Source organism: Escherichia sp. MOD1-EC6098 (assembly GCF_002965865.1).
In the GTDB taxonomy this organism is placed as follows: domain Bacteria; phylum Pseudomonadota; class Gammaproteobacteria; order Enterobacterales; family Enterobacteriaceae; genus Escherichia; species Escherichia marmotae.
The window spans coordinates 112,764-168,105 of record NZ_PTSN01000012.1 but is presented as its reverse complement, the minus strand read 5'-3'; the positions used below and the strand labels follow the sequence as shown (position 1 = coordinate 168,105).

Annotated in this window: 43 protein-coding genes, 1 pseudogene and 1 riboswitch (1 of these 45 running past the window's edge); of the genes and pseudogenes, 20 read left to right on the top strand and 24 right to left on the bottom strand. The window is 51.0% G+C overall.

What is annotated here, in order from left to right; genetic code table 11:
• Nucleotides 1-353 precede the first annotated feature (353 nt).
• Complete coding sequence (murI, locus tag C0K55_RS14175; protein WP_000201835.1) at nucleotides 354-1,211, bottom strand: glutamate racemase; 858 nt, start codon at nucleotides 1,209-1,211, stop codon at nucleotides 354-356.
• Nucleotides 1,156-3,000: a TonB-dependent vitamin B12 receptor BtuB gene (gene btuB, locus C0K55_RS14170; RefSeq protein WP_000591341.1), complete on the bottom strand. Its 1,845-nt coding sequence runs from the start codon at nucleotides 2,998-3,000 to the stop codon at nucleotides 1,156-1,158. The genes murI and btuB overlap by 56 nt, the downstream gene beginning before the upstream one ends.
• A gap of 65 nt (nucleotides 3,001-3,065) precedes the next feature.
• A riboswitch (cobalamin riboswitch) is annotated at nucleotides 3,066-3,256 on the bottom strand.
• A gap of 113 nt (nucleotides 3,257-3,369) precedes the next feature.
• Here btuB and trmA point away from each other — a divergent pair.
• Entirely contained in the window at nucleotides 3,370-4,470 is a 1,101-nt protein-coding gene (gene trmA / locus C0K55_RS14165) for a tRNA (uridine(54)-C5)-methyltransferase TrmA (RefSeq protein WP_000187026.1), read from the top strand.
• Between the two features lie 39 nt (nucleotides 4,471-4,509).
• Here trmA and C0K55_RS14160 read toward each other — a convergent pair whose 3' ends face one another.
• The 4 genes and pseudogenes from C0K55_RS14160 to C0K55_RS14145 form a co-directional block, all read right to left on the bottom strand.
• On the bottom strand, nucleotides 4,510-4,869 hold the full coding sequence (locus C0K55_RS14160) for a YijD family membrane protein (protein WP_000806410.1): 360 nt from the start codon (nucleotides 4,867-4,869) through the stop codon (nucleotides 4,510-4,512).
• Nucleotides 4,869-5,519 carry an HTH-type transcriptional repressor FabR gene (gene fabR / locus C0K55_RS14155; RefSeq protein WP_001309117.1) on the bottom strand — a complete coding sequence of 217 codons (651 nt, stop codon included), beginning with the start codon at nucleotides 5,517-5,519 and terminating at the stop codon, nucleotides 4,869-4,871. Before fabR ends, C0K55_RS14160 begins: the two co-directional genes overlap by 1 nt.
• A 106-nt stretch (nucleotides 5,520-5,625) precedes the next feature.
• Nucleotides 5,626-6,939: pseudogene (locus C0K55_RS14150) on the bottom strand (citrate-proton symporter); the annotation flags it as partial.
• Nucleotides 6,940-6,981: 42 nt separating this feature from the next.
• Entirely contained in the window at nucleotides 6,982-8,148 is a 1,167-nt protein-coding gene (locus C0K55_RS14145) for a M20 aminoacylase family protein (RefSeq protein ID WP_105266095.1), read from the bottom strand.
• Nucleotides 8,149-8,477: 329 nt separating this feature from the next.
• Here C0K55_RS14145 and sthA point away from each other — a divergent pair, with 329 nt between their 5' ends.
• Complete coding sequence (sthA, locus tag C0K55_RS14140; RefSeq protein ID WP_000019889.1) at nucleotides 8,478-9,878, top strand: Si-specific NAD(P)(+) transhydrogenase; 1,401 nt, start codon at nucleotides 8,478-8,480, stop codon at nucleotides 9,876-9,878.
• Here the strand turns inward: sthA and oxyR are convergent.
• The 6 genes from oxyR to argC all read right to left on the bottom strand — a co-directional run bounded on the left by oxyR (nucleotide 9,861) and on the right by argC (nucleotide 17,332).
• Nucleotides 9,861-10,778 carry a DNA-binding transcriptional regulator OxyR gene (gene oxyR, locus C0K55_RS14135; protein WP_001025929.1) on the bottom strand — a complete coding sequence of 306 codons (918 nt, stop codon included), beginning with the start codon at nucleotides 10,776-10,778 and terminating at the stop codon, nucleotides 9,861-9,863. The two genes, sthA and oxyR, sit on opposite strands and share 18 nt — an antisense overlap.
• Before the next feature lie 249 nt (nucleotides 10,779-11,027).
• A complete protein-coding gene (locus C0K55_RS14130) occupies nucleotides 11,028-12,311 on the bottom strand; it encodes an MFS transporter (protein WP_105266096.1) in 1,284 nt (427 codons plus the stop codon).
• Nucleotides 12,312-12,394: 83 nt separating this feature from the next.
• On the bottom strand, nucleotides 12,395-13,609 hold the full coding sequence (gene manD, locus C0K55_RS14125; RefSeq protein WP_105266097.1) for a D-mannonate dehydratase ManD: 1,215 nt from the start codon (nucleotides 13,607-13,609) through the stop codon (nucleotides 12,395-12,397).
• Between the two features lie 501 nt (nucleotides 13,610-14,110).
• Nucleotides 14,111-15,484 (bottom strand): argininosuccinate lyase, encoded by a 1,374-nt coding sequence (gene argH, locus C0K55_RS14120; RefSeq protein ID WP_001240113.1) that lies wholly within the window; start codon nucleotides 15,482-15,484, stop codon nucleotides 14,111-14,113.
• Nucleotides 15,485-15,543: 59 nt separating this feature from the next.
• Nucleotides 15,544-16,320 (bottom strand): acetylglutamate kinase, encoded by a 777-nt coding sequence (gene argB / locus C0K55_RS14115; protein WP_001362445.1) that lies wholly within the window; start codon nucleotides 16,318-16,320, stop codon nucleotides 15,544-15,546.
• A 7-nt stretch (nucleotides 16,321-16,327) separates the two neighbouring features.
• Nucleotides 16,328-17,332 carry an N-acetyl-gamma-glutamyl-phosphate reductase gene (gene argC, locus C0K55_RS14110; protein ID WP_105266098.1) on the bottom strand — a complete coding sequence of 335 codons (1,005 nt, stop codon included), beginning with the start codon at nucleotides 17,330-17,332 and terminating at the stop codon, nucleotides 16,328-16,330.
• 153 nt (nucleotides 17,333-17,485) lie between these two features.
• Here argC and argE point away from each other — a divergent pair, with 153 nt between their 5' ends.
• The 5 genes from argE (at nucleotide 17,486) to C0K55_RS14085 (ending at nucleotide 25,235) form a co-directional block, all read left to right on the top strand.
• Complete coding sequence (gene argE, locus C0K55_RS14105; protein ID WP_105266099.1) at nucleotides 17,486-18,637, top strand: acetylornithine deacetylase; 1,152 nt, start codon at nucleotides 17,486-17,488, stop codon at nucleotides 18,635-18,637.
• Entirely contained in the window at nucleotides 18,625-19,386 is a 762-nt protein-coding gene (locus C0K55_RS14100; RefSeq protein WP_157942771.1) for a hypothetical protein, read from the top strand. Before argE ends, C0K55_RS14100 begins: the two co-directional genes overlap by 13 nt.
• Before the next feature lie 217 nt (nucleotides 19,387-19,603).
• Nucleotides 19,604-22,255 carry a phosphoenolpyruvate carboxylase gene (ppc, locus tag C0K55_RS14095; protein WP_105266101.1) on the top strand — a complete coding sequence of 884 codons (2,652 nt, stop codon included), beginning with the start codon at nucleotides 19,604-19,606 and terminating at the stop codon, nucleotides 22,253-22,255.
• A 180-nt stretch (nucleotides 22,256-22,435) separates the two neighbouring features.
• Entirely contained in the window at nucleotides 22,436-24,169 is a 1,734-nt protein-coding gene (locus tag C0K55_RS14090; RefSeq protein ID WP_016249364.1) for a phosphoethanolamine transferase CptA, read from the top strand.
• A gap of 214 nt (nucleotides 24,170-24,383) precedes the next feature.
• Complete coding sequence (locus tag C0K55_RS14085; RefSeq protein ID WP_105266102.1) at nucleotides 24,384-25,235, top strand: AraC family transcriptional regulator; 852 nt, start codon at nucleotides 24,384-24,386, stop codon at nucleotides 25,233-25,235.
• Here C0K55_RS14085 and C0K55_RS14080 read toward each other — a convergent pair.
• From C0K55_RS14080 to C0K55_RS14060, 5 genes are read right to left on the bottom strand one after another with little or no spacing between them, the layout of a single operon-like run.
• Nucleotides 25,222-25,563 carry a PTS fructose-like transporter subunit IIB gene (locus C0K55_RS14080; protein ID WP_000323857.1) on the bottom strand — a complete coding sequence of 114 codons (342 nt, stop codon included), beginning with the start codon at nucleotides 25,561-25,563 and terminating at the stop codon, nucleotides 25,222-25,224. The genes C0K55_RS14085 and C0K55_RS14080 overlap by 14 nt on opposite strands.
• Nucleotide 25,564: 1 nt before the next feature.
• Entirely contained in the window at nucleotides 25,565-26,443 is an 879-nt protein-coding gene (locus C0K55_RS14075) for a [formate-C-acetyltransferase]-activating enzyme (RefSeq protein ID WP_105266103.1), read from the bottom strand.
• Entirely contained in the window at nucleotides 26,409-28,706 is a 2,298-nt protein-coding gene (locus tag C0K55_RS14070) for a formate C-acetyltransferase (protein WP_105266104.1), read from the bottom strand. The genes C0K55_RS14075 and C0K55_RS14070 overlap by 35 nt, the downstream gene beginning before the upstream one ends.
• Before the next feature lie 50 nt (nucleotides 28,707-28,756).
• Nucleotides 28,757-29,077, bottom strand: coding sequence for a PTS fructose-like transporter subunit IIB (locus C0K55_RS14065; protein ID WP_105266105.1), 321 nt, complete (start codon nucleotides 29,075-29,077; stop codon nucleotides 28,757-28,759).
• 14 nt (nucleotides 29,078-29,091) lie between these two features.
• Nucleotides 29,092-30,171 (bottom strand): PTS fructose transporter subunit EIIC, encoded by a 1,080-nt coding sequence (locus C0K55_RS14060; RefSeq protein WP_001004461.1) that lies wholly within the window; start codon nucleotides 30,169-30,171, stop codon nucleotides 29,092-29,094.
• Nucleotides 30,172-30,481: 310 nt separating this feature from the next.
• Between C0K55_RS14060 and ptsP the strand changes: the two genes are divergently transcribed.
• The 4 genes from ptsP (at nucleotide 30,482) to C0K55_RS14040 (ending at nucleotide 35,663) form a co-directional block, all read left to right on the top strand.
• Nucleotides 30,482-32,983, top strand: a complete 2,502-nt coding sequence (gene ptsP, locus C0K55_RS14055; protein WP_105266106.1) for a phosphoenolpyruvate--protein phosphotransferase — start codon at nucleotides 30,482-30,484, stop codon at nucleotides 32,981-32,983.
• Between the two features lie 11 nt (nucleotides 32,984-32,994).
• Complete coding sequence (gene fsa / locus C0K55_RS14050; protein WP_000424828.1) at nucleotides 32,995-33,657, top strand: fructose-6-phosphate aldolase; 663 nt, start codon at nucleotides 32,995-32,997, stop codon at nucleotides 33,655-33,657.
• Nucleotides 33,658-33,667: 10 nt separating this feature from the next.
• Nucleotides 33,668-34,771 (top strand): bifunctional L-1,2-propanediol dehydrogenase/glycerol dehydrogenase, encoded by a 1,104-nt coding sequence (gene gldA / locus C0K55_RS14045; RefSeq protein WP_000373979.1) that lies wholly within the window; start codon nucleotides 33,668-33,670, stop codon nucleotides 34,769-34,771.
• Between the two features lie 274 nt (nucleotides 34,772-35,045).
• Entirely contained in the window at nucleotides 35,046-35,663 is a 618-nt protein-coding gene (locus C0K55_RS14040) for a DUF1287 domain-containing protein (protein WP_000647904.1), read from the top strand.
• A 26-nt stretch (nucleotides 35,664-35,689) separates the two neighbouring features.
• Here the strand turns inward: C0K55_RS14040 and yijE are convergent, their stop codons facing one another.
• The 3 genes from yijE to metF form a co-directional block, all read right to left on the bottom strand.
• Nucleotides 35,690-36,595, bottom strand: coding sequence for a cystine transporter YijE (gene yijE, locus C0K55_RS14035; protein WP_001271260.1), 906 nt, complete (start codon nucleotides 36,593-36,595; stop codon nucleotides 35,690-35,692).
• Nucleotides 36,596-36,688: 93 nt separating this feature from the next.
• The gene (katG, locus tag C0K55_RS14030; protein ID WP_000107702.1) at nucleotides 36,689-38,869 is read right to left on the bottom strand and encodes a catalase/peroxidase HPI; all 2,181 of its coding nucleotides are present in this window, start codon (nucleotides 38,867-38,869) and stop codon (nucleotides 36,689-36,691) included.
• Nucleotides 38,870-39,209: 340 nt separating this feature from the next.
• Nucleotides 39,210-40,100, bottom strand: a complete 891-nt coding sequence (gene metF, locus C0K55_RS14025; protein WP_000007531.1) for a methylenetetrahydrofolate reductase — start codon at nucleotides 40,098-40,100, stop codon at nucleotides 39,210-39,212.
• A 108-nt stretch (nucleotides 40,101-40,208) separates the two neighbouring features.
• Here metF and C0K55_RS14020 point away from each other — a divergent pair, with 108 nt between their 5' ends.
• On the top strand, nucleotides 40,209-40,379 hold the full coding sequence (locus tag C0K55_RS14020; protein ID WP_157942642.1) for a hypothetical protein: 171 nt from the start codon (nucleotides 40,209-40,211) through the stop codon (nucleotides 40,377-40,379).
• 71 nt (nucleotides 40,380-40,450) lie between these two features.
• On the opposite strand, the gene metL is transcribed toward C0K55_RS14020, so the two are convergent.
• Nucleotides 40,451-42,883 carry a bifunctional aspartate kinase/homoserine dehydrogenase II gene (gene metL, locus C0K55_RS14015; protein WP_000110800.1) on the bottom strand — a complete coding sequence of 811 codons (2,433 nt, stop codon included), beginning with the start codon at nucleotides 42,881-42,883 and terminating at the stop codon, nucleotides 40,451-40,453.
• Between the two features lie 2 nt (nucleotides 42,884-42,885).
• The gene (metB, locus tag C0K55_RS14010) at nucleotides 42,886-44,046 is read right to left on the bottom strand and encodes a cystathionine gamma-synthase (RefSeq protein WP_016262747.1); all 1,161 of its coding nucleotides are present in this window, start codon (nucleotides 44,044-44,046) and stop codon (nucleotides 42,886-42,888) included.
• 276 nt (nucleotides 44,047-44,322) lie between these two features.
• Here metB and metJ point away from each other — a divergent pair, with 276 nt between their 5' ends.
• Together metJ and C0K55_RS14000 are read left to right on the top strand one after the other, a co-directional pair.
• A complete protein-coding gene (metJ, locus tag C0K55_RS14005) occupies nucleotides 44,323-44,640 on the top strand; it encodes a met regulon transcriptional regulator MetJ (protein ID WP_000852812.1) in 318 nt (105 codons plus the stop codon).
• A 209-nt stretch (nucleotides 44,641-44,849) separates the two neighbouring features.
• A complete protein-coding gene (locus C0K55_RS14000; protein ID WP_001517521.1) occupies nucleotides 44,850-45,458 on the top strand; it encodes a YiiX family permuted papain-like enzyme in 609 nt (202 codons plus the stop codon).
• Nucleotides 45,459-45,491: 33 nt separating this feature from the next.
• Here the strand turns inward: C0K55_RS14000 and pgtP are convergent, their stop codons facing one another.
• Nucleotides 45,492-46,877, bottom strand: coding sequence for a phosphoglycerate transporter PgtP (pgtP, locus tag C0K55_RS13995; RefSeq protein ID WP_000949936.1), 1,386 nt, complete (start codon nucleotides 46,875-46,877; stop codon nucleotides 45,492-45,494).
• A gap of 361 nt (nucleotides 46,878-47,238) precedes the next feature.
• Here pgtP and C0K55_RS13990 point away from each other — a divergent pair, with 361 nt between their 5' ends.
• The 4 genes from C0K55_RS13990 to pgtA all read left to right on the top strand — a co-directional run bounded on the left by C0K55_RS13990 (nucleotide 47,239) and on the right by pgtA (nucleotide 52,142).
• Nucleotides 47,239-47,505 (top strand): hypothetical protein, encoded by a 267-nt coding sequence (locus tag C0K55_RS13990; protein ID WP_000945736.1) that lies wholly within the window; start codon nucleotides 47,239-47,241, stop codon nucleotides 47,503-47,505.
• Nucleotides 47,506-47,662: 157 nt separating this feature from the next.
• Nucleotides 47,663-48,895: an ABC transporter substrate-binding protein gene (locus C0K55_RS13985; RefSeq protein WP_010376577.1), complete on the top strand. Its 1,233-nt coding sequence runs from the start codon at nucleotides 47,663-47,665 to the stop codon at nucleotides 48,893-48,895.
• A complete protein-coding gene (locus tag C0K55_RS13980; RefSeq protein WP_194309549.1) occupies nucleotides 48,832-50,859 on the top strand; it encodes an ATP-binding protein in 2,028 nt (675 codons plus the stop codon). The genes C0K55_RS13985 and C0K55_RS13980 overlap by 64 nt, the downstream gene beginning before the upstream one ends.
• A 2-nt stretch (nucleotides 50,860-50,861) precedes the next feature.
• The gene (gene pgtA, locus C0K55_RS13975) at nucleotides 50,862-52,142 is read left to right on the top strand and encodes a two-component system response regulator PgtA (protein WP_000132598.1); all 1,281 of its coding nucleotides are present in this window, start codon (nucleotides 50,862-50,864) and stop codon (nucleotides 52,140-52,142) included.
• Nucleotides 52,143-52,212: 70 nt separating this feature from the next.
• Here the strand turns inward: pgtA and rpmE are convergent, their stop codons facing one another.
• The gene (rpmE, locus tag C0K55_RS13970) at nucleotides 52,213-52,425 is read right to left on the bottom strand and encodes a 50S ribosomal protein L31 (protein ID WP_000710770.1); all 213 of its coding nucleotides are present in this window, start codon (nucleotides 52,423-52,425) and stop codon (nucleotides 52,213-52,215) included.
• Between the two features lie 203 nt (nucleotides 52,426-52,628).
• Between rpmE and priA the strand changes: the two genes are divergently transcribed.
• Together priA and cytR are read left to right on the top strand one after the other, a co-directional pair.
• Complete coding sequence (priA, locus tag C0K55_RS13965; RefSeq protein WP_105266108.1) at nucleotides 52,629-54,827, top strand: primosomal protein N'; 2,199 nt, start codon at nucleotides 52,629-52,631, stop codon at nucleotides 54,825-54,827.
• Nucleotides 54,828-55,018: 191 nt separating this feature from the next.
• Nucleotides 55,019-55,342 carry the beginning of a DNA-binding transcriptional regulator CytR gene (cytR, locus tag C0K55_RS13960; RefSeq protein ID WP_194245949.1) on the top strand. The gene runs 669 nt beyond the window's last position, so only the first 324 of its 993 coding nucleotides appear in the window; the start codon lies at nucleotides 55,019-55,021; its stop codon lies beyond the right edge, outside the window.

Genomic DNA, 55,342 nt, shown 5'->3' with positions numbered 1-55,342 from the left:
AATTAAACTTCGTAATGAATTACGTGTTCACTCTTGAGACTTGGTATTCATTTAGCGTCTTGCGACGTTAAGAATCCGTATCTTCGAGTGCCCACACAGATTGTCTGATAAATTGTTAAAGAGCAGTGCCGCTTCGCTTTTTCTCAGCGGCGCGGGGTGTGCATAATACGCTTTCCCGCTACAGAGTCAAGCATTTTTTCGCTTTTCTCTGTCGAAGTTCTCAGGAGAACCCCGCTGACCCGGCGGCTTATTTGCCGTTGTTCCGTGTCAGTGGTGGCGCATTATAGGGAGTTATTCCGGCCTGACAAGAGGAAATTTAAAATAATTTTCCGAATGCGCAAGTTTCAATCAAATCAGCCTGAAACTGTCAGTTTTTCGAGCGTTTTAAAGCCGTAACGCTGTAAAACGGACAATAACTGTTCAGCTTCTGGCGTCATTGCCATACAAAAGGCAATATTCGCATCGACTGATTTTGCATCAGGGGCTTCATGCTCCAGTAACCAGGCCGTTCGGCGGGCAATCGCTGCGCCTGAATCCACCAACCGGGTTCCCTCTGGCAGCACCTGCAACAGTTCATCTTGTAATAGAGGGAAGTGGGTACATCCCAGAACAACAGTATCTGGCGGCTCTTTCATTCTTAACCACGGGCGCAAGATACGCTTTAGTGCATCCAGAGAAACTTCATTGCCATGCAGCTTCGCTTCAGCCAGCTCGACCATCTCTGCCGAACCGAGCATTTCTATCTGGCATTCATTGGCGAAACGCGCGATCAACTCATGGGTATAAGAACGTTTAACTGTTCCGCGAGTTGCCAGCAGTCCAACAATGCCATTAGCGGTCAGACGCGCTGCGGGTTTAATCGCCGGAACAACGCCGACAACCGGGAAGTCAAACTTTTCGCGTAATGCAGGAAGTGAAACGGTACTGGCGGTGTTGCAAGCCACCACCGCCAATGCAAGGGGATAACGTTCTTGCACTGCAGTGACAATTTCCACCACGCGCTCAACAATAAACTCTTCGCTTTTTTCGCCATACGGGAAAGCGACGTTATCAAAAGCATAAATGTAATGGAGATCCGGTAAGAGACGCCGGATCTCGTCATAGACCGACAGCCCACCGACGCCGGAGTCAAACACCAGCACGGTGGGACGTGGTTCAGAAGGTGTAGCTGCCAGACAAGGTGTATTCCCGTCCTGCAGTTTGGTAGCCATAGACTGTCTCGTAATCTTTGTCGAACAGGTTGGCTATTTTACCACGAACAGTCAGATGAGAGGTGACCGGATATGCAACCGCAATATCCCACAAGCTCACACCGCCCATTTTCACAGTTTGATAGGGATAAGATGAGTAATCCTTATCATAGCGAGTACCTAAATACTGGTAAGTAATACCCCAATCAAAATCATACAGTTGCCAGTCGAGCTGATATTTCACCTGCTGTTTAGCACGACGTAATAACGGCGTGTCGGTAATCGCATTACGTGCGTCGACATAATCGTAACTCACCGTATGTGTCAGCGGTCCGGTATCAAAATTGGCGGTCGCCTCGACGCCTTTAATCCGCGCTTTCCCTTCGTTGTAGTATTTCAGGATGTGATCGTCATAATCGATCAGGTCACTGATATCGTTACGATACCCGGAGATACGCCAGTTCACCCCGGCGGTTAAACCCTCAAACGCACCTTCCCACTGTTTGCTTTTCTCGGGGTTCAGATCCGGATTACCGTAGAAACCGTACAGTTGCCCAAGATTAGGTGCCTTGTACGACGTGCCATAAGAAGCGATAAAGCGATAGCCTTCAATGAACTCCCAACCAGCACTGGTTTGCCAGGTGCCATGACGACCAAACTGTGAGTTATCATCGCTGCGTGCAGCACCTTCAAACGTAAAATCGCCAACTTGTTGTACCCCGGTCAGATAGATCCCCGTATTACGTTGATCATACCCATCTGCAACATATCCAGTGCCTGGCGTCGTAGTTTGCTTCTGCCAGTCAACACCCGCGCCGATATTACCGTGACCAACGGTGACGTTGTTTGCCCACTGGACGGTGTACTGCTTCATCTCATCGAGCGTAGCGGACGAATCATAACGACCATAATGCGGATCGTAGTTGTAATCTTTGCTGTGGCTGTAACTGGTAATCAGTTGTGATTTAATCAGCTCGCCGTTATAGCGCAGCCCGGTGTCCCAACTTTGGCTATAGAGTTTACGGGTATCGAGTAACGGTGAGCCGGGAGAATAATACGCGTCATAATTGGTACGATTATCATAGCCATAGCCGCGCACAAAGCCGCTCCAGGTGTCAGTAAAATTATGCTCCAGCGCACCATAAAGCGTTTTACTTAAAAAACCATCGTTATCTGGTTGTGCTTGCGTTCCGGTATTGCCATAGGCGACAACATCAAATCCATGGGTATGGGCATAATCGGCCAACAGAGTTACCCGTGTTTTATCCCCCAGTTGTTGCTGCGTAGAAACATCGTAGTTCTGATAACTATTACTTCCCCATCCCGCTGAAATTTCCGTGCCGGATTCATCCCGCGTGGTGATGATATTCACCACTCCGCCTATTGCATCAGAACCATAAACGGCAGATCGCGGTCCACGGATATATTCAACTCGCTGGACAAGCGCAATAGGGAATTGGCTAAGGTCGGCAGAACCACTGACCCCCGCCAAATTCAGGCGTACGCCATCAATTAACACCAATACATGGCTGGCGTTTGTACCACGAATAAAAATAGAAGAGAGCTGACCTGAACCGCCATTCTGGGTGATATCCACGCCCGGCAGACGACGTAGAACATCGTTCACCGAGGCCGACTGCCAGCGGTCAATATCCTGACGTGTCACAACGGTAGTTGGAGCAAGCACAGTGCTGCGAGGCTGTTCAAAACGGTTAGCAGTAACAACGAGAGTATCCGGGCTGGTGTCCTGTGCCCAAGCGGAAAAGGCTGTGACGGAACACGCCGTCAGCAGCGAAGCTTTTTTAATCATTGTAAAGCATCCACAATAGAAGAAGGATGCCGCAGGTTTCATCAATATTACGCGATGATGAGAACCAGATGCGACGTTGGCCGGCAGGTCTTCGGGCTTGGAGGGGTATCTGAGGATACAAAGAGATGATGACTTCCCACCGGATGGCAGTGTCCGCATTACGCAATCATCGCACCTTTCCTTACCGCTGCGCGTCAGCTCCAGATTCGCACTGGATTCCCTATTAACTCACAGGACCGGCGAGTGGATGCTACAGGTTGTAACAAGTTGCTGTCCAGACGTCGCGCATAAATAGGAATTCATCAAGATCTGGACATCTGATGAGCAATCCCTACAATCGCCGCGTACATTTCATTTTCAGGATACATCATGACCCCCGAACACCTTCCAACAGAACAGTATGAAGCGCAGTTAGCCGAAAAAGTGGTACGTTTACAAAGTATGATGGCGCCGTTTTCTGACCTGGTTCCGGAAGTGTTTCGCTCGCCGGTCAGTCATTATCGGATGCGAGCAGAATTCCGCATCTGGCACGATGGCGATGACCTGTACCACATCATTTTCGATCAACAGACCAAAAGCCGCATCCGCGTAGATAGCTTCCCCGCCGCCAGTGAACTGATCAACCAGTTGATGACGGCGATGATTGCGGGTGTGCGTAATAATCCCGTTCTGCGTCACAAGCTGTTCCAGATTGATTACCTCACCACATTGAGCAATCAGGCCGTCGTTTCTCTGCTGTACCATAAAAAGCTGGATGACGAGTGGCGTCAGCAGGCAGAAGCCCTGCGCGATGCACTGCGAGCGCAGAATCTGAATGTGCATTTGATTGGTCGGGCAACGAAAACAAAAATCGCGCTGGATCAGGATTACATTGATGAGCGTCTGCCGGTCGCCGGAAAAGAGATGATCTACCGTCAGGTGGAGAACAGTTTCACCCAGCCAAACGCGGCGATGAATATTCAGATGCTGGAATGGGCGCTGGACGTCACCAAAGGCTCAAAAGGCGATTTGCTGGAGCTGTACTGCGGCAACGGTAACTTTTCATTAGCACTGGCGCGCAATTTTGATCGGGTATTAGCCACCGAAATCGCCAAGCCATCGGTTGCTGCTGCGCAATACAACATCGCAGCTAACCATATTGATAACGTACAAATTATTCGTATGGCGGCGGAAGAATTTACTCAGGCGATGAATGGAGTACGCGAATTTAATCGTCTGCAAGGTATCGACCTGAAGAGTTATCAGTGCGAAACCATTTTTGTCGACCCACCGCGCAGCGGTCTGGACAGTGAAACCGAGAAAATGGTGCAGGCGTATCCGCGTATTTTGTATATCTCCTGCAACCCGGAAACGTTATGTAAGAATCTGGAAACATTAAGCCAGACGCACAAGGTTGAACGTCTGGCTCTGTTTGATCAGTTCCCCTACACGCACCATATGGAGTGCGGCGTATTACTAACCGCTAAGTAAAACCCATGCTGGATGCGCCAGCATCCAGCATGATACTGATTACTCAGCAATTTCCTGCTTACGGTTACGCATCTTCGCGCCAATCCAGAACACCATAATGACGGACAGCACGGCCGGGAAGAAGTTAGAACCGATATCCGGATATTCCGCACGAACCACCGTGCTGTACAGCAGAACACCGAGAATAAAACAGGCAGCAGCCAGACCCGGCAAACCTACCGGCATAGTGCGATTAAGATAACGTTGATGCAGGCAGTAGACCGTCAGCACCAGGGAAATAATCGGGAATACAGAAAATGGCACAATGGAGCTAAACAGCGCCGCAAAAGTACCATTGATCGATAAGCCTGCAACCAGCGCCAGCAGCAGCGTACCTCTATCTTGATTTGCTTGTTTCATTACTCGTCCTTCACATTTCCCGGAATAATTGCGGTTTTTTCTTGTTCACGGCGATACCAGTAATAAGCCCCTTTCGAAATCATTCGCAGTTGCAGTACCAGTCGCTCTTCTAATTGCCGACGTTGTTCGACGCCGACATCCAACGCCTCGGCACCCGCACTGAAGACAATCGTCACCATTGCTTCGGCTTGCGCTTCAGTAAACGCACGAGGCATATGGTTTTCGAGTTCCAGATAGTCCGCAAGTTCCGCAATGAAGTGCTGAATTTCACGCGCAACAGCGGCACGGAACGCAGCGGAGGTGCCGGAGCGTTCCCGCAATAATAACCGGAAGGCGTTCGGATTATTACCGATGAACTCCATAAATGTGGAGACCGAGGTGCGGATCACACTCCCGCCTTTAGCAATACGCTGACGCGCCTGGCGCATGAGTTGGCGCAGCATTAAACCGCTCTCATCAACCATGGTCAGACCAAGTTCGTCTACGTCGCGGAAATGCCGATAAAAAGAGGTGGGAGCAATGCCCGCTTCACGCGCCACTTCACGCAAACTCAGGCTGGCGAAGCTACGTTCAGCACTTAATTGGCTAAATGCGGCTTCCACCAGAGAACGGCGGGTTTTTTCTTTTTGTTGCGCTCTTACGCCCATCACGATGTCTAAATCCTTGCCAAAAGTACTGTTGGCACTATACCAGAGAATGAACATACTGGATTGCTCCAGTGTTGTGAATGAACGGTAACGCAATAAAACACATTGACTGCAACTCTTTAGCCGGTTCTTTCACAAACAACAACGCCAGCATCGACAACAACGTACCTCCGCCCAGATACCACGCTGGCGCCGTCAGGCTATCCAGTAACACAATGGATTGCGTGGCAAAGTATTGCGCAAACCCGCCGAAGATTGCTACGCCAATGCTATAAACCAGTGCGAAGCCCAATGCCCGAATCCGTTTCGGTAACAGTTCGGAAATCAGCAACATTACCGGTACACCGCCAAGCGTGGTGAAGCTGACCATCACGAAAACCACCGTCAGCAACATGCCGGGACTGGGATAATTCACCAACAGCCAGAACGATGGCCAGCTACAGATCAACACCATCACCCGGGAGATTAAAATCAGCTTTTTACGCCCGACCGAATCACACAGCATCCCCACCAACAACGCCCCCACAAACGTAATAACGCCCGCCAGTAACATCGCTGCATGAGAATAGTGTTGAGGCATCGCCAGATACTTCGCAGCCCAGGTGCCGTAGTAAAAGAGGGAGATATAGGTTGCAACCGTACTACCAATAGCGAGTAAAACACCATTAACGATGGTTGCTTTATGTTGCAAGAGCAGAGAAAACGCGCTTTCGCTGGCTGCGGCTTTTTTATGGTGCACAGGTTCAGGCACATCGTTTTCCAGACTCAGGCGCAGCCAGCAACCGATGGGCGCTAACAGCACACCAATAAAAAACGGTACACGCCAGCCCCACTCCGCCATTACGGTTTCTGAACCTGTGGCGAACGGCAGCCATGCGCTCAAACCCAAAGCGACGACACCACCAAAGGTCGTTGCCAGCCCCTGGGTCGCCAGCGACCAGCTACTGTAAAAGCCGCGACGATTTGCCGGAGCTGACTCAACCAGCAAAGACATTGAGGCACCGACTTCACCGCCTGCCGCAACGCCCTGAATCAGGCGCGCCAGCACCAGCGTCGCTGTTCCCCAATATCCCGCCGTCGCATATGTTGGCGCAATGCCGATCATCAGCGTACCGAGACTCATCAGGGCAATGGTAAACACCATCGCCGGTTTCCGCCCGAAACGATCGGCCCAGGCACCAACGATAATCCCACCAAGCGGGCGCATAAAAAAGCTCACGCCAAACGTTGCAAATGCCAGTAACAGCGCGACATTGTGATCGGCACTGGGTGGAAAGAAAAGCGTGCTGATATAGACCACAAAAAAGTTGTAAACGCCAAAATCAAAAAATTCGAGCGCATTGCCAAACGCCGAGGCAAAAATCACCCGTTTGCCGCTGGGCTTTTTCTTTACGTCCACTGTTTCATTTACGATCGCCGTCATTCCATGTTCCTTGCCAGATAGTGATGTTGTGTGTTGTTTTATTTATTGCAGCCAGGCTTCCACCAGTGCGCCCCAGTAGCTGCTTGCCGGAACCAGACTTGCATCGTTGAAGTCGTAACCTGGGTTATGCACCATGCATGCCCCTTCCCCGACATCGCCATTACCGAACAGCAAAAAAGCACCTTTCGGCTGGGCTTCCAGCATGAAAGAGAAATCTTCACTGCCCATCAGAGGCTTGATGCCAAACCCGGCCCGATCTTCACCAAACGTTTTACACGCCACCTGCCAGGCAAAGCGCGCCATCTCTTCATCGTTGACCAACACCGGAGTACCGTTAACATGCGTCACATCAGCCGTAGCACCAAAGCTGATAGCCTGGGCTTGTGCCAGAGCGGGAATACGAGCCAACAGAAGTTGCCGGGTTTCACGGCTAAGAGAGCGGACGCTAATTTTCATCTCAGCACTATCAGGAATGACGTTAGCGGCCTCACCCGCAACAATACTGCCGACGGTAATGACTGCTGCCTCCAGCGGATCGACATTGCGCGACACAATGCTTTGTAATGCGGTGGTGATATGTGCGGCAACCAGCACCGGATCAATCGCTTTGTGAGGGATCGCACCGTGTCCGCCACAACCACGAACCGTAATATGGAATTGATCCATTGACGCCATCAGCGCTCCGGGCTGGAAATAAAACTTACCCACTGGCAGACCGGGCATGTTATGCATGCCGAAAATGACATCGCAGGGGAAACGGTCAAAAAGCCCTTCTTTAACCATGATCTCGCCGCCGTTAATCATTTCTTCCGCTGGCTGGAAGATAAGGCGCAACGTGCCGTTAAAGCGGCGGGTTTCAGCAAGATAGCGCGCGGCACCCAGCAATATTGTGGTATGTCCGTCATGCCCGCAGGCATGCATTAAACCGGGATGTTTACTGGCCCAGGACTTGCCGCTATTTTCATAAATTGGCAGCGCATCCATATCGGCACGCAAGCCAATACTTTTCTCTCCGTCACCGACTTTTAAGGTAGCGACCACGCCCGTCGTCGCCAGCCCTTGTTCAACTTCATAACCCCACAGGCGTAACTTTTCCACCACCAGCGCACTGGTTTTAAACTCCTTTAACCCCAGCTCCGGATTTTCATGGATCTGATGGCGGATCTCGCGCAGTTCTTCCTCAAACCCACGAATAGAGTGTTCGATCATCGGCTATTCCTTTATTCACTGATAAACAGGCTAATTAACGGATTGCATTGATGGTATAAATACAAATAACCAATCAATATAAAATGTTTATCTATTTGTTTTATAAAATGATTTCACGGAGACAATAACAAAAAGGCACTTTTCAGCAAGATAAAACTATCTGCCATAAGAAAAAGCGTTTAATTGCGAATTAATGAGACAGGGAAGGAGCAGACAAAGCAAAGGCCGCTCACGATATAACCAGATAAATGACGGGGATCAATTGGCTTACCCGCGATAAAATGTTACCATTCTGTTGCTTTTATGTATAAGAACAGGTAAGCCCTACCATGTCACATTCCTACGATTACGATGCCATAGTAATAGGTTCCGGCCCCGGCGGCGAAGGCGCTGCAATGGGTCTGGTTAAGCAAGGTGCGCGCGTCGCAGTTATCGAGCGTTATCAAAATGTTGGCGGCGGTTGCACCCACTGGGGCACCATTCCGTCGAAAGCCCTCCGTCACGCTGTCAGCCGCATTATAGAATTTAATCAAAACCCTCTTTATAGCGATCATTCACGGCTGCTCCGCTCTTCTTTTGCCGATATCCTCAACCATGCCGATAATGTGATTAATCAACAAACGCGCATGCGTCAGGGATTTTACGAACGTAATCACTGCGAAATATTGCAGGGGAACGCTCGCTTTGTTGACGAGCACACGTTGGCGCTGGATTGCCCTGACGGCACGGTCGAAACGCTGACCGCAGAAAAATATGTCATTGCTTGCGGTTCTCGCCCTTATCATCCGGCAGACGTCGATTTTACCCATCCGCGCATTTACGACAGCGACTCGATTCTTAGCATGCATCACGAACCGCGCCATGTACTTATCTACGGTGCCGGGGTGATCGGCTGCGAATATGCGTCGATCTTCCGTGGAATGGATGTGAAAGTCGATCTGATCAACACCCGTGATCGCCTGCTGGCATTTCTGGATCAGGAGATGTCAGATTCTCTCTCCTATCACTTCTGGAACAGTGGCGTGGTGATCCGTCACAACGAAGAGTACGAGAAGATCGAAGGCTGTGACGACGGCGTGATCATGCACCTGAAGTCAGGCAAAAAGCTGAAAGCAGACTGCCTGCTCTATGCCAACGGTCGCACCGGTAATACCGATTCACTGGCGTTACAGAACATTGGACTGGAAACTGACAGCCGCGGTCAGCTAAAGGTCAATAGCATGTACCAGACCGCGCAGCCGCACGTTTACGCGGTGGGCGACGTGATTGGTTATCCAAGCCTGGCGTCGGCGGCCTACGACCAGGGACGCATTGCCGCACAGGCGCTGGTGAAAGGCGAAGCCACCGCGCATCTGATTGAAGATATCCCTACCGGCATCTACACCATTCCGGAAATCAGCTCGGTCGGTAAAACGGAACAGCAACTGACCGCGATGAAAGTGCCGTATGAAGTGGGCCGCGCCCAGTTTAAACATCTGGCTCGTGCGCAAATTGTCGGGATGAACGTGGGCACGTTGAAAATTTTGTTCCATCGGGAAACAAAAGAGATTCTGGGAATTCACTGCTTTGGTGAGCGCGCTGCCGAAATTATTCATATCGGTCAGGCGATTATGGAACAGAAAGGTGGCGGCAACACGATTGAGTACTTCGTCAACACCACCTTTAACTACCCGACTATGGCGGAAGCCTATCGGGTCGCGGCGCTAAACGGCTTAAATCGCCTGTTTTAACGTTTTACCGAAATGGCCATCCATTCTTGCACGGATGGCCTCTGCCAGTTGCTCATAGCGACTGCGCAGCGGCGAACCCGGACGGTAAACCAGGCCAACAGTGCGGCGTGGTTCTGGCTTAATGCACGGCAGATAAACAACGCCATCACGTTTACGCTCCGGCGGCACGGCCAGCGCAGGCAGTAAAGTGATACCGCTACCAGCCGCCACCATGTTACGCAGCGTCTCCAGACTGGTCGCGCGGAAGTGTGTATCTTCATCCGCCCCCGCTTCAAAGCAGAAGCCCATTGCCTGATCGCGCAGACAGTGACCATCTTCCAGCATCAGCAGTTTTTCCCCGGCCAGATCGGCCATCGGTACACATTCACGATCAGCCCACGGGTGATCTTCATAGATTGCCAACAGCATTGGCTCATCAAACAACGGCACTTCAATGAATGCTTCGCTCTCCTTCACCAGTGCGAGGATCACACAGTCGAGTTTGCCGCTGTCCAGTTGCGCCAGTAATTGATGGGTCTGGGCTTCATGCAGATACATTTCCAGCTTCGGAAAAGCCTGGTGCAGCATCGGGATAATATGCGGTAGCAGGTAAGGCCCGACCGTTGGAATCAAACCAATGTGCAGCGGCCCGGACATGGTCTCGCCCTGCTGGCTTGCCATCTCTTTAAGGACTTTCACCTCACGCAGCACGGTACGCGCCTGATCCACCAGCAGCATTCCCGCCTGGGTGAATAACACTTTACGGCTGGTCCGCTCCAGCAACATCACGCCCAGCTCATCTTCCAGCTTACGAATTTGCCCACTCAGGGTTGGCTGGCTGACGTGGCAGGAATCTGCCGCACGGCGAAAATGGCGGTGTTCGGCCAATGCCACCAGGTACTCAAGATCACGAATATTCATTATCCATCCTCCATCGCCACGATAGTTCATGGCGATAGGTAGCATAGCAACGAACGATTATCCCTATCAAGCATTCTGACTGATAATTGCTCACAGAAACGGAGCGGCACCTCTTTAACCCTTGAAGTCACTGCCCGTTTCGAGAGTTTCTCAACTCGAATAACTAAAGCCAACGTGAACTTTTGCGGATCTCCAGGATCCGCTTTTTTTTATTTCGCCCGGCTCCCACAAGAGAGCCAGACCCAATATTTATTCAATGCGATCTTTGACGATAAAGAAGTAACACAGCGCGCCGATGAAGGTCACGCAGGCCGCAATAACCAGCGCCAGATTAAACGAGTGCGTAGTATCCACTACCCAGCCGGTCACGATCGGGGCAAAGGAAGCAAAGACAAAACTGCCAAAGTTTTGAATACCAGCGATGGAAGCCACTTTTGTTTCTGACACCATCACCTGCACCAGTCCCCATGCCGATGTTCCCGCGAAATGCACGCAGAACAGCGCCATTGAGATAAACGCCACCGCCTGCGCAGGCGAGGAAGATTGCACCACCAGCAACGTCCCTAATGCCGACATCATCAAACCGCAAACAATGGCCGTTTTACGCGTCTTCGCCAGGTCGTAGCCTTTTTTCGCCAGCCTATCGACAACAATACCGTTGATCCACATCCCGACTGCCGCCGCAAGGAAAGGAATCGCCGCCACCCAGCCGGTTTTTGCCAGACTGAAACCTTGCGCAGCCTGCAAATAACCGGGTAACCACGCAATGTAGAGCCAATCGGTATAGTTGACACCAGCGAAACCTAAAATCATCCCCCAGGTTGTCCGATGTTTAAACAGCGCCAGCCACTCGCTAAATTGCAATTGTGGACGCGGCTTAACCGGTGCAGAGAGATACGCTCGTTCTTCATCGGTCAGGACAAACTGCGCCCGGTTGCGATACCATGCGTACCAGCAAATCCCAACCAGAATCCCCGCCAGGCCGATGATGACAAACATCGTCCTCCAGCCCCACGCCAGTTGCATCAATACAAGAACAGGGGGCGCGATGGCCTGACCGATAACGGTAGATGAGTTAAGGATCCCCAGCGCCGTGCCGCGTTCTTTTTGCGCATACCAGTCGGTGATAGATTTCACCCCCGCAGGCATAAACGGCGCTTCACCAATACCCAGTCCAATACGCATAATAATAAAGTGGCTAAAGGAATTAACCATTCCTGTTAATGCCTGCATTAATGACCAGAATATTAATCCTGCGCCTAACACAATTCGTGGACCAAAACGATCTAACAAAATACCGGAAGGCAGTTGTGAAAAACCATAAGACAGAGAAAATGCAGAAAGTAAAACGCCAAACTCTGTGGCTGATAATCCTAACTCGCCACGAATCGCCTCGCCTGCCACGCTCAATGATGAGCGATCGAGAAAATTAACGATTCCCGCCATAAATAATAAAACCAGCGCCACCGTCTGAATACGGCGAATCCGTTGCGGTTTATTACCCGCAACACTACCTGGCAAATCAACATCCATTTTTATACTCCTTGAGAAAATTGAATAGATTTGATTACTCAATAAATAAATTAAGCGACAGATATACGGTTTCGCTTAAATCACTACCAATTCCACAATGTACCGTCTTCCAGACGCGCAACGGGGAGATACGCCGGATCATACGGATATTTCGCCGCCAGCTTCTCATCAAAGGAGATACCCAGCCCTGGTTCATCGCCTGGGTGCATATAACCCGCGTCGAAGCGCCAGCTATGCGGGAAGACCTCAAGCATTTGTTCGGAATAACCCATGTACTCCTGAACACCGAAGTTAGGCACCCAGAGATCAAAATGCAGCGCTGCCGCATGGCAAATGGGCGATAAATCAGAAGGGCCATGCGAACCGGTACGCACCTGATAAAGCGATGCAAAATCGGCAATCCGTCGCATCCCGGTAATTCCACCAGTATGGGTAATCGTCGTGCGGATATAGTCAATTAACTGCTCTTCGATTAACTGCTTACAATCCCAGATACTATTAAAGACTTCTCCGACCGCAATTGGTGTCACGGTATGCTGGCGAATCAAACGGAAACATTCCTGATTCTCGGCAGGTGTCGGGTCTTCCATCCAGAACAGGCGGTAATCTTCAATGCTCTTACCAAAGCGCGCCGCTTCAATAGGGGTAAGGCGATGGTGCATGTCATGCAACAGATGTTCATTAAAACCGAACTTGTTGCGCACGGCCTCAAAGAGCTTCGGCGTAAAATCGAGATACTTTTCTGAAGACCACAATTGTTCTTCCGGCCACTGGCCTTTGGTTGCCGGTTCGTAAGCCAGCCCTTTTCCCTTCGCCAGGCCATAGGTAGTTTGCATACCCGGCACGCCGCACTGCACCCGAATCGCCTTAAAGCCCATTTGCTGGTGTTTTGCATAGTCTTCAAGGACTTCATCAATTGTACGCCCGGTGGTGTGGCAATAGACCATCACGCCCTCGCGAGAAGCGCCACCCAGCAGTTGATACAGCGGCATATTGGCTGCTTTAGCTTTGATATCCCATAACGCCATATCAATGGCAGAGATTGCCGACATCGTGACGGGGCCACGCCGCCAGTAAGCACCTTTATAAAAGAATTGCCAGATATCTTCGATACGGCTGGCATCGCGACCTATTAATTGTGGACAAAGATGATCTTTCAGATAGGAAACGACCGACAATTCACGACCATTTAATGTGGCATCTCCCAACCCACAAAGTCCGCTTTCAGTGGTTATTTTAAGCGTAACGAAATTACGCCCGGGGCAAGTGACAAAAACGTCCGCAGCAATAATTTTCATTATTGCACTCTCCTGTGTTTTAAATAGACGTTTTAAACTTAATTTTATGCCTACTACCATACAAGGAAGAAAAAGTGATTATTCAACCGTGATCACATTAAAAATAAAATTTTCCGCCGAGGAACAGAAATATCCTCAAATATTGTCTACAATATTAACCATCATCGTTAAAACAACACGTTAAATAATCACATAACAAATTCCATTAATCTTAAAAATGAACACAGCAATAGAAATTAATTATATTCAATTAATTAAAATATGTATTGTTTGATGTATTTGAAAATGATTTTTATAGGAAAAGTAAACGTAAAGAAGACGCAAGAATTAAAAGGAATGTGACGAAGAATGGCTGTGGCTGGACGTAAAACTCAGGGGCATCAGGATGATGATAAATTCCTGCCAGATGCGGCGTAAACGCCTTATCTGGCTTACAAAGCGCAACACTACATAGGCATGATAAGGCAAACTCCCCGTTTTCAGGGGAGCGATATAAACAAGTTACACCAACCGCGCCTTTGCAAAAGCAATCGCCTGCGCCACCTGCTGCGGTGAGACGCCGCCTTTTGCCGCACGTTTGTCGAGGCACGATTGCAACGACAAAATCGGATACACATCTTCTCCAATCACCTTGCTGAATTTCTGCAACTCAGCCAGCGGCAGTTCTTCCAGTGGTTTGCCCTGACGAATGGCTTCCACCACCGCTTCACCCACAATATGGTGCGCCTCGCGGAACGGTACGCCTTTTGCCACCAGATAATCCGCCAGTTCAGTGGCGTTAGCGTAACCCTGTTGCGCCGCTTCCTGACAACGCGGGCGTTTCACCTGAATCCCATCCAGCACCAGCGCCGCCATATGCAGGCAATCCAGCCAGGTGTCGAGTGCGTCGAACAAGCCCTCTTTGTCTTCCTGCATGTCTTTGTTATAGGCCAGCGGCAACCCTTTCAGAGTCATCATCATGCCGGTTAATGCGCCCTGGACACGACCACATTTCCCACGAATCAGCTCCAGTGCATCCGGGTTTTTCTTCTGCGGCATTAAGGATGAACCGGAAGTCACGCGATCAGACAGTTCGACAAAACCCGCTTCGCCGGTGTTAAAGAAAATGAGATCTTCGGCAAAACGCGACAGATGCACCATGCCGATGGCGGCGGCAGAAAGCAGTTCCAGTACGTGATCACGGTCAGAAACGCTGTCCAGGCTGTTACGCGTTGCCGAGGCAAAACCCAGCCAGCCAGCCAGTTGTTCACGGTCAATGTCATAGGCCGTTCCCGCCAGCGCACCACAACCTAACGGGCTGACATCCAGACGCTTAAGCGCGTCCTGCAAACGGCTTTCATCACGCGCCAGCATCTCAACATAGGCCAGGCACCAGTGAGCGAACGTCACCGGTTGAGCGCGTTGCAGGTGGGTATAACCCGGCATCACTGCGTCCTGATTATTTTGCGCCGTTTCCACCAACGCCGATTGCAACTGGCGGTTAGCCGCCAGCAACTCGCTGACCATCTCTTTGCACCACAATTTCAGGTCAGTCGCTACCTGGTCATTACGGCTACGCCCGGTATGCAGTTTTTTGCCTAACTGACCCACTTTGTCGATCAGTTTACCTTCCACCCAGCTATGGATATCTTCGGCGTCGCTTTCGAGGATTTGTTGTGGCCTGGCGCGAACGTCTTCCAGCAGCACGTTCAGCGCCTCTTCTAGTTGCACCTGCTCTTCTGCGGTCAACACACCTACCGTTACCAGGGCTTTGGACCAGGCTACAGAGCCGACAATATCCTGCTCCGCCAGACGGTAATCAAAGCGCAATGAGTCATTAAATTGTTTGAACCGTTGATCTGCTGCCTGAGTAAAACGCCCGCCCCAAAGTGCCATAACTCTGTTTCCTTATTTTGAAATTCAATGCCGGAAGCTGTGCCTCCGGCCAACAAAAATTAAGCTAAAATCCGCGTCCCCATCGGCATACCGTTAAACAGTGCCGGAAGCTGTTCCGCATGACGCCAGGAGGCGATGTCCACCGGGCGGCCCAGCGTGCGTGCAGCGTCCAGCGCCGCATTCACTTTCACAATCATGCCGTCAGTAATAATGCCCTGCTCAATCAGTTGTTCTGCTTTCGCCGCGGTCATCTCAGCAATTCGTTGCCCTTTACCGTCGAGGATGCCACTGACATCAGAAAGCAAAATCAGATCCGCACCCAGCGTTGCCGCCAGTGCCGTCGCGGCCTGGTCAGCATTGACGTTCATCAGTTGCCCTTCGTCCGTCACACCAATAGAGCTGACCACCGGCAAATAACCGTTTTCCAGCAACGTGTTGATAAGCTTAGGCGAACCTGGCTGCGCCAGTCCAACATGGCCCAACTCTTCATCGAGCTGGGTCACTTTGACGCTGTCGCCATCACCGAGAAACAGCCCCACAGCAGCAATCTGATGTTTCTTCGCCCACGCCAGCAGGGTTTTATTTGCCGTTCCCGCCAGTGCGCCAGTGATAATGTCTATCTGATCCGCAGGCGTCACGCGCAAGCCGTTTTTCTTTTTCACCGGCAGATTCAACCCTTTCATCAACTCATCCACCACGCAGCCGCCGCCGTGAACAATCACCAACGGACGCTGATGAGACTCGCGATAATTCACCAGTGCGCTAAACAGCCGTTCCAGCGCCTCTTCACTATCCAGCAATACGCCGCCCAGTTTGATAATTAATGGATTCATCATTGCACCCTTAAATAAGAGACTGCGTTTCCGCATAGCCGAAACGAATATTGGCACACTGGATTGCCTGTGCCGCCGCACCTTTCAATAAGTTGTCTTCGGTCGCCACCACAATCAGATGCTCGCCCTGAACGGCAAAACCGATATCGCAGAACGGTAGCCCGACAACGTTTTTCAGCGCCGGAACGCCTTTGTCATACAACCGTACCAGCGGTTTATGCGCATATGCCTGTTGCAACACTTGTGCTACTTGCGCCTGGGTCACGCCCGGTTTCAGACGGCAGGTAATCGTTTCCAGAATGCCGCGCGGGAAATTGCCCAGATGCGGGGTGAAGATCACGTCAGCACCAAGGTGTGTAGCGATCTCCGGTTGATGGCGATGGGTAAAGACACCGTATGGTTGCAGGCTGACTTCACAAAAGCTGTTAGAAATCGCTGCCTTACGTCCTGCACCGCTTACACCGCTGGTGGCGTTGATGACCGGCCACTGATTGAGATCTAGAAGATCGGCATCAATCAACGGTTTAAGCGCCAACTGCGCTGCCGTCGGGTAACACCCCGGCACCGCAATCAAATTCGCTTCTTTTAATTTATTGCCGCACCACTCCGCCAGACCATAAGCGGCTTGCTCCAGCAGTTCCGGGTATTGATGGGTAAAGCCGTAATATTTTTCATAGAAGGCGGCGTCGTTAACGCGGAATGCGCCGGAAAGGTCGAATACCACACAGCCTGCATCAAGAAACTGCGGTGCTAAATCGTGGCTAACTTCATGGGCAGTGGCGAGAAACACCACATCCACCCCTGAGCTAAACTCGCTGATATCCGACATCGGCTGCAGCGGCAGATCAACGATGCCTTTGAGCTGCGGATGCAAATCGGAGATTAACTTTCCCGCATCATTGCTTTGCGCTGAAACAGTCAAAGCGGTTATGTTCATATGCGGATGGCGATTTACATAGGTCACTAGCTCTGCGCCAGCGTAACCACTGGCACCCACAATCAGCGTATTCAACATCGGGGCTATTCACCTTCTTATGTCTGTTTGCCTGACTAAACGTAAAACATTCACCTTACGGCTGGTGGGTTTTATTACGCTCAACGTTAGTGTATTTTTATTCACAATTAATGCATGAATATTGATACTATCATGACCAGAGGTGTGTCAACAATGAAAAACAAATTACCGCCATTTATCGAGATCTACCGTGCTCTGATTGCCACACCTTCAATAAGCGCCACGGAAGAAGCGCTCGATCAAAGCAATGCAGATTTAATCACTCTGCTGGCGGGTTGGTTCAAAGATTTGGGCTTCAATGTGGAAGTGCAGCCCGTGCCGGGAACACGCAACAAATTTAATATGCTGGCAAGTTGCGGACACGGCGCTGGCGGCTTGTTGCTGGCGGGGCATACCGATACCGTGCCGTTTGATGACGGGCGCTGGACGCGCGATCCGTTTACGCTGACTGAGCATGACGGCAAGCTCTATGGTCTGGGCACCGCCGACATGAAAGGCTTCTTTGCGTTTATCCTTGATGCACTACGCGATGTCGACGTCACGAAGCTTGCAAAGCCGCTCTACATTCTGGCGACTGCCGATGAAGAAACCAGTATGGCCGGAGCGCGTTATTTTGCCGAAACCACCGCCCTGCGCCCGGATTGCGCCATCATTGGCGAACCGACGTCACTGCAACCGGTACGCGCACATAAAGGCCATATTTCTAACGCCATTCGCATTATGGGTCAGTCGGGGCACTCCAGCGATCCGGCACGCGGGGTGAATGCCATCGAGCTGATGCATGACGCCATCGGCCATATTTTACAATTACGTGACGACCTTAAAGAACGCTATCACTATGAAGCGTTTACCGTACCGTATCCCACGCTCAACCTCGGGCATATTCACGGCGGTGACGCATCTAACCGAATTTGCGCCTGCTGTGAGTTGCATATGGATATTCGTCCGCTGCCAGGCATGACGCTCAATGAACTTAACGGCTTGCTCAACGACGCGCTGGCACCGGTAAGCGAACGCTGGCCGGGTCGTCTGACGGTCGAAGAACTGCATCCGCCGATCCCTGGCTATGAGTGCCCGCCGAATCATCAACTGGTTGAAGTGGTTGAGAAATTGCTCGGCGCACAGACCGAAGTGGTGAACTACTGTACCGAAGCACCGTTTATTCAGACGCTATGCCCGACGCTGGTGTTAGGACCAGGTTCAATCAATCAAGCCCATCAGCCTGATGAATATCTGGAGACACGGTTTATTAAACCCACCCGCGAGTTGATCACCCAAGTGATTCAGCATTTTTGCTGGCATTAAAACGTAGGCCGGACAAAGCGTTCGCACCGCATCCGGCACTGTTGCCAAACTCCAGCGCCGCAATAATGTCGGATGCGATGCTTGCGCATCTTATCCGACCTACAGTGACTCAAATGATGCCCAACCGTAGGCCGGACAAAGCGCTCGCGCCGCATCCGGCACTGCTGCCAAACTCCAGCGCCGCAATAATGTCGGATGCGATGCTTGCGCATCTTATCCGACCTACAGTGACTCAAATGATGCCCTACCGTAGGCCGGATAAGGCGCTCGCGCCGCATCCGGCACTGCTGCCAAACTCCAGCACCGCAGTAATGTCGGATGTGATGCTTGCGCATCTTATCCGACCTACAGTGACTCAAATGATGCCCAACCGTAGGCCGGATAAGGCGCTCGCGCCGCATCCGGCACTGCTGCCAAACTCCAGCGCCGCAATAATGTCGGATGCGATGCTTACGCATCTTATCCGACCTACAGTGACTCAAATGATGCCCAACCGTAGGCCGGACAAAGCATTCGCACCGCATCCGGCACTGCTACCAAACTCCAGCACCGCAGTAATGTCGGATGTGATGCTTGCGCATCTTATCCGACCTACAGTGACTCAAATGATGCCCAACCGTAGGCCGGATAAGGCGCTCGCGCCGCATCCGGCACTGCTGCCAAACTCCAGCGCCGCAATAATGTCGGATGCGATGCTTGCGCATCTTATCCGACCTACGTATTTGGTGTTACGCGAGGCGAATTTTTAACATTCCCATAAGTTACGCTTATTTAAAACGTCGTGAATTTAATGGCGTAAATCCCTGCTATTTATTCGTTTGCTGAAGCGATTTCGCAGCATTTGACGTCACCGCGTTTACGTGGCTTTATAAAAGACGACGAAAAGCAAAGCCCGAGCATATTCGCGCCAATGCGACGTGAAGGATACAGGGCTATCAAACGATAAGATGGGGTGTCTGGGGTCATATGAACGAACAATATTCCGCGTTGCGCAGTAATGTCAGTATGCTCGGCAAAGTGCTGGGAGAAACCATCAAGGATGCGTTGGGAGAACACATTCTTGAACGCGTAGAAACTATCCGTAAGTTGTCCAAATCTTCACGCGCTGGCAATGATGCTAACCGCCAGGAGTTGCTCACCACCTTACAAAATTTGTCGAACGACGAGCTGCTACCCGTTGCGCGTGCGTTTAGCCAGTTCCTGAACCTGGCCAACACCGCCGAGCAATACCACAGCATTTCGCCAAAAGGTGAGGCTGCCAGCAATCCGGAAGTGATCGCCCGTACCCTGCGTAAACTAAAAAACCAGCCAGACCTTAGCGAAGAAACTATCAAAAAAGCGGTTGAATCGTTGTCGCTGGAACTGGTTCTTACCGCACACCCAACCGAAATCACCCGCCGCACACTGATCCACAAAATGGTGGAAGTGAACGCCTGCTTAAAACAGCTCGACAACAAAGATCTCGCTGACTACGAACATCACCAATTAATGCGCCGTCTGCGCCAGTTGATCGCTCAGTCGTGGCATACCGATGAAATCCGCAAACTACGCCCAAGCCCAATTGATGAAGCCAAATGGGGTTTTGCAGTAGTAGAAAACAGCCTGTGGCAGGGCGTGCCGAATTACCTGCGCGAACTGAATGAGCAACTGGAAGAAAACCTGGGCTACAAACTGCCGGTAGAATTTGTTCCGGTTCGTTTTACCTCGTGGATGGGCGGCGACCGCGATGGCAACCCAAACGTCACCGCCGACATCACCCGTCACGTACTTCTGCTCAGTCGCTGGAAAGCAACTGACCTGTTCCTGAAAGATATTCAGGTTCTGGTCTCCGAGTTGTCGATGGTTGAAGCAACACCTGAACTGCTGGCGCTGGTCGGTGAAGAAGGTGCTGCAGAGCCGTATCGCTATCTGATGAAAAACCTGCGTTCTCGCCTGATGGCGACCCAGGCGTGGCTGGAAGCGCGCCTGAAAGGTGAAGAACTGCCAAAACCGGAAGGCCTGCTGACACAGAACGAAGAATTATGGGAGCCGCTCTACGCTTGCTACCAGTCACTTCAGGCATGTGGCATGGGGATTATCGCCAACGGCGATCTGCTCGATACTCTGCGCCGCGTGAAATGTTTCGGCGTACCGCTGGTGCGTATTGATATCCGCCAGGAGAGTACTCATCATACCGAAGCATTGGGTGAACTGACCCGCTACCTCGGCATCGGAGACTACGAAAGCTGGTCAGAGGCCGACAAACAGGCGTTCCTGATCCGCGAACTGAACTCTAAACGTCCGTTGCTGCCTCGCAACTGGCAACCAAGCGCCGAAACGCGCGAAGTGCTCGATACGTGTCAGGTGATTGCCGAAGCGCCGCAAGGCTCCATTGCCGCCTACGTGATCTCGATGGCGAAAACACCGTCTGACGTACTGGCTGTCCACCTGCTACTGAAAGAAGCGGGGATTGGATTCGCGATGCCGGTCGCACCGCTGTTTGAAACCCTCGATGACCTGAACAACGCCAACGATGTTATGACCCAACTGCTGAATATCGACTGGTATCGCGGTCTGATTCAGGGCAAACAGATGGTAATGATTGGCTATTCCGACTCAGCAAAAGATGCGGGCGTGATGGCGGCATCCTGGGCGCAGTATCAGGCACAGGATGCGTTAATCAAAACCTGCGAAAAGGCGGGTATTGAACTGACGCTGTTCCACGGTCGCGGCGGTTCCATTGGCCGCGGTGGCGCACCAGCACATGCAGCACTGCTTTCGCAACCGCCGGGAAGTCTGAAAGGCGGCCTGCGTGTGACCGAACAGGGCGAGATGATCCGCTTTAAATACGGTCTACCGGAAATCACCGTTAGCAGCCTGTCGCTGTACACCGGGGCGATTCTGGAAGCCAACCTGCTGCCACCGCCAGAGCCGAAAGAGAGCTGGCGTCGGATTATGGATGAACTGTCGGTCATCTCTTGCGATGTCTATCGTGGCTACGTGCGTGAAAACAAAGATTTTGTTCCTTACTTCCGTTCCGCTACGCCAGAACAGGAACTGGGCAAACTGCCGTTGGGTTCACGTCCGGCGAAACGTCGCCCAACCGGCGGCGTCGAATCACTGCGCGCCATTCCGTGGATCTTCGCCTGGACGCAAAACCGCCTGATGCTTCCCGCCTGGCTGGGGGCGGGTACAGCGCTGCAAAAAGTGGTCGAAGATGGCAAACAGAACGAACTGGAAACCATGTGCCGCGACTGGCCGTTCTTCTCAACACGTCTGGGAATGCTGGAGATGGTGTTCGCAAAAGCGGATCTGTGGCTGGCGGAATACTATGACCAACGCCTGGTCGACAAAGAACTGTGGCCGTTAGGTAAAGAGTTACGCAATCTGCAAGAAGAAGACATCAAAGTGGTGCTGGCGATTGCCAACGATTCCCATCTGATGGCGGATCTGCCGTGGATTGCCGAGTCTATTCAGCTACGGAATATATACACCGACCCGCTGAACGTGTTGCAGGCAGAGCTACTGCACCGCTCCCGCCAGGCGGAAAAAGAAGGTCATGAACCGGATCCCCGCGTAGAACAAGCGTTAATGGTCACTATTGCCGGGATTGCGGCAGGTATGCGTAATACCGGCTAATCCCTCCCTCTATCAACCCTCGTGCAATAGTGCGAGGGTTTTCTGAAATACTTCTGTTCTAACTCCCTCGTTTTCAATATATTTCTGTCTGCATTTTATTCAAATCCTGGATATCTCTTCAGATATCCTTAAGGTTTTACCCTTACATTCGGCGCTATTTTTTCGAGACAGGTTCTTACTATGCATTCCACAGAAGTCCAGGCTAAACCCCTTTTTAGCTGGAAAGCCCTGGGTTGGGCACTGCTCTACTTTTGGTTTTTCTCTACCCTACTACAGGTCATTATTTACGTCAGCGGCTACAGCGGTACTAACGGCATGCGCGACTCGCTGTTGTTTAGTTCGCTGTGGTTGATCCCGGTATTCCTCTTTCCGAAGCGGATTAAAATTATCGCTGCGGTAATCGGCGTGATGCTGTGGGCGGCCTCTCTGGCGGCGCTGTGTTACTACGTCATATACGGTCAGGAGTTCTCGCAGAGCGTTCTGTTTGTGATGTTTGAAACCAACACCAACGAAGCCAGCGAGTATTTAAGCCAGTATTTCAGCCTGAAGATTGTGCTTATCGCGCTGGCCTATACAGCAGTGGCAGTTCTGCTATGGACACGCCTGCGCCCGGTCTATATTCCGAAGCCGTGGCGTTATGTTGTCTCTTTTGCCCTGCTTTATGGTTTGATTCTGCACCCGATCGCCATGAACACGTTTATCAAAAACAAACCGTTTGAGAAAACGTTGGATAATCTGGCATCGCGCATGGAACCCGCCGCGCCGTGGCAATTCCTGACAGGTTATTATCAGTATCGCCAGCAACTTAACTCACTGACGAAACTACTGAATGAAAATAACGCATTACCGCCGCTGGCTAATTTCAAAGACGAATCGGGCAACGAACCGCGCACCTTAGTACTGGTGATTGGCGAATCAACCCAGCGTGGACGCATGAGCCTGTACGGTTATCCGCGTGAAACCACGCCTGAACTGGATGCGCTGCATAAAACCGACCCAAACCTGACCGTGTTCAATAATGTGGTCACATCGCGTCCGTACACCATTGAAATCCTGCAACAGGCGCTGACTTTCGCCAACGAAAAGAATCCGGATCTGTACCTGACGCAGCCGTCGCTGATGAACATGATGAAACAGGCGGGTTATAAAACGTTCTGGATCACCAACCAGCAAACGATGACCGCCCGCAACACCATGCTGACGGTATTTTCGCGCCAGACCGATAAACAGTACTACATGAACCAGCAACGCACACAGAGTGCGCGTGAATACGACACCAACGTGCTGAAGCCGTTCCAGGAAGTGCTGAAGGACCCCGCGCCGAAGAAACTGATCATCGTTCATCTGCTGGGTACGCACATCAAATACAAATATCGTTACCCGGAAGATCAGGGCAAGTTTGATGGCAATACCGATCACGTGCCGCCGGGATTAAGCGCAGAAGAGTTGGAATCGTATAACGATTACGACAACGCCAACTTGTACAACGATCACGTAGTTGCCAGCCTGATTAAAGACTTTAAAGCTGCTGATCCGAATGGTTTCCTGGTTTACTTCTCTGACCACGGTGAAGAGGTTTATGACACACCACCGCATAAAACTCAGGGGCGTAATGAAGACAACCCGACGCGCCACATGTACACCATTCCGTTCCTGCTGTGGACGTCGGAAAAATGGCAGGCGACTCATCCGCGTGATTTCTCGCAGGATGTCGATCGTAAATACAGCCTGGCTGAACTGATCCACACCTGGTCGGATTTGGCGGGCTTATCTTACGACGGTTACGATCCAACCCGTTCGGTGGTGAACCCGCAATTCAAAGAAACCACCCGCTGGATTGGTAACCCGTATAAGAAAAATGCGCTGATCGATTACGACACTCTACCGTATGGCGATCAGGTGGGTAATCAGTAATTATCTACCAGGTGCTATTTGCCGGATGCGACGCTTGACGCGTCTTATCCGGCCTACAGATCGCGGCGGTAGGCCGGATAAGGCGTTTACGCCGCATCCGGCAATACAACTGCCGCAATGTTTACATCTCACTCCCATCAGGCCACACTTTTCAGGTGGCCTTTTTTCATAATGCCAGTTACTGTTTTCCCGTCTACATACCTGAGGGAATAACATGTATCACGACGTCAACTATCTGCTCTCCCGCCTGATCAACGGCCCGCTGTTACTCCGCCAGGTTTACTTCGCGAGCAGCAACGGCCCGGCCCCCGATCTCGCGTATAAGGTCGATTTTACACGGCTGGAAATTGTGCTGGAAGGCGAGTTTGTTGATACCGGTACAGGTGCAACGTTAGTTTCCGGCGATGTACTGTACGTTCCCGCTGGCGGGTGGAATTTCCCACAATGGGAAACACCCGCCACGACATTTAGCGTTCTGTTTGGCAAACAGCAACTCGGCTTCAGCGTCGTACAGTGGGATGGCAAACAATATCAAAATCTGGCGAAGCAACACGTCGCCCGAGGTGGCCCACGTATTGGCTCGTTCCTGCTACAAACGCTCAATGAAATGCAAATGCAGCCGCAGGAGCAACAAACAGCCAGGCTTATTGTCACCAGTTTGCTTAGCCACTGCCGCGATTTGCTCGGCAGCCAAATTCAGACAGCCTCTCGCAGCCAGGCACTTTTCGAAGCCATTCGCGATTACATCGACGAACGTTATGCCACCGCGCTGACCCGCGAATCTGTCGCGCAGGCGTTCTACATTTCACCAAACTACCTATCGCACCTGTTTCAAAAAACGGGGGCTATTGGCTTTAACGAATACCTGAATCACACGCGACTGGAACATGCTAAGACGCTACTGAAAGGCTATGATCTGAAGGTAAAAGAAGTGGCTCACGCCTGCGGTTTTGTCGACAGCAACTACTTCTGCCGTCTGTTTCGTAAAAATACCGAACGCTCGCCGTCGGAATATCGTCGGCAGTACCACAGCCAACTGACAGAAAAACCAACTACTCCAGAATAAGGTGCGTTTGCTGCGGCGCAGAAAGCACCTTACGAACAGCACTCATCACCCGATGAGGTTCGCGTAGAAAAGCGTAGATACCGCATTGTACATAGCGACAATGTTCAAAACGCTCGGCACCAGAAAGCTCGATATCTGTAATCAACAACACAACATCCGCGCGACGGATATTCTCGTCCGATAAGCGGTTCTCCGTTCCCAGCGCCCCCTGAGTTTCAATGCTGACGCTCCACTTTTCCTGCTGACACAACTTTTCCAGCCGTTCTGCCGCCATATAGGTATGTGCCACACCGCTAACGCAGGCGGTAACTGCAACCAGATATGCCATCCTACCCCCCAACCGTAACCTGAAAACCAGCCTGTTCAGCCATTTCACGCATCAATGCCACATCGGCTGACGACGGTGCCAGTATATCTTTCATCGACCATTCGCGCCCCAACAGACGGTATTTCGGTTCACCGTACTGATGAAACGGCAACAGGTGGATCTGCCTGATATTCAAAGGAATCAACACATCCAGCGCCTGCTGCATATTCTCTCTGCTGAGCGTATAGCCGGGGATCAGCGGCAAACGAGGGATCACATTGATACCTTCACTCACCAGCAAACGCAGATTCTCCAGCACGCGCGGCAGATTCATTTTCACCACGTCCCGCGCTCTTGTCGGGTCCATAATTTTTAAATCGAACAACACTTCATCGCACAATTTCGCCAGCGGTAGCAACCTGCTTGCTGGCGCGTCTCCGGCAGTTTCGATGGCACATGACACGCCCCACAGCCGCAGTCGTTGCAAAAAACGGGTAGCAAACTCCGCTTGCACCAACACTTCACCGCCAGAAAGCGTGACACCACCGCCAGACGTGCGAAAGAAAATGTCATCCTTCATCACTTCCCGTTCCAGAGCGTCGAGGCTGATATCACGACCAATCCGCTCAAATGCGCCGGAAGGACATTCATCTGCATCACGTAAACATTTCGCGCAATGCAGACATTTCGCCTCTCTACGCACCGTCTGGATTTTGCCGGAGATCGACTCCGGATTAGCACACCACGGGCACAGATGTGGGCAGCCTTTAAAAAAGACCACCGTACGAATACCCTCACCGTCATTCAGCGAATAACGCTGAATGTTAAAAATACGCGCCACATCCTCGCGGCGCGTTTCCACAACGTTACAACTGATGCGCTGTACGGCGGATAATGTCATCCTGAATTTCCTTCGAGAGTTCGACAAAGAAGGCGCTGTATCCGGCAACGCGTACCACCAGCCCCGCATAGTCCTGCGGGCGCAATTGGGCTTCACGTAACGTGTCGGCATTCACTACGTTAAATTGAACGTGCTGCAACTTAAGCTGAGTAAATGCACGTAAGAAGTCAGCCAGTTTGCGTAATCCCGCTTCACCTTCCAGGGTAGCCGGAGTGAATTTCACATTCAGCAACGTACCGTTAGAAAGCAACGTGTTATCAAGTTTACTTACTGACTTCAGCACCGCCGTTGGCCCTTGTCCGTCCTGACCCAACATTGGTGACAAACCACCATCAGCCAGTTGTTCTCCGGCGAAGCGGCCGTCTGGCGTCGCGCCAACCACCGACCCCAACGGGACGTGAGCAGAAACGGTATACGACCCCGGCGTGAAGTGGCCGCCGCGCGGGTTCTGGTATTTTTCCACTTCTTTGCAGTAATGGCGCAGCAATTCGGCGCTAATGTTATCCACCTCGTCGATATCGTTGCCGTACTTCTCAAAGCGGTTAATTAAACGAGCACGGATTTTTTCGCCTTCTGGCGTTTCGAAGTTTGCTTTTAATACCGACAACAATTCGTCAAAACTTAAACGTTGTTGATCAAAAACCATCCCTTTCAACGCATGGAGTGAATCACTCAGGTTAGCGATACCAATCCCCTGCACGCCGGAAAAGTTATAACGCGCGCCGCCGTCGGTAATATCGCGGCCTTTTTCCAGACAATCGCTGATAAACGAAGAGAGCAGCGGCACTGGTGCCCAGTCACGATGGCCGATATCGCAAATATTGCTGCCTTCAACCATCAGAGTGATGTAGTGGCTGATCTTCGCGCGAATTTGTTCCAGCAAACCGTCATAACTCAATGCGGAATTACCTTCATTCTCATGCAGGCAGATTTCCATCACTTTCAGCAGGTTAAACATCGCGATATCGTGCAGACCGTAGGTTCTGCCCGGAATGGATAATTCCACGCAACCGACCACTGAATAGTCGCGCGCATCTTCCAGCGAAACACCACGGTTGAGGAACGCGGGCACCACCACTTCATCGTTGAAGATTTGCGGAATACCAGTACCAAGACGAATGGTTTCTGCGGTTTTCATCAGGAACGGCGTGTCAATCAAGGCGTTAGTGCGCACACCGAGATTTGGCTGCGGCAACTGTACGCTTTGATAGGCGTCGAGACAGAGAAACGAAAGCACATTCACCGCGCTACGTCCGTTTTCCGTTAAACCACCGAGCAGTGCGGTATAGCCGGTCGGGAAACCTGCGAAATAGCGCGCGCTGCTGGTGGAACGTAACAGCACAATGTCATTACATTTCACCCACAGGGACTCGAGCAGTTCTTTCAGGAACGCCGGATCTTCACCCTGGGTCAGCGAGGCCTGATAGAACGGCAACATATACTGATCGAAGCGCCCTAACGACAGCGAACTGGCGTTAGATTCATATTGCAGAATGATGTTCATGTACCAGAACAACTGGCACGCCTGCCAGAACGTCTGCGGCTTATGTTCGGCGTTATGACGGGAGATCTCCGCAATAGTCAGCAATTCTTCCCGACGTTGGGCATTAACGCAGCTTGCTGCCATCGTTTCTGCCAGTTCGGCGTAACGCAAAATATGTTTCTGCGAGGCTTCCAGCAATAACAGCGCAGCCTGATAAAAGTGATTATCCGGCTGTTGCTGGCAATGTTGTTGCATCTGCGCCACCAGCTCACCCAGCCCGTGATTCAGCAGGCGTGGGTAATCAATAATGATGTGCCCCTGGCCTTTATCCGTCTGGTTGATGCTGAAAATCTGCGTACTGGTCGCCGCTTTAACTTCGTCCGTCATCTGCCCATTGATGAAATCTTTCATCGAGCGTTTTTCCCAGTACGGGAACAACTCTTCGCGATAGATACGTTTATCTTCTTCACTAATGGCGAAGCGATCCTGCGGGCGTGTCGGGAATTGATCCAGCTCTTTCAGCAACCAGTAAGGATCCATTTCCGGCGACATAATCCCGGCGCGCGGTTTTACGGTGCGGTTACCGGCAATCAGCTCTTCATCACGAATCGAAATTTCAACGTGTTCAAGGATATACGCTGTCGCTTTCGCCCGGCGCAATATCACCGGTTCGCCTTCGGTTTGCCGATGGCTGGCGGTATAAAGCAGCGCCCGCTCCAACGAGATTTCACGGGTATTGGCAAACAGTGCAGTTTTAAGGCGAGAGATACGATTCGTCATGAGGAACTCCTGTGGGAAAGCGAACCCGCCCTTGCGGGCGGGATAAGAACTTAAGCGGTTTGCGCCAGGTGAGTTTCAATTTTGCTCATAATGGCGTCAGCGCGTTTTACTGCGTCGCTGATGTTGACACGCACGATGGTCTTGCCAGCAAAACGCTCTTCAAACTTGATGCCGATATCTTTGGTCAGAATCACCATATCGGCGCTCGCCACGTCTTCCGCAGTCAGTTCGTTTTCCAGACCAATCGACCCCTGGGTTTCTACTTTCACTTCCCAGCCTTTTGCTTTCGCGGCACTTTCCAGCGCCTCTGCCGCCATATAGGTATGGGCAACACCTGAAGGACATGCGGTTACTGCAATAATTTTCGTCATGGCTCGTTCCTCAATTAATTAATTTCAAAATCCAGATCCAGGTCGTCTTCCTTCTCATCAGTTGAAGACCCATTTTTACGCGCCAGACTTTTCAGCACGTTAACGCAGATAGCCGTTGCTACAGCCCCAACAGCCACTGCCGCGATGTAACCCAACTTGCCTTCAACTACCGGCAGCACAATCAGACCACCCCAGCCTGCATAGCACTGCGCACCAACCAATGCCGCGGTGACCGTGCCACAAACAGTGCCCACCATGATGGAAGGGATCACACGCAACGGATCGGCGGCGGCGAAAGGAATCGCCCCTTCAGTGACACCAACACAGCCCATCACCAACGCCGCTTTACCGGTTTCACGTTCTTCTGCGGAGAAGTTTTTGCGACCAATCAGCGTCGCCAGCCCCATCCCCAGCGGCGGAACACAGATCCCTACTGCCGCGATCGCCACCACGGTATAAACACCCTGGGCGACACAAATCAGCATGAATGCATACGCCACTTTGTTAACCGGACCGCCCATATCGAACGCCAGCATCAGCCCCATAATGACCGCCAGCATGATAATGCTGCCCTGCTGCATTCCCTGAAGCCACTGGGTCAGACTGTTAGTCAATGCGCCCACAGGCTCGCCCAGCCCCCACATCATGACGCCAGCGGTAATTAAGGTGCCGACGATCGGAATAATGAAGATTGGCATGACAGAACGCAGAACTTTATGCACCGGGATTTTCTTCAGGTAATGCACCACGATGCCGCCGATAATCCCGGCGATCAGCGCGCCAAAGAAGCCTGCACCAAAACTGTTACCGACCCAGGCACCAATAGCGCACGGAGCCAGCGCGGAACGTTCCGCAATGGAATAACCGATGTAAGCAGCAAGGAAAGGCACCATCAGCGTTAAGCCCGCGACGCCGATATCAAACAGTTTTTTCAGATTCGGATCGGCTACGGCATCTGGCACCGCACCTTTGCCGTACAGCATGACGGAAACCGCCAGCAAAATACCGCCCGATACTACGAAGGGAATCATGTGTGAAACGCCCGTCATTAAATGCTGACGAGTGTTTTTCAGTATCTGCACCAACTCATTCATAAGCTGCTCCTGGGCTTGCAAAAGCCCATGTCCATATTTTTTTGATGGGAGAAACAATAGGCAATCGCAAGCGGAGCAAACAGTGGATAAAAAGGCCATTTACTGGACTTTTGTAATGTCAGTACAAAAATGCGATCCGCCTCATAACTTGCGTTATCTCGGAATCATGCCGGAGTGGCGCGTCTTGTGAGACGCGTCGCAAATTGACGGTTACATTACATTTGTCCAGCTTTTGACAGATTTGTCACATGGCAGGCCGTTACCGTGCACTCTTATCCTGTAAACAGAAAACCTTACCGGGAGAGAGGCAATGGCCCTGATTGTGGAATTTATTTGTGAGCTACCTAATGGCGTACATGCACGTCCGGCAAGCCACGTTGAAACGCTGTGTAATACTTTTTCATCGCAAATTGAGTGGCATAACCTGCGTACCGATCGCAAGGGCAACGCCAAAAGCGCGCTGGCGCTGATTGGCACCGATACACTGGTGGGCGATAACTGCCAGTTACTGATTTCTGGAGCCGACGAACAAGAAGCACACCAGCGTTTAAGCCAATGGCTGCGCGATGAATTTCCCCACTGTGACGCGCCGCTGGAAGAAGTAAAATCTGACGAACTGGAGCCGCTGCCGGTTTCACTGACTAATCTGAATCCGCGCATTATCCGCGCCCGCACCGTGTGTAACGGTAGCGCAGGCGGCATCCTGACGCCGATTTCCTCTTTAGATCTCAATACACTGGGTAATCTTCCTGCCGCTAAAGATGCTGACGCCGAACAATCTGCACTGGAAAACGGCCTGACACTGGTACTGAAAAACATTGAGTTTCGTCTGCTGGATAGCGACGGTGCCACCAGCGCAATACTGGAAGCCCACCGTTCGTTAGCGGGCGATACCTCTTTACGTCAACACTTACTGGCGGGTGTCAGCGAGGGATTAAGCTGTGCCGAAGCGATTGTTGCCAGTGCGAATCACTTTTGCGAAGAGTTCGCCCGTTCCAGTAGTAGCTACCTGCAAGAGCGTGCGCTGGATGTGCGCGACGTCTGCTTCCAGTTACTCCAGCAAATTTACGGCGAACAACGCTTCCCGGCACCGGGTAAATTGACGCAGCCAGCCATTTGTATGGCGGATGAACTAACCCCCAGTCAGTTCCTCGAACTGGATAAAAATCACCTCAAAGGTCTGCTACTGAAAAGCGGCGGCACCACCTCACACACGGTGATCCTTGCCCGTTCATTTAATATTCCGACGCTGGTCGGCGTGGATATCGAGACCCTTAGCCCGTGGCTGCAACAAACGATTTATATCGACGGCAACGCCGGGGCGATTGTGGTCGAACCGACAGAAGCGGTGGCGCGTTATTATCAACAGGAAGCGCGCGTACAGGACGCTCTGCGTGAGCAACAACGTGTCTGGCTGACCCAGCAAGCCCGCACCGCTGATGGTATTCGTATCGAAGTTGCTGCTAACATCGCTCACTCGGTAGAAGCACAGGCTGCGTTTGGCAATGGCGCAGAAGGCGTTGGTCTGTTCCGCACTGAAATGCTCTATATGGATCGCACCAGTGCACCGGGCGAAAGCGAGTTGTACAACATTTTTTGTCAGGCGCTGGAATCCGCCAACGGGCGCAGCATTATTGTGCGTACTATGGATATTGGCGGCGATAAACCCGTTGATTATCTGAATATTCCCGCAGAAGCCAACCCATTCCTTGGTTATCGCGCGGTGCGTATTTATGAAGAATACGCGTCACTGTTTACCACGCAATTACGGTCGATCCTGCGCGCCTCTGCTCACGGCAGCCTGAAAATCATGATCCCGATGATCTCCTCAATGGAAGAGATCTTATGGGTGAAAGAAAAGCTGGCGGAAGCCAAACAGCAACTGCGTAACGAACACATTCCGTTTGATGAAAAGATCCCACTCGGCATCATGCTGGAAGTGCCGTCGGTCATGTTCATTATCGACCAGTGCTGCGAAGAGATTGATTTCTTTAGTATCGGCAGTAACGACCTGACGCAGTATCTGCTGGCGGTGGATCGTGATAACGCTAAAGTCACCCGTCACTACAACAGTCTGAATCCGGCATTCCTGCGGGCGCTTGATTACGCCGTTCAGGCAGTGCATCGCCAGGGTAAATGGATCGGCCTGTGCGGAGAACTGGGGGCAAAAGGTTCCGTACTGCCGCTGCTGATCGGTTTAGGGCTGGATGAACTTAGCATGAGCGCACCGTCAATTCCGGCGGCAAAAGCACGCATGGCGCAACTCGACAGCCGCGAATGTCGTCAGTTGCTTAACCAGGCGATGGCCTGCCGTACTTCACTGGAAGTGGAGCATCTGCTGGCGCAGTTCCGTATGACGCAACAGGATGCGCCGCTGGTTACCGCCGAGTGCATCACGCTGGAAAGCGACTGGCGCAGCAAAGAAGAAGTGCTCAAAGGCATGACCGATAACCTGCTGCTGGCAGGACGCTGTCGCTATCCGCGGAAACTGGAAGCCGATCTGTGGGCGCGTGAGGCCGTCTTCTCTACCGGACTGGGCTTTAGTTTCGCCATTCCACACAGCAAATCAGAACATATTGAGCAGTCGACCATCAGTGTGGCTCGTCTGCAAGCACCTGTGCGCTGGGGCGATGATGAAGCACAATTCATCATTATGTTAACCCTGAACAAACACGCTGCGGGCGATCAGCATATGCGCATTTTCTCGCGCCTCGCTCGCCGCATCATGCACGAAGAATTCCGTAACGCGCTGGTTAACGCCGCTTCCGCCGACGCTATCGCCAGCCTGCTGCAACATGAACTGGAACTGTAAAAGGAAACATCATGGAACTGTATCTGGACACCGCTAACGTCGCAGAAGTCGAACGTCTGGCACGCATATTCCCGATTGCCGGAGTGACGACTAACCCGAGCATTATTGCTGCCAGCAAGGAGTCCATCTGGGATGTACTGCCACGTCTGCAAAAAGCGATTGGTGATGAGGGCATTCTGTTTGCTCAGACTATGAGCCGCGACGCACAGGGCATGGTAGAAGAAGCGAAACGTCTGCGCGACGTTATTCCGGGAATTGTGGTGAAAATTCCGGTAACATCCGAAGGTCTGGCAGCAATTAAATTGCTGAAAAAAGAAGGCATTACCACGCTGGGAACCGCAGTCTACAGCGCCGCACAAGGGCTATTAGCCGCACTGGCTGGCGCAAAATACGTGGCCCCCTATGTAAACCGCGTGGACGCTCAGGGCGGAGACGGCATTCGTACCGTACAGGAGCTGCAAGCGTTACTGGAAATGCACGCGCCAGAAAGCATGGTGCTGGCAGCCAGCTTTAAAACACCGCGTCAGGCGCTGGATTGTTTGCTGGCAGGATGTGAATCCATCACACTGCCCTTAGATGTAGCGCAACAAATGCTTAACACCCCTGCGGTAGAGTCAGCTATAGAGAAGTTCGAGCACGACTGGAATGCCGCATTTGGCAATACTCATCTCTAAAGGAGCAATTATGGACCGCATTATTCAATCACCAGGTAAATACATCCAGGGCGCTGATGTAATTAATCGCCTGGGCGAATACCTGAAACCGCTGGCAGAACGTTGGTTAGTTGTTGGCGATAAATTTGTATTAGGTTTTGCTCAGGCAACCGTCGAGCAAAGCTTTAAAGATGCCGGGCTGGTTGTTGAAATCGCACCCTTTGGCGGTGAATGTTCGCAAAATGAAATCGATCGTCTACGTGGCATCGCAGAAACCGCACAGTGTGGTGCAATTCTCGGTATTGGCGGCGGTAAAACCCTCGATACCGCCAAAGCACTGGCACATTTCATGGGTGTTCCGGTAGCAATCGCTCCGACTATCGCCTCTACCGACGCACCGTGCAGTGCGCTGTCTGTTATCTACACCGATGATGGTGAGTTTGACCGCTATCTGCTGCTGCCGAACAACCCGGAACGCGTCATTGTGGATACCAAAATTGTTGCTGGCGCACCTGCACGTCTGTTAGCGGCGGGTATTGGCGATGCGTTGGCAACCTGGTTTGAAGCACGTGCCTGTTCCCGCAGCGGCGCAACCACGATGGCGGGCGGTAAATGTACTCAGGCAGCACTGGCTCTGGCTGAACTGTGCTACAACACCCTGCTGGAAGAAGGCGAAAAAGCGATGCTTGCCGCTGAACAGCATGTGGTGACTCCGGCGCTAGAACGTGTGATTGAAGCTAACACCTATTTGAGCGGCGTGGGCTTTGAAAGCGGCGGCCTGGCGGCGGCGCACGCGGTGCACAATGGCCTGACGGCCATTCCGGATGCGCATCACTATTATCACGGTGAAAAAGTGGCATTCGGTACGCTGACGCAACTGGTTCTGGAAAACGCACCAGTTGAGGAAATCGAAACCGTAGCTGCGCTGTGCCATGCTGTCGGCCTGCCAATTACCCTGGCACAACTGGATATTAAAGAAGATATCCCGGCGAAAATGCGGATTGTCGCAGAAGCATCTTGTGCAGAAGGTGAAACTATTCACAACATGCCTGGCGGCGCCACGCCAGATCAGGTTTACGCTGCATTGCTGGTAGCCGACCAGTATGGTCAGCGTTTCCTGCAAGAGTGGGAATAACCTACGCCAAACTCCCGGCTTGTTCGGGAGTTTGAACGCAAAATAGCCTGATGCGCTACGCTTATCAGGTCTACGTAATCTCTGCAATATATTGAATTTGCGTGATTTTGTAGGCTGAATAAGGCGTTTACGCCGCATCCGGCACTCTGTGCCAGTAAACTAAAACTCCCACGTTGTTCGGGAGTTTTTTATCCGCTTCTGGACATTTTCTCCACAGAACAATCGTTAGCCCGGAAGGTCGAATCTGTGACTCTTATTTTCACGGACGAAACAGATGAAAGCTTCACTGGCGTTGGTCAGCCTTCTAACGGCATTTACCAGCCACTCCTTAAAATCTCCCGCCGTTCCACCAACCGTGGTACAAATCCAGGCCAACACCAACCTTGCCATCGCAGACGGTGCCAGACAGCAAATTAGCAGCACGCTATTTTACGATCCGGCGTATGTGCAGCTTACCTATCCTGGCGGTGATGTCCCGCAGGAACGCGGCGTATGTTCTGATGTAGTGATCCGCGCATTACGCAGCCAGCAGGTAGATTTGCAGAAGCTGGTTCATGAAGATATGGCGAAGAATTTTGCCGAGTACCCGCAAAAATGGAAGTTAAAGCGCCCGGACAGCAACATCGATCACCGTCGGGTGCCTAATCTGGAAACCTGGTTTATCCGCCACGATAAAACACGCCCCACCAGCAAGAACCCCAGTGACTATCAAGCGGGCGATATTGTCTCCTGGCGATTAGATAACGGGCTGGCACATATTGGGGTGGTTTCAGATGGCTTCGCCCGCAACGGTACGCCACTGGTGATACATAACATTGGCGCAGGCGCGCAGGAAGAAGATGTGTTGTTTAGCTGGCAGATTGTCGGGCACTACCGCTATTTTGCTAAATAAGCGATAGCGCCCAGGGAAGACGCTCTTCAGATTTTTTTTACGCTGACGGCTTCTTTTTTCTTACGGCTTACCAGCGCCAGTGCCAGCACAATCAGCACAATACCGCTGCCTTCAACCGCGCCGGGATTTTCACCAAGCAGCCACCAGGAAAAGAGTACGCCGCAAACAGGAACCGCCAGCGTGCTTAAGCTGGCAATACTGGCAGGTAAGTTTTTCAGTACAAATAGCCACAAACTCCAGGCCAGTGCCGTCGCCAGAATCGCACTGTAGGCCAGCGCCCAGAACACCGTGGGCTGCCAGTCAATTTCACGTTGCGGCACCAGCCAGGCGACCACACTCATCACCAGCGCCGCATAAAGCATCTGCCAGGATGTTAACGACAATAAATCCACGCGCGGATAGCGGGCATAAAGGCGTTTAGCAACAATCGCACTCGCCCCCCAACTGATGCCGGAGAGGATTGCCAGGATGGCGCTTTTCATCGAGGAGAAATCGAGTTGCCACGGCTGTAACACCAGCAATAATCCAACGGCGGCAATCAGAATAGCGAAATATTGCCCGCGTCGCAGGCGTTCACCAAGAAACAGCGCCGCGAGAATCACCACCCAGAACGGCATGGTATAGCTCAGGATTGCCACCTTCCCTGCTCCGCCGCTCACCAACGCCCATTGCGCCAGTCCCACCATCCCGCAGGTTTGTAACAGGGCAATAGCTAAAGTGTATTTAAACGGCGTCGGACGCATACCGCGACCACGTAATAAAAGGACGATGAATAAAACGAGAGCGCCAAAAATGCAGCGTAAAGCAGTAAAGTCGAAGGCACCGATGTAGCTGGTGACTTGCTTCATGAAAATCCAGCTATAACTCCAGATAAGTGTGAGCACAACCAGGCCACTGATTGCCAGTGGGTTGCTCTTTCCTGCGGCAGACATGAGAGATCCAGTGTGTAGTTTTCCTGTGGACACTATACGCTGGTAAAGAAACTTCAGCGACCGCCTGAAAGGCAGTCGCTGAAGGAGTTCAGATTACAGCAGGTCGAAACGGTCGAGGTTCATCACTTTCACCCATGCCGCCACGAAGTCTTTAACAAACTTCTCGTGGGCGTCGCTGCTGGCGTAAACTTCTGCCAGCGCACGCAGGACGGAGTTAGAACCAAATACCAGGTCCGCACGGCTGGCAGTGTATTTCACTTCACCCGTTTCACGGTCACGGCCTTCGAACAGCTCTTTCGATTCGTCGGTCGCTTTCCACTCGTAACGCATATCCAGCAAGTTCACAAAGAAGTCATTGCTCAATACGCCCACGCGGTCAGTAAAGACGCCGTTTTTGCTGCCATCGAAGTTGGCACCCAGTACGCGCATCCCGCCGACCAACACCGTCATTTCCGGTGCAGTCAGGGTCAATTGCTGTGCTTTATCGATCAACAGAGATTCAGTTGTAGCCTCACCCGCCGCAGCACGATAGTTACGGAAACCGTCGGCAACAGGTTTGAGCAGCTCAAACATCTCAATGTCAGTCTGATCCTGGCGCGCGTCTACACGGCCCGGTGTAAACGGAACATTAACGCTGATACCCGCCGCACTCGCCGCTTTTTCAACACCAACGACACCGGCAAGAACAATAATGTCGGCAAGCGACGCTGTATGGGAGGATTTGTAGATCCCTTCCAGCACCGGCAATGCACGTGCTGCTGCGGCATTAACTTCCCAGTCGCGCTGTGGAGCCAATGCCAGACGCGCACCATTCGCGCCGCCACGTTTATCCCCACCGCGGAAGGTGGAGGCGGAAGCCCAGGCAACAGAAACCAGCTCGCTCACGGAGAGGCCAGATTCAGCAATCGCCGCCTTAAGATTAAGGATATCTTCCTCGCTCGGGTTGAAGAACGCATGTGGCAGCGGATCTTGCCAGATCAGATCTTCTTTCGGCACTTCCGGTCCGATGTAGCGAGATTTCGGCCCCATATCCCTGTGCGTCAGTTTGAACCATGCACGGGCAAAGGCTTCGTTGAACGCTTGTGGATCATCGAGGAAGCGACGTGAAATCTTCTCAAACTCTGGATCAAAACGCAGAGTCAGGTCAGTGACCAACATCGTCGGCTTACGTTTCTTCGACGGATCGAACGGATCCGGGATAATTTCCGGAGCATCGACTGCTTCAAACTGGATGGCACCTGCCGGACTACGAGTCTGTACCCACTCATATTTGAACAGGTTTTCGAAGAAATAGTTGCTCCACTGAGTCGGCGTTTGCGTCCAGACCACTTCCAAGCCTGAAGTAATGGCATCGGCACCGACACCGGAACCAAAATCACTTTTCCAGCCTAAGCCCTGGTTTTCGATCGGTGCGGCTTCCGGATCAGGACCTACGTGCGTTGCCGGGCCTGCGCCGTGAGTTTTACCTAACGTATGACCACCTGCGATCAGCGCAACGGTTTCTTCGTCGTTCATTCCCATATTGCCAAATGTCGCGCGAATAGCTGCAGCTGCGGAAAGCGGTTCACCGCTGGCATTTGGTCCTTCCGGGTTAACGTAAATCAGCCCCATTTCGGTTGCTGCTAATGGCCGTTTTGCCAGCTCTTCCGGATTACGGTGGGCAAGCCAGGTTTTTTCATCACCCCAGTTTACGTCGAGATCCGGTTCCCAGACGTCTTCACGACCGGCACCAAAACCGAAAGTACGGAAGCCAGAATTTTCCAGCGCCACGTTACCCGCAAGGATAAACAGGTCGGCCCAGGAGATTTTCTGACCATATTTTTGTTTGATTGGCCACAACAGACGACGCGCTTTATCCAGGCTGACGTTATCCGGCCAGGAGTTGAGCGGTGCAAAACGTTGCTGACCACGCCCCGCGCCACCGCGACCATCGATTGAACGGTAAGTCCCCGCGCCGTGCCAGGCCATACGAATAAACAGACCCGCGTAGCTGCCCCAGTCTGCTGGCCACCACGGTTGGGACTCTGTCAGCAGCTCTTTCAGATCTTTTTTCAGGCCGTAGTAATCTAGCTTGCTAAATTCTTTGCGGTAGTCGAAGTCCTCACCCAGTGGGTTAGAACGGTTAGAATGTTGATTTAACAGGTCAACACGGAGTTGTTTTGGCCACCAGTCATGAGTGGTTGTTCCCGCACCGGCGCTCTGGTCATGACCGCCATGATGGAACGGACATTTTCCGCTAGCTGTTGTGTTATGGATATCGTCAGACGTGCTCATCAATATGCTCCCTCTACAGTGTTACCCTTAAGATACACAGCGTTAGAGAGAAGTTATAATTGAATTAATCCACGGATGCGATAGTTGGGATCTTACATATCATTAGTTAAAGAGATGTAGATCAAAATGATCTTAAATAAGCCTTTTTGATTATGTCTGATTACGGATAAATACTTTATACAAAGAGGCTTTATCGCTGTTTTCTCCCTGTTCCTTTAAGGAATAAAGGAGAAAAAGCGAGTCAATAGTTTTGCTGGTCTGCCCCCTCGCTTCGAGGAGGCATTTTGTGCTTTGTTTTAATTTTGTGATCACTGTGTGATTTTCACCGAAACAAAAACACTTATAAACCCGGTCTAACACCCAGCGTATGGCAAATCGCGTAACTCATTTCAGCACGGTTCAGAGTATAGAAGTGGAAATCTTTTACCCCTTCACGGCTTAAAATTTTCACCATATCCATCGCGATATTTGCACCCACCAGTTTACGGGTTTCGGCGTCGTCATCCAGGCCGTCAAACATTTGTGCCATCCACGCCGGAATGCGCACGTTAGTCATGTCGGCAAATTTCTTCGCCTGTTTAAAGTTAGAGACCGGCAAAATGCCCGGAATAATTTCCACATCAATCCCCGCAGAGACACAACGGTCGCGAAAGCGCAGGTAGCTTTCGACATCAAAGAAGAATTGAGTGATAGCGCGGTTGGCTCCAGCATCCACTTTGCGTCTCAGGTTGAGTAAATCCGCCTGGGCGCTTTTCGCTTCCGGGTGAACTTCCGGATACGCCGCTACTGAAATATCGAAATCCGCGACTTCTTTTAACAGCTCCACCAGGTCAGAAGCATACATTTCCGGCTTACCGCTTCCCGACGGCAGGTCACCACGCAGCGCCACGATATGGCGAATACCGTTATTCCAGTAGTCACGGGCGATGGTGCGCAGCTCGTCGGGAGTCGCATCAATGCAGGTAAGATGCGGTGCAGCTTCCAGACCAGTACGCTCTTTAATACCTTTAATAATACTGTGCGTGCGGTCGCGCTCGCCGGAGTTCGCACCATAGGTCACCGAAACAAATTTTGGTTTCAGGCTGCTAAGACGATCGATGGAGTTCCACAGGGTCTGCTCCATTTCACTGGTACGCGGCGGGAAAAACTCAAACGAAACGTTAATCTGCCCCTGGACTTCTGCCAGACTCTGATTCAGGGCATCCCGCTGGCTGGCGTGAAAAAAGCTCATACCTTACCTCATCAATCGCTTGTAGTTATATGTTGTGTTGTGAACATCTATCCGTTTAGACGTCCAGATGTAAAGATGAAGGAAAAGCGGAGGAGCGTCAACCGAAAAATGACCAATGATGGTGAGGAAAAATCAGGAAAGATGAGAAAAATTCAGGATGGTAAGGAAAAGAAAATCCGGAATGCAAGGCAGACCGGATTACAGATGCAGGCTGACAACGTACTTATTGCTTCTTGCCGGATGCAGCGCAAACGCTTCATCCGGCCTATAACAAAATGATAAATCAATATATTTAGTTAGAAACCATAGACACGAAAACATGTGTACCAGGCATTATTAGATTCCTGAAATTACAACAACTGCGCCAGTCGGTTAATATCCGACTGAATCGCCCCGGCGGTGACGTCGCGCCCAGCGCCTGGCCCACGGATCACCAGCGGGTTATCGCGATACCAGCGGCTTTCGATGGCAAAGACGTTATCGCACGGCAGCAGTGATGCCAGCGGATGGTCTTCACGCACCGCTTCCACACCAACACGCGCTTTGCCATTGGCATCGAAACGCGCCACGTAGCGCAGCACCAGCCCCATTTCGCGGGCGGCTTCCAGTCGTTGCACCATCTGCTCATTCAGTTCATCGCCGTTTTCAAAGAAGTGGTCGATGCTGCCGCCTTCACAATGTGCTGGCACCAGCGACTCCACGCGCACCTGGTCCGGTTCAATGTTGTAACCCGCTTCACGCGCCAGAATCACCAGTTTGCGCATCACGTCTTTACCGGAAAGGTCATCACGCGGGTCAGGCTCGGTTAAGCCCTGTTGCCACGCCTGATCCACCAGTTCGGTAAACGGCACGCTGCCGTCGAATTGCAGGAACAGCCAGGAGAGCGTGCCGGAGAAGATCCCGCTGATCGACAAAATAGTGTCGCCGCTGTCGATCAGATCGCGCACAGTGTGGTTGATCGGCAAGCCCGCGCCGACGGTGGCGTTATACAACCAGTGACGTCCGGTCTTTTCGAAAGCGTCGTGGATCTGGCGATATTTGTTGCTGTCGCTGGCTCCCGCCAGTTTGTTGGCGCTGATAACGTGGAAACCGTGACTGGCGAAATCGAGATACTGGTCAGCAAGCTGCTGACTGGCGGTAACGTCCAGCACCACTAAATCATCATACGGATGGGCGCGCATCCACAGGAACAGCGACTCTTCATCCTGCTCGACGGCTTCATCATTGAAGAAGGCTAACGCGCGGCTGGCGTCCAGGCCATCATAGCTCAACAGGCTGCGGCGGCTGTCCACCACGCCTGCCAGCACAAACTCAAATCCGGTACGCGCCGAGAGCGTACTTTGCTCACGAGAGAACAGTTCCAGCCAACGCGAACCGATATTGCCCTTACCGAACAGGACCAGGCCGATGCGTTTTTCCGCGCGGAAGACGGACTGATGCAGTCCCTGAATAAGGCTTTCGGTCGGGCCGGTGCGTAGTACTGCCACCAGACTGATACCGTCATCCGACTGCCAGGTAAATTCGACCGGCTGACCTTTCAGTTGCTGCCAGAAACGGTGGCAATGCAGTGGGTTACGGGTGACACCTGCGCCTACCATCGCTACCAACGCCAGCCCCTGACGCAGACGCAGTTCGCCTGGCAATCCTGCTTCATCGAGAATTTTCAGGGCGCTATCAGCCACTTCGGAGGTATAGCAAAATTGCAGCAACTGGCGATCGTTATGCACGCCAACTGCCAGCGGACGCACCTGAGCACGTTTCAAAATCTGGTCGATTTCTTTATGTGCCAGTTTGAAATCCTGGCGGGTTGGCACCTGAAACTCAATCAAACAGACATCGTCGTGGCTGGTGACAATTCGCGCACCAGTGCCGGAAGCCAGTACACGTTCAATACGCGTAGAACCTTGATCCGGCGTATAGCTACAGCGCAGTTGCAGGTCGATTTCGCTACCAGAAACGGGCTGTAAGGTACGGGCGTGGAGAACAGGGGCTGCCAGACGCGCCAGTTCGCTGGCTTCATCAAGACGCAGCAATGGCAGCAGACAGGCATCTTTCACTTTGCGCGGGTCGGCGCTGTATACCCCGGCGACATCGCTCCAGATAGTTACGCGGGAAACACCCGCCAGCGCACCGATTTGGGTGGCGGAATAGTCGGAACCGTTACGCCCCAGCAGTACCGTTTCACCGGCGTTGTTACGGCTGATAAACCCGGTCACAACCAGACGTTTGCCCGGATGCTGCACCAGCAATTGTTGCAGCAACGGATAAGACAGGCCTTCATCAACCTGCGGTTGTGCGGCGCGTTCAGCGCGTAAAAATTCACGGGCATCGAGCCAGGCCGCAGGCAGTCCTTGTTGGTTAAGCACCGCAGACATCAAACGCGCCGACCATACTTCACCGTGGCCTACCACTTCCGCATATACTGCGTCGGTGATACCGCTGTCGAGCTGCGCCGCCAGACGTTCCAGATCGCTGACAAAGGCGCTGATGAGGCTATCGGCTTCTTCGGCGGGTAACAGGCCGCTAATCAGATCGCACTGATAACGACGTAGCGTTTGTTGAACCTGATGCGCAGAGAGACGATCGGTCTGGCTTAGTTTCAACCAGTTAATCAACTGGTTAGTGGTGCTACCCGCGGCGGAAACCACCATCATATCGTCGGGCTGAGAGTACTCCGCCATAATGCCCGCAACACGCAAATAACACTTCACATCAGCCAGACTACTGCCACCAAATTTATGCAGTTGACGACCTTTCGCCCCTGCCTGCGCAATCACACTCATTTTTACCCCTTGTTTGCAGCCCGGAAGCCATTTTCCAGGTCGGCAATTAAATCTTCGCCATCTTCAATACCGGTGGAGATACGCAACAGCGTCTCGGAGATCCCGGCGGCAGCACGCGCTTCTGGTGCCATGCCTGCGTGTGTCATGGTTGCGGCGTGAGAGATTAAACTTTCCACTCCCCCTAATGATTCCGCCAGCGTAAATAACGACAGCCCGCCCAGGAAGCGACGCAGCGTCTGCTCATCACCATCCAGTTCAAAACTCAACATTGCGCCAAAGCCTTTTTGCTGACGCACGGCAATTTCATGCCCCTGATTTTCCGGCAGCGACGGGTGATAAAGTTTTTTCACCAGCGGTTGGGTTTGCAGATATTTCACAATCGCCTGCGCGTTGCGCTGAGCCAGGTCCATACGCGGAACCAGAGTTCGCAGACCACGCAGCAACAAATAACTGTCAAACGCACCCCCCGTCACGCCAATATTGTTTGCCCACCAGGCCAGTTCGGTGACCACATCCGGATCTTTAGCAATCACCACGCCAGCCACTACGTCAGAGTGGCCATTCAGATATTTCGTACATGAATGCAACACCAGATCGGCACCCAATGCCAGCGGATTTTGTAATGCCGGGCTTAAGAAGGTGTTATCCACCACGCTCACCGCCCCAACTTCCCTTGCCAGATGGCAGATTTTCGCAATATCCACGACGCGTAACAATGGATTACTGGGGCTTTCTACCAACACCAGTTTGGGCTTTTCTGCCAGTGCCGCTTGTAATGCCTGCTCATCACCTTGATCAACAAACAGCACGCGATAACAACCACGCTTCGCCAGACTGTCGAACAGACGATAGCTGCCGCCGTAACAATCGTGCGGCGCAACCAACAGATCGCCCGGCTTCAAAAAGACGGTAGTCACCAGATGGATGGCTGACATGCCGGTATTAGTAAGCACCGCGCCAGCGCCACCTTCCAGTTCTGCCAGCGCACGCTGCACGACATCGCGCGTCGGGTTGCCGCGACGCGAGTAATCATGCGCACGCGGTTCATTAAATCCGGTAAAATTATAGGTGCTGGAAAGATGGATCGGTGGGACAACGCAACCATACTGTTCGTCGTCATTTAACCCGCTACGCACTGCGATGGTGGCCTGTTTACGCGTCATGTGATGAAGTTCCCTGGGCTGAGTCGGTGAAAAGACAGGCACCAGAGTAAACATTGTGTTAATGGACGTCAATACATCTGGACATCTAAACTTCTTTGCGTATAGATTGAGCAAATCAGAAATTGCCGTTAAAATTACATGCATTATCACGCTGACAGGCGCATTACACGATGTCACGGTAGCGCCTGTACGGTAAACTATGCGGGTTTATGACCAGTAACCTTATTAATTGTACGGTCTGGTCTCAATTTATTGACGAAGAGGATTAAGTATCTCATGGCTGAATGGAGCGGCGAATATATCAGCCCATACGCTGAGCACGGCAAGAAGAGTGAACAAGTCAAAAAGATTACGGTTTCCATTCCTCTTAAGGTGTTAAAAATCCTCACCGATGAGCGCACGCGTCGTCAGGTGAATAACCTGCGTCACGCTACCAACAGCGAACTGCTGTGTGAAGCGTTTCTGCATGCCTTTACCGGGCAACCGCTGCCGGATGATGCCGATCTGCGTAAAGAGCGCAGCGACGAAATCCCGGAAGCGGCAAAAGAGATCATGCGTGAGATGGGGATTAACCCGGAGACGTGGGAATACTAAAGCGGAAAAGAGCGGCGTGGGGAGTGCTGCCAAAGGCAAAATCGCCTGATGCGCTACGCTTATCAGGCCTACGTCATATTGCAATCTATTGAATTTGCACGAACTTGTAGGCCGGATAAGGCGTTCACGCCGCATCCGGCATAAACAACGAGCACGTTGTCAGCGGCTCAGATCTAACCCACCGCCTTTTTATACATGGACGTTTAACGATGAAAATCAGGCTACTCATCCCCAGCCTGCTGGTTTCTGCGCCAGCCTTTGCCTGGCAGCCACAAACCGGCGACATCATCTTTCAGATCTCTCGCTCATCGCAAAGTAAAGCGATCCAACTGGCGACCCATTCCGATTACAGCCATACCGGTATGCTGGTGATACGCAATAAAAAGCCCTACGTCTTTGAAGCCGTCGGCCCGGTGAAATACACCCCGCTGAAGCAGTGGATCGCCCACGGTGAAAAGGGCAAATACATTGTGCGCCGTGTTGAAGGCGGGCTGAATACCGAACAACAGCAAAAACTGGCGCAAGCGACAAAACGTTATCTTGGTCAACCATATGACTTCAGCTTCTCGTGGAGCGACGATCGCCAGTATTGTTCAGAAGTGGTGTGGAAGGTGTATCAGAACGCGCTGGGAATGAGCGTGGGCGAGCAGCAAAAACTGAAAGAGTTCGATCTTAGCAACCCGCTGGTCCAGGCGAAGCTCAAAGAACGCTACGGCAAAAATATCCCGCTTGAAGAAACGGTGGTTTCACCACAGGCCGTTTTCGATGCGCCACAACTCACTACCGTCGCTAAAGAATGGCCGCTGTTTTCCTGGTAATGGGCCAATCACCTCGTGACTGGCCCCCAAAATCTAATTTTTATTGGTCTGAAGCTCTTGCGAAAACGCAGCCACGTCATTTTGACGCTGTCGTTCCATAGCGACCGCGCCAAAGTGCGTTAGCGTACAGAAAATAATGCAACAGATAACACCAGCAAGCAGAAGATAAAAACCGCCATCCCAACCTACCTGATCGACCATAACACCAAACAAACTTGTACCAAGCGTTGCGCCAAGAATATAACTCATAAAACCACGCAAACCGACTGCGGAACCCACGGCAAAACTGGGGACAATTTCCATTGTCTGCACAGAAGCCAGGAACTGCGGAACATAGATAAGGCAGCCTACGCAAGCAGCAAAAATGGTAATAGAGAGCAGAGAGTCGCTTTTCCAGTAGCCCAGCAGGCAGAAGAAAATCAATACCATACTGATAATCGCGGGTGGCATACGGCGACCATGAAATAATTTATCACTCAACCAGCCAGCAAATAACGTCGTTGGAATAGCCGCCCATTCAAAAATTAAAAATGCCGTGCTCATTTCAGTCTTCGTAAAATGTTTCACGCTTAACAGGTAAATGGGCAACCAACTGATAATTCCGAAACGCACCATATAGACAAAAACATCAACGAAAGAGACGAACCATGCATTCTTGTTTTTTAGCACATAGGTACAAAAAATTTGCCAGGCAGTCATATCTTCTGGCGCACGATCATCTTTTGCTTTAATGCTGACGTCGTCCGGAACAATTTCGCTTAATGGTGGTAAACCTTCACTTACGGGAGAACCTTTACCTGTCATCAGCACGACTATAGCAATGACAACTGATACAATCGCTGGAACAACATACGTTGCTATTTTCCAGTGTTCAGTACCCAATACGGCAAATGCACCACCAACAATCGGAGCAACAATACCGCCCCCCACATTGTGCGAAATATTCCAGACCGCACCGACGATGCCCCGTTCTTTACGAGGGAACCAGTTGGCTATTGTAATAAACGAAGGGCCAACGCCCATCCCTTGAAAGAGGCCATTCAGAATGACAAGTCCCGCAAACATCCAAAAAGCAAAACTAAAACCAAGCGCCACGTTAACGAGGGCGCAAAGAACTAAACCCACAGCCATATAGACTTTAGGATTAGCTTTGTCTGCCAGGCTACTCATTACCCCTTTACTAATACCATAGGCGATTAGCATACAACTGCTAAGTAGCCCTATTTGAGTCGCAGACAGATTAAGATCTTGTTTTAAATAAGGTGTGGAGAGAACAAAGTTATTCCTGACAATATAATACGAAAGATAACCGATAAACACGCTAAATAGCGCCTGCATACGATAACGATTATAGGTATTCTTTATTTCACTTTCAGGAACCTTATGTGTTGCCACTTGAGGTTTCAATAGAGAAAGCATACATCACCTTCCAGTTCATAGAGTTATTTTAAACAGCAATGCTAGTTGCTACTCTCTGATGAGTATTTCAAAAGCCCTTGCTTCATTGGTTTTGAAGATAGTGAAGCAAGAGAGTTTAAGTTACAATACAAGGCAAATGAGTCAAAATTGACTCAAAAATACAAATATCATGTTCCATTTCTTTCCCATTTTCACATCCCAAAATAGAATTCGGCTCTTATTTAAGTCTTAACGGGTTACAACAGCCCCAATATAAAAATAATTCCTTTTATTAATTTTTTCAGTTTTTGATGTCAGTCACATATTTTGTATCTATACACGTGATCATTGAAGATACTTGATTTTACCCTATCGGAGGATCATGCTGCGCAACATGAAAGTTTTCATCACCGCTCAACAACAAGGAGGACTTAAACATTTTCATGATATCCTTCATGACAAGCACATTTGCGCTCGAATTAAAGCCATTCTTCCGGCGCATGAAGGCTGGCGCAAAGAAACAATAGAATCCGGTCATAACCTGAATCCGATAGCGCAAGTGTGGAAATTAATTACCGAGCATACTCATAACAACCGCTATTTCCGCAAGATACACGTGTTCAGAGGTGCAATATTGATCTTTTTTTAACAAACGCTTCCGGATATAGTGACGCTGGCTACATCCAAATTAATGATAATTTCCGATACTGACACAAGTGTCTTGCTGTTCATTGAGTATATTAGCGAACGGATAATGATATGAATTACAGCGTAAGAGTTTTTCTCTCGTTAATAGGATTTTTGACATGATTCGTATTATACAACGAACACTAATCTGTTGGCTTTTATGCGTCAACGTCACCTCAGCACAAGAGCTGGTGATTGCTACAACGCTTTCTTCGGAAGCGACAGAGCACATTATCAGTCAATGGCAAAAGCAACCCCTGGCAACCCAAATCCGAACACTCAACCGAACCAGTGCATCCATTGAGCGCCTGCTTGAAAATCCATTGGGTGAAAATATTGATCTGGTATTGAGTTCATCCCCCATGTTGCTACAGCGATTACAAAGTAAAAACCTGCTCCAGCCATTTAATAATCAGATAGAAACAAGCAGAAAGTTAGTCCCCGACTCTATTCGGTCAACCACCGTTGCAGTTGCAGTATCGGGCTATGGCATCCTGATCAATGTAGCGCATCTGGAAGATAAAAATGAGCCAGTACCTACTTCATGGAAGGAATTAAGCAGGTCACGTTATCAAGGAACCTTATTAATGAGTAGCCCTTCGCGTTCAGATACCACTCATCTGATGATTGAAGATCTCCTGCAACAACAAGGATGGAATAACGGCTGGAGCACACTACTGAAAATAGGCGGCAATCTCGCGACCATTTCATCACGTAGTTTCGGTGTAGCAAATAAGATCAGCACAGGGTTGGGAGACGCTGGTCCGATAATCGACAATTACGCTAACGTACTGCTTAATAATTCAACCTTACGTTTCAGTTATTTCCCAAACTCTCGCGCAGCACCTATGTTTATTGCTATCACAAACGGCAGTGAACATTCACAGGAGGCGGGTCGTTTTATTAATTTCTTATTGAGCCCGGAAGGACAACAAGCATTGAGCGATTCTGACTCAGGAAAATATCCGGTATACCCACTGCCCTCCGGCACTCCTCTCGCGGAGCAACAACTACGATTATTTTCCTCTCCTTCCCTTGATTATCCGTTGATTATGCAACGCCAAAAGCTCGTGCAATTGTTATTTGATAATGCGATTACTTTTCGCCTTACCGAACTTCAAAACACCTGGAAATCATTATATGCCGCAGAACATCGGCTTAAGCGTAAATTGCCAGATGTGCGCGCATTATTAACAGCCGTTCCTGTTACCCCACAACAGGCTATTAATTCCATGTATCTGCAGCAATTCGAACTGCAATCAGGCTTTCGTGAAGCTCAGATCATGGCATGGCAGCAGTTTTTCCTGCATCAACAGCAATTAGTGAACATGCAACTCGAGTCATTAAAGTGAAACAACTACATACTATAGGGACGAGCTTACGCCTCGCCTTTGTTTTTAGTGCCGTTCTTACGCTATTCGTTAGCGTAGTTAGCCTCTATTCGTGGTATGAACAAAATTCTCAGGTTCGCTACGCGCTTGATGATTATTTCCCGCGGATTCAGGCTTCATTTCTTTTTGAAGAAAACCTTACCGCATTGGTAAATGAATTCAATGAGCTACAACAGACAACCAATACCGTTAATCGTCTTCAGGTGAGGGAACAAATTGAACAACGGCTACAAAAAATTAAGGCCATTAATCCCCATCTTGATTCAGTACATCAAAATGCGCTTAACCAACAGGTTGCCAGTAGTCACAGATTGCTTAGCAAGCTCGATAGCGCGGTGAATAACAACAATCAAGAAAAAGGAAAACTCGACGTTATATCCTCAAGAGTTAACTGGTTACATGATGATTTCAATAATGAGCTTAACTCTCTGACTCAGGATTTAAGTTGGCAACAATCGTCGTTGCTCAATCAACTCAGCCAACGAAAAGATCTGCACGAAAATCAGGATTTGCAAAATGCTCAACAAACTATTCAAAAAGAATTACAACTTGTTTTCGAACTTTCACATATAGAAACCCAGATCGTCAGCACACTGAAGGAGATGCTTAACACACATAGTGGAGATATAGATTCGTTAAAACAACATATTCAATACCTGAATTTTTTGAAGCACAGCATTGACGAAAATGTGAGATCGTTATGGTCTTATTCCAGTACCATCACATTACATCAGACGGTTTATTCCTTGTGGGAGCTTGGTACTCAACAAAATTATCTGCCCGGAACCCTCGCTGCCTGGCAGCAAGCTCAACAGACCCTCATGAGTACTATCGGGGATAAAGAGCGTGTATTTACGCAAATACGCAACCAATTAGAAACTCAATTAGGAAATAGCCATCAACAACTACAAACATTCAATCTACGATTGGAAAAAATAATGCAAATCAGCGGGCTACTGATTTTGTCGGCTATGGTTACCGCCTTGCTGTTCGTCATTCTGGTAAATTACCTCTACATTCGTCCCAGAATGATCCGCCGATTTCAGTTACTGAATGATGCCGTCGTCAAGTTAAGCAATGGTGAACTCGATGCTGATATCCCTGTCTCCGGCAACGATGAACTTGGGAGAATTGCCAACCTGCTCCGCCAGACCATTGAACAAATTAATCAGCAACAACGTCAACTGGGGCAGGAAATATGCGATCGAATAGCGACTGAAAAAAACCTTCGTACTGCACAAAGTGAATTGATCCAAACCGCAAAACTGGCCGTAGTCGGGCAGACAATGACAACACTGGCACATGAAATTAATCAACCACTTAATGCATTATCTATGTATCTGTTCAGTGCCAACCGCGCTTTAGAACAACAAGACGTTGGTTTGGTAAAAAATTATATCGTCACTATGCGATCGCTGGTCGAACGCATGGATAACATCGTTAAACGACTGCGCAACTTCGCCCGCCGTCGTGATAGTGAATTAGCTGGCGGCGCAATCAATTTACAGCAGGTAATTTATTCATCCTGGGAACTTCTGGCATTGAAACATCGACCACTGAAAGCCTCTCTTCACTACCCGGATCATTTCCCTGCTGTGTATGGCGATGATGTTTTAATTCAACAAGTTTTAGTTAATTTATTTACCAATGCCCTGGAAGCCTGTCTGGAAGAACCGCCCACAATAACCATTAACTTTGAAGAAGAAGCCACCACTGTAACGCTATATATTGCTGACAATGGAAAAGGCTGGCCTGTGCTTCTGGCTGATCGACTATTAACACCTTTTACCACTGACAAAGCTGTAGGTTTGGGTATTGGCCTTTCGATTAGTCATTCTATTATGCGTCAGTGCCAGGGAGAGTTACATATCGCGTCTACTCTCGACCACCATGCGCTGGTTATTCTACGTTTCAGGAAGCTTTAAGCATGACAGACACTCACCCAACAATACTGTTAATTGATGACGATAATGATGTTCTGCAAGCCTACAGCGCTCTCTTACAGCAAGAGGGTTATGTAGTATGTACCTGTAGCAACCCTTCAGAGGCCCTACAATTGCTGCAAAATACCTGGGAAGGCATCGTTGTGTGCGACGTTTGCATGCCAGATATTTCAGGCATTACGCTGCTGGAAAAAATAACGCTGATCGACCCTAATCTTCCTATTCTGATGATCACCGGTCATGGCGATGTTCCTATGGCCGTTGAAGCGGTAAAAAAGGGAGCGTGGGATTTCCTGCAAAAACCGGTCAATCCGGAACAATTTCTATCACTTATCGAAAAAGCACTGGCAGAGCGTGAAGCTTATCTGGAACAAAAAAAATGGCGACACACTCAGTTTAATCGACACTTAATCGGTAACAGCGGCTGGATCCGCCAGACACGCCAACAACTTGAAACGCTGGCAGAAACCGATCTTCCCGTCTGTTTTTACGGCGAACCGGGTACAGGGAGAACATTAGCTGCTCATTATCTTCATCAATTTAGTTCTCGCAAAGAAAGACCTTTAATTGAACGCACACTCAGCGCTAATAGTCAGCAACCGTTGGAAGAATGGGTGAAAGAGGCAGAAGGTGGCACGCTGTTATTAAAAGAACTTGAACATTTAACACAAGAAAATCAGCGTCTCTTGATTCAACTCCAGGAACGCCCACAGGATCGATCGTTTCGTCTGATGGTTGTTAATCAAAGCCCTCTGGCTGAACTGGCCGCCGCACAGAAAATCATTCCCGCATTGTATTTTCTTTTTTCACTCACCCACATTGAATGCCCACCACTAAGCCAACGACCGGGGGATATTGAACCTATTTTTCACCATTATCTGACACTCACCTGTAAACGATTAAATCGCCAACAGCCGTTGCTGGGAAAAACGTTTTATAAACGGCTGATGGCGCGTGCCTGGCCGGGTAATATCATTGAATTGGTGAATGCGGCAGAACTGGTTGCAGTAGGTGTTTTAATGCTGGACGATTCGGTCAATTTGCAGATGATGGAGACTGATCCAGCACCGCTGGATGAACGAGTAGAAAGTTATGAAAGACAAATAATTATTGATGCTCTCAACTTCCACCAGGGTCGTATAAACGACGTTGCAGATTACTTTCAGATACCCAGAAAAAAGCTGTATTTGCGCATGAAAAAATACGGTATCGATAAAATGGATTTTCGCGATGAAAGAAAAGATAAAAAAACACAAACTCAATGAGTTATGTTGCTGATGAAAGTTTTCAGGCACAAAAAAAGCGCCGTGCGGCGCTTTTTTCGGAAATCCGGTCTTATTTGCTGCCCGGGATGCTGAAACGCTTGTTGAAGCGATCAACACGGCCACCGGTAGCAACATCACGCTGTTTGCCAGTGAAGAACGGGTGGCACTTGCTGCACACGTCGAGGTTCAGGTCATGACCAACGGTGGAGCGGATTTTCATTACGTTACCGCAAGAGCAGCTAGCAGTAATTTCTTCGTATTTCGGGTGAATATCTTTTTTCATGGGAAAACCTCGGTTTAAGGCCGCGTCGCTCTTCCAGCCCTAACGCCAGACACCACGCGATGTTTAAAGTATAGTTTCAATACGATCATTTCGTATCAAAGGCGCCGAATCATACAGAAATTAACCAGCGTATGCAAACTGATCCGCACTCCTCTACGGCAATGTGTATACTGTTCCACCGAATTTCAAGTCAGGATGATGCTATGCCCGTTGCCCACGTTGCCTTGCCCGTTCCGCTCCCTCGTACCTTTGACTATCTGCTGCCTGAAGGCATGACGGTTAAAGCCGGGTGTCGCGTGCGCGTGCCGTTTGGCAAACAGCAAGAACGCATCGGGATTGTGGTGTCGGTTAGCGACGTTAGCGAGTTGCCACTCAACGAACTGAAAGCGGTGGGAGAAGTGCTGGACAGTGAGCCGGTGTTTACTCACTCCGTCTGGCGATTACTGCTATGGGCGGCGGATTACTATCATCATCCGATTGGCGATGTGTTATTTCATGCCTTGCCGATTTTACTGCGCCAGGGGCGACCTGCGGCGAACACGCCAATGTGGTACTGGTTTGCCACCGAGCAGGGCCAGGCGGTGGATATCAACAGCCTGAAACGTTCGCCAAAACAGCAGCAAGCGCTGGCAGCATTGCGGCAAGGGAAAATCTGGCGCGACCAGGTCGCCACTCTCGAATTTAATGATGCCGCACTACAGGCGCTGCGCAAAAAAGGTTTGTGTGAACTGGCAAGCGAAACGCCAGAATTTAGCGACTGGCGAACGGGCTATGCCGTTTCTGGCGAACGTCTGCGGCTGAATACTGAACAAGCCACCGCCGTTGGCGCAATTCATAGCGCGGCCGATTCTTTTTCTGCCTGGCTGCTGGCGGGCGTCACCGGTTCCGGTAAAACGGAAGTCTATTTAAGCGTGCTGGAAAACGTTCTCAGCCAGGGCAAGCAGGCGCTGGTAATGGTGCCGGAAATCGGCCTGACACCGCAAACTATCGCCCGTTTTCGTGAACGATTTAACGCACCCGTGGAAGTCCTGCATTCTGGTCTGAACGACAGCGAACGCCTTTCGGCGTGGCTGAAAGCGAAAAATGGCGAAGCAGCGATTGTGATTGGTACGCGTTCCGCACTGTTTACGCCATTTAAAAATCTCGGCGTGATTGTCATCGACGAAGAGCATGACAGTTCCTACAAGCAGCAGGAAGGCTGGCGCTATCATGCCCGCGACCTGGCGGTATATCGCGCGCACAGCGAGCAAATCCCGATCATTCTCGGTTCGGCAACGCCTGCATTGGAAACGCTATGCAACGTGCAACAGAAAAAATATCGCCTGCTGCGCCTGACACGTCGGGCGGGTAATGCGCGTCCGGCAATTCAACACGTGCTGGATTTAAAAGGTCAGAAGGTGCAGGCGGGGCTGGCTCCAGCGTTAATCAGTCGTATGCGCCAGCATTTACAGGCCGACAACCAGGTTATTCTCTTTCTTAATCGCCGTGGTTTTGCGCCTGCGCTGCTGTGCCACGACTGCGGCTGGATTGCCGAATGCCCACGTTGCGATCACTACTACACGCTGCATCAGGCACAGCAACATCTGCGCTGCCACCATTGCGATAGCCAGCGCCCGGTGCCGCGCCAGTGTCCGTCCTGCGGCTCTACGCACCTGATGCCGGTGGGGCTGGGCACTGAGCAGCTTGAACAGACGCTTGCGCCGATGTTCCTTGGTGTAGCCATTTCACGTATCGACCGCGACACCACCAGCCGTAAAGGCGCGCTGGAGCAGCAACTGGCGGAAGTGCATCGCGGTGGCGCGAGGATTTTGATTGGTACGCAAATGCTGGCGAAAGGTCACCACTTTCCGGATGTCACGCTTGTGGCGTTACTGGACGTCGATGGCGCGCTATTTTCTGCCGATTTTCGCTCAGCAGAACGTTTTGCCCAGCTTTACACTCAGGTCGCTGGTCGTGCGGGGCGTGCAGGTAAACAGGGTGAGGTGGTGCTGCAAACACACCATCCGGAACATCCTCTGTTGCAAACGTTGCTCTATAAAGGCTACGACGCCTTTGCCGAACAGGCGCTGGCCGAACGGCGAATGATGCAACTGCCACCGTGGACCAGCCATGTGATTGTGCGCGCAGAAGATCATAATAATCAGCACGCACCGCTGTTCCTGCAGCAGTTGCGCAATCTGATCCTCTCCAGTCCGCTGGCGGATGACAAACTGTGGGTTCTCGGCCCGGTTCCGGCACTGGCACCCAAACGAGGCGGTCGCTGGCGCTGGCAGATCTTGTTGCAACACCCTTCCCGCGTGCGCTTGCAGCACATCATTAATGGCACTCTGGCGCTTATCAACACAATACCGGATTCACGAAAAGTGAAATGGGTGCTGGATGTCGATCCCATTGAAGGCTAAACCGCTCACGATGCGAGGCGGATCGAAAAATTAAATATTCATCACACTTTTCATGAAAATTCTGTAACCGTTTTCACGCACTATCTGCTAAAAATGTTGCCGATATGAAGTAAACATGGATGTAGTACGCCTGACGTGCCAGGCGAGGAGTGAGTGTGAAAGCGAAGAAGAAGCAGGAAACTGCCGCAACCATGAAAGACGTTGCCCTGAAAGCAAAAGTCTCTACAGCGACCGTTTCCCGAGCATTGATGAATCCCGATAAAGTCTCCCTGGCCACTCGTAATCGGGTTGAAAAAGCCGCTCGGGAAGTGGGTTATTTACCACAGCCAATGGGACGTAACGTTAAGCGTAATGAGTCCCGTACAGTTCTGGTAATTGTCCCGGATATCTGTGATCCCTTCTTTAGCGAAATTATTCGCGGTATCGAAATTACGGCGGCAAGTCACGGATATCTGGTGCTGATTGGCGACTGCGCACATCAAAATCAGCAGGAAAAAACCTTTATCGATTTAATC

Excerpts from the sequence above, each read along its gene's own strand:
- pgtP (WP_000949936.1), bottom strand. The coding sequence starts at position 46,877 with ATGCTTTCTCTATTGAAACCTCAAGTGGCAACACATAAGGTTCCTGAA.
- C0K55_RS14020 (WP_157942642.1), top strand. The coding sequence starts at position 40,209 with ATGACCAATGATGGTGAGGAAAAATCAGGAAAGATGAGAAAAATTCAG.
- ptsP (WP_105266106.1), top strand. The coding sequence starts at position 30,482 with ATGGCCCTGATTGTGGAATTTATTTGTGAGCTACCTAATGGCGTACAT.
- murI (WP_000201835.1), bottom strand. The coding sequence starts at position 1,211 with ATGGCTACCAAACTGCAGGACGGGAATACACCTTGTCTGGCAGCTACA.
- btuB (WP_000591341.1), bottom strand. The coding sequence starts at position 3,000 with ATGATTAAAAAAGCTTCGCTGCTGACGGCGTGTTCCGTCACAGCCTTT.
- C0K55_RS14000 (WP_001517521.1), top strand. The coding sequence starts at position 44,850 with ATGAAAATCAGGCTACTCATCCCCAGCCTGCTGGTTTCTGCGCCAGCC.
- trmA (WP_000187026.1), top strand. The coding sequence starts at position 3,370 with ATGACCCCCGAACACCTTCCAACAGAACAGTATGAAGCGCAGTTAGCC.
- rpmE (WP_000710770.1), bottom strand. The coding sequence starts at position 52,425 with ATGAAAAAAGATATTCACCCGAAATACGAAGAAATTACTGCTAGCTGC.
- C0K55_RS14060 (WP_001004461.1), bottom strand. The coding sequence starts at position 30,171 with ATGAATGAGTTGGTGCAGATACTGAAAAACACTCGTCAGCATTTAATG.
- argB (WP_001362445.1), bottom strand. The coding sequence starts at position 16,320 with ATGATGAATCCATTAATTATCAAACTGGGCGGCGTATTGCTGGATAGT.
- C0K55_RS13985 (WP_010376577.1), top strand. The coding sequence starts at position 47,663 with ATGATTCGTATTATACAACGAACACTAATCTGTTGGCTTTTATGCGTC.
- gldA (WP_000373979.1), top strand. The coding sequence starts at position 33,668 with ATGGACCGCATTATTCAATCACCAGGTAAATACATCCAGGGCGCTGAT.
- yijE (WP_001271260.1), bottom strand. The coding sequence starts at position 36,595 with ATGTCTGCCGCAGGAAAGAGCAACCCACTGGCAATCAGTGGCCTGGTT.
- manD (WP_105266097.1), bottom strand. The coding sequence starts at position 13,609 with ATGAAAATTATTGCTGCGGACGTTTTTGTCACTTGCCCCGGGCGTAAT.
- priA (WP_105266108.1), top strand. The coding sequence starts at position 52,629 with ATGCCCGTTGCCCACGTTGCCTTGCCCGTTCCGCTCCCTCGTACCTTT.
- argH (WP_001240113.1), bottom strand. The coding sequence starts at position 15,484 with ATGGCACTTTGGGGCGGGCGTTTTACTCAGGCAGCAGATCAACGGTTC.
- C0K55_RS14090 (WP_016249364.1), top strand. The coding sequence starts at position 22,436 with ATGCATTCCACAGAAGTCCAGGCTAAACCCCTTTTTAGCTGGAAAGCC.
- C0K55_RS14080 (WP_000323857.1), bottom strand. The coding sequence starts at position 25,563 with ATGGCATATCTGGTTGCAGTTACCGCCTGCGTTAGCGGTGTGGCACAT.
- C0K55_RS14065 (WP_105266105.1), bottom strand. The coding sequence starts at position 29,077 with ATGACGAAAATTATTGCAGTAACCGCATGTCCTTCAGGTGTTGCCCAT.
- metB (WP_016262747.1), bottom strand. The coding sequence starts at position 44,046 with ATGACGCGTAAACAGGCCACCATCGCAGTGCGTAGCGGGTTAAATGAC.
- fsa (WP_000424828.1), top strand. The coding sequence starts at position 32,995 with ATGGAACTGTATCTGGACACCGCTAACGTCGCAGAAGTCGAACGTCTG.
- C0K55_RS13990 (WP_000945736.1), top strand. The coding sequence starts at position 47,239 with ATGCTGCGCAACATGAAAGTTTTCATCACCGCTCAACAACAAGGAGGA.
- C0K55_RS14070 (WP_105266104.1), bottom strand. The coding sequence starts at position 28,706 with ATGACGAATCGTATCTCTCGCCTTAAAACTGCACTGTTTGCCAATACC.
- metJ (WP_000852812.1), top strand. The coding sequence starts at position 44,323 with ATGGCTGAATGGAGCGGCGAATATATCAGCCCATACGCTGAGCACGGC.
- metF (WP_000007531.1), bottom strand. The coding sequence starts at position 40,100 with ATGAGCTTTTTTCACGCCAGCCAGCGGGATGCCCTGAATCAGAGTCTG.
- metL (WP_000110800.1), bottom strand. The coding sequence starts at position 42,883 with ATGAGTGTGATTGCGCAGGCAGGGGCGAAAGGTCGTCAACTGCATAAA.
- C0K55_RS14075 (WP_105266103.1), bottom strand. The coding sequence starts at position 26,443 with ATGACATTATCCGCCGTACAGCGCATCAGTTGTAACGTTGTGGAAACG.
- C0K55_RS14145 (WP_105266095.1), bottom strand. The coding sequence starts at position 8,148 with ATGATCGAACACTCTATTCGTGGGTTTGAGGAAGAACTGCGCGAGATC.
- sthA (WP_000019889.1), top strand. The coding sequence starts at position 8,478 with ATGTCACATTCCTACGATTACGATGCCATAGTAATAGGTTCCGGCCCC.
- C0K55_RS14160 (WP_000806410.1), bottom strand. The coding sequence starts at position 4,869 with ATGAAACAAGCAAATCAAGATAGAGGTACGCTGCTGCTGGCGCTGGTT.
- C0K55_RS14085 (WP_105266102.1), top strand. The coding sequence starts at position 24,384 with ATGTATCACGACGTCAACTATCTGCTCTCCCGCCTGATCAACGGCCCG.
- C0K55_RS14130 (WP_105266096.1), bottom strand. The coding sequence starts at position 12,311 with ATGGATGTTGATTTGCCAGGTAGTGTTGCGGGTAATAAACCGCAACGG.
- oxyR (WP_001025929.1), bottom strand. The coding sequence starts at position 10,778 with ATGAATATTCGTGATCTTGAGTACCTGGTGGCATTGGCCGAACACCGC.
- C0K55_RS14040 (WP_000647904.1), top strand. The coding sequence starts at position 35,046 with ATGAAAGCTTCACTGGCGTTGGTCAGCCTTCTAACGGCATTTACCAGC.
- argE (WP_105266099.1), top strand. The coding sequence starts at position 17,486 with ATGAAAAACAAATTACCGCCATTTATCGAGATCTACCGTGCTCTGATT.
- argC (WP_105266098.1), bottom strand. The coding sequence starts at position 17,332 with ATGTTGAATACGCTGATTGTGGGTGCCAGTGGTTACGCTGGCGCAGAG.
- pgtA (WP_000132598.1), top strand. The coding sequence starts at position 50,862 with ATGACAGACACTCACCCAACAATACTGTTAATTGATGACGATAATGAT.
- ppc (WP_105266101.1), top strand. The coding sequence starts at position 19,604 with ATGAACGAACAATATTCCGCGTTGCGCAGTAATGTCAGTATGCTCGGC.
- katG (WP_000107702.1), bottom strand. The coding sequence starts at position 38,869 with ATGAGCACGTCTGACGATATCCATAACACAACAGCTAGCGGAAAATGT.
- C0K55_RS13980 (WP_194309549.1), top strand. The coding sequence starts at position 48,832 with ATGGCAGCAGTTTTTCCTGCATCAACAGCAATTAGTGAACATGCAACT.